This is a genomic window from Ruegeria sp. BF6, assembly GCF_056538665.1.
Map to the genome: position 1 here is coordinate 1 of NZ_JBQFTN010000025.1, position 42,080 is coordinate 42,080.

A 42,080-nucleotide genomic window follows, 5' to 3' on the forward strand; every position below is an offset into this window, starting at 1 on the left:
CGCAGAAAACCCCGTCACCCGATGGGGAAGAACAATCAGCCAAATCACACCATCCCTCGTAACAACTCCTATCAACGCCGCAGTGAATTAAAGGCGTAGACCACCGCTTTTCAGCGGCGTGTGCCTGCATTAGCTTGCGGTGTGCAACTCTTGTCTTATCATCCTGCGGACCGTCACCGGGCTGCTGGTGGCGTCACTTCAATTCACGCAGTTCCTGTCGGGCTGGCGTATCGGTAACGCATAAAGTACGGAGAAATCATGTCGGGTCATGGCTATGAATCGGGTCGTCTGAACCTGCCCTTTGTCGGTATCGCGACCTTTGGCAAGAAGCCTTATGTTGAAGACTGGGACAAGATCGATGCCGATGTCGCTATCCTTGGCGCGCCGTTTGATTTCGGATGTCAGTACCGTTCGGGCGCTCGGTTCGGACCACGTGCCATACGCGAGGCCTCGACCCTGTTTAGTTTTGGCCACGCCGGGGCCTATGACCATGAGGATGACGCCACCTATCTGGGCAGCGATGTGCGTATCGTTGATTTGGGCGACGCTGATATCGTTCATACCAAGACAGACGAAAGCCACGCTAACATCGAATACGGGGTGAAAAAGATACTGGACGCCGGTGCCCTGCCGGTGACGATCGGAGGCGATCACTCGGTCAACATTCCCTGCATCCGTGCTTTTGCCGAGGATTGCGAAAAGAACGGCCCGATTCACTTAGTCCAGATTGACGCGCATCTGGATTTCGTGGACGAGCGCCACGGCGTCAGCCAAGGTCACGGCAACCCGATGCGACGGGCGATCGAAAAGGACTATGTCTCGGGGATGACGCAGCTGGGCATCCGCAACGTGTCTTCGACTGCCAGGGAAGGCTATGTGGATGCCCGCGCGCGCGGCTCGGATATCCTTTCGGTCCGGCAGGTGCGCAAACTGGGAACGGATGGTGTTCTGGACCGTATCCCCGAGGGCGCACGCTATTATGTCACCATAGATATCGACGCGTTCTGCCCCTCTATCGCGCCGGGAACCGGCACGCCCAGTCATGGCGGGTTTCTGTATTATGACGTGCTGGAAATCCTGCAGGGGCTGAGCAAGCGCGGCAACGTGGTCGGCATCGACTTGGTCGAGGTTGCCCCGGCCTATGATCAGACGGAAAGCACGCAAATCCTGGCGGCGCAGGTTCTGCTGAACTTCCTTGGTTTCATCTTCCACAACCGAAGATAGTGGCTAACCCAGATAGGCACGCAGACTGGGTGGCGGGTTGTCGAACAGCTGCTCTGTCGCCGCAGGCGGGTGCGCCCGTTCGTCGGCCACAAGCACGGTCTGGTCGGCGATGCGGCGGGCGTCCTGCGGGTCATGGCTGACCATCAGCAGGGTTGTTCCGGTCTCGGTCAGCAACCCCGCAACAAGGTCCAGCATTTCGGCTTTCAGTGCGGGTCCCAGCGCCGCAAAAGGCTCGTCCAGCAACAGCATTTCACGGTGTTGCACGAGGACCCGGGCCAACGCCACCCGGCTTTGTTGCCCGCCCGACAACTCGGCCGGTTTGCGTCCCTCAAAGCCGGGCAGTGCCACGCGGGCCAACGCGATCTGGACCTGCGATTGCTCCTCGGCCGACAGCCGCCCGTTGGGGCGCAGGCCCAGAGCAACGTTCTGTTCAACCGTCAGATGTGGAAACAGGTTGCCATCCTGAAACAGCATCGCCAGCGGGCGCTTGCCAGGAGCGAGACCGGAGATGCGCTGCCCCTGCCACAGGATTTTCCCCTGTTTGAGGCCGCGAAACCCGGCAATGGCCTCCAACAGCGTCGACTTTCCCGCGCCGGAGGGGCCGACGATAGCAACGCTGGACCCGGCCTCGACAGAAAAGTCAGCCTGCAAGGTGAAACCGCCATTCTCAATGACGCAACCGTCAAGTTTCAGCATGTAATCGCCCTCCGCGATCCAAAAGCCAGAACGCCACCATCGAAAGCAACAAAAGCAACAGCGCCGCCCCGGCCGCCGCCTGCATTTGATAGGCCCCCATCAGCCGGTAAATCTGCAGCGGCAAGGTTGCGATCTGCGGATCGGCGAACAGGGCGATCACACCGAGATCACCCATCGACAGCGCGGCCGCAAGACCTGCAGCAAAGCGGATTTGCGGGCGCATTCGGGGCAGCAGAATCCGGGTGAAAAAGGTCTTTTTGCCCATGTCCAATGACAGTGCCAGCCGCCCATGCCGCGTGACCACATCCCGCGCCGCAGGCACCAGAATACGCAGGGCGAATGGCAGCGCCATGACCGCATTCACCAGCGCCGTCACCGGCAGCGCCAGTGCGGTTGGGTTGGCCACCGGACGGATCAGGATGAACAGGCCAGTTCCTATCACCAAGGGCGACGCCGCCAGCCCCAGAATACCGCTGAGTTCGACGATCCCATACCGCCCGGTCGCAACGGCCATGGCCATGGGCAAGGCCAGCATCAACAGGACGGCCGTACTGGCCGCCGCCACCAGAACCGAGATCAGCGCGGCGCGGAACACCAGCGGAGGCATCTCGAACAGCCCCGAGATCCCCGAAATGACCACTGCCGCCAAGGGCAGCAGCAGAAACGCCGCCGCCGCCAGTATCCAAAACGTGTCAAGCACCGGCGCGCCGCCGTCCCATCGGCGGATGGCCCGGTCCAGACCTGCCCCAAACCCATCTCCGCGCGAGAACTTCAAGGCGGCCAGTGCAGCCGCTGCCGTCAGGGCCAGTTGCAAGGCGGACAACAACGCCGCCCGGCCAAGGTCAAAATCATAGGTAAAGGACTGATAGATCGCGAGTTCAATCGTCGTCGCGCGTGGCCCTCCGCCCAAGGTCAGGGCGACGGCAAAACTGGTCAGACAAATAGCGAAGATCACGGCCAGTACACCCGGCAGGATGCGCCTGAGCATTGGCAGTTCGATCAGACGAAACATCGCCATCCCGTCACAGCCCAGTTGCGCGGCCAAACGAAAGCGTTCGGCCGGGATTTCCTGCCAGGCCTGCAGGATCAGCCGCGTGGCCAGCGGTAAATTGAAAAATACATGTGCCAGCACAACGCCGTGCAACCCGTAGATCCGCATCGGCGGCAAACCAAAGAACCCCAATACCTCCGAAATCCAGCCCGCGCGGCCAAAGACCTGCAACAGCCCGAGGATTGCCACAATGACCGGCAGAATGAACGGCGCCCCGAGCAAAGCAATCAGAAAGCGTCGTCCCGGAAATCGCCGCCGGGCCAGTGCCCGCGCAACAGGAACCGCTAGCGCTGCACTGAACAGGGCCGACAAAACCGCCTGCACAAGCGTGAACCGCAAGGCGGCCCAATCCGCCGGGCCGAATCCACCTGCCGCTTCGGCCCGCAGGGCTACGGCGGCGAGTGTCCCCAAAATCAGCGCGGCAACCATAGCCGCCGCGCCAACACCCGGCCAGGGGCTTACTGGCTGAGCGCGCTCAGCCATTCCGCAAGCGCCTGATCCCGCACAACGGCGGCCTCATCCGGAGAAAACAGCAGGGATTTTTCCGGCTGAATCAGCGTCTCGAACCCTTCGGGCAGACCAACTGCCGGGGTCACCGCCGGATACATCCAGTTGGTGGTCGGGATGATCTGCTGGAACGCATCTGAGACCATGAAGTTCAGAAACTGATCCGCCAGTTCCGGCTGATCGGACCCGGCCAGCTTGGCCGCAACCTCGACCTGCATATAGTGCCCTTCGTCGAAAGCGGCCGCCGCTTTGCTGGCGTCTTCCTCGGCGATCAGGTGATAGGCGGGCGAGGTGGTGTAGCTGAGGACCATGTCGGCCTCACCTTCCAGAAACAGGCCATAGGCCTCGGACCAGCCTTTGGTCACGGTAACGATGTTGTCGGCAAGACCGGCCCAGACATCTGGCGCCTCATCGCCATAAGCCGCCTGCACCCACAACAGCAGTCCCAGACCGGGGGTCGAGGATCGCGGGTCCTGAATGATGATCTTGGTGTCACCCTCGGCCAGTTCACGGAAGTTCGCGGGCGCTGCCGCATCCGCGTTATGGACAAAAGCGAAATAGCCCCAGTCGTAGGGCGCGAACACGTCATCCGTCCATTCGATCGGCAGCGTGTATTCGGCACTGACTGCGCTTGGGGCAAACAGGCCAGTTTCCTTGGCCGCGGTGATCAGATTGGTGTCCAGCCCCAGCACTACGTCGGCATCCGAGTTCTCACCCTCCAGCCGGATACGCGACAACAGCGCCGCGCCGTCCTCGACGCCGACAAGGTTCAGCTCGCAGTCACAGACCGCCTCAAACGCCTCTTTCACCTGCGGGCCGGGGCCCCAGTCCGAGACAAAACTGTCATAGGTATACACGGTCAGCTGAGGTTTATCGGCTGCCATAGCCGTGGTCGCGCTCAGGATTCCCGCAGCAATCATCAGATGTTTCATGTCATCCTCCATTGCGGCGAGAGGGCAAGGATGGATGAAACCGTCACCTTTCCCTCCGCCGGTTCTAGCCGGTTCAGGTTCAACGGGTTCGCCAATGGCATCTCAGCGCGGCAGGCCACGCACCCCGAGGTGAGGCTCTGACTAGGCGGGAACCGACCAAAAGACAACCCGTTTCGCATGCAGTCCGTTGGTCGGCTTCACCTTATTCCGCCGCGATGACCTGATCGGACGGGACGCTGATCGGGGTCCAGTTCAGGTCTCCGGTATAACGCCAGGCCAGCTTGCCCTGGTCGTCCATGGCGATCAGATGCAGCCAGCCGTTGTCGAAAAGCGCCCGCACCTGCGGGTGCCGATCAAGAATGCCCGACATAGCCTCGGGCGGTGCTTCGACGACAACCGACAGGCGAAGCGGTTCATGTTGATAGCTTTCGCCGTCATGGATCGACTGCCACGGTAAGCCCGGACGGGGCGCGCCGTTGTTGCCTTCAAGCACACCGATACCACCGACCACATTGTGCAGCAGCTTGTTGCCGCCGCCGAACAGGGCGGGCGCCACGGTCGAGCCGTAATATTGCAGGCTGATCCAGCTGACGACCACCACCGGGGCGGTCATGATCAGTTCCAGCACGCCAAAGCCGTCATCCTTGCGCCAATCGTAATTGTGCAGGAAGGCTTGCCCTTCCAGGTTCGCCCCGTCCGTGCGATGACGCGGGGCTATGATGAAGGCACGGCATCCGGCCAGGCCCCATTCGGGGCGGGTTTCAGCCCAGTCCTGCGCGCGACGCTGAATATCCGTGGCGTTGTCGGCGCGCGGCAGACGTTCCGCGCGTTCAGCCCGGGCAAGCTGTCCGGCCACATCCAGCCAGGTTTTCACCTGCGCCAGATCACCGGCCCGGTCGCCGGGCGGCAAATCCTGCTCATACAGACTGACCCGATCGGTCGTGGTCGAGTGCATTGCGGCCACGAACAGGGTGTCGGCGGGGATATCGATCCCCTGCCCCGCCAGCCCCGAGCGCACCTGCGCATCGTTCAGCAACCCGGCCAACAGCCGCGCGTTCACGTCGCCTGCATGACCTCCGCACGCGCCGCAATGCAGTGCGCTTTCATGCGGGTTGTTGGTCACCTCGGCCCCGTGCCCGACCATTAGAACGATCCTGGCGAAACTGTCGGTCAGAGACATCGCCGTCAGCACCGCCTTGGCCATGCCAACGCGAGTGTCCAGATCGATGTTCGGGTCCAATTGCGGTGCCGGGTCAACCTTGGACTTTCCGGCAACCCCCAATGCGTCGCGCATCAGCTTTCCGGCATACAAGGGCCCGGTCGCCTCGACAAAAGCAAACGAGGATACAGCGGCCAGCTTGAACCGGCCCCAGGCCCGCTTGGCCCGGGCCGAGTAACGGCGGGCCAGATCCGCACCCGCCGGTTCCTTGGCCTGAGAGCACACGGATGGCTGTAACAACACCGGGCCATGGACCTCGGTGACATCCGACCCCGCTGCCTTATGCGCACTGGCAAGGCCAAAGAACCCCGCAAACCCAAGCGTTTCGATCCCGGGATCCTGCGCCTCAAACGCGCGGCGGAACACCTCGGACCGGACGTCGATGCAGAACGCGGCCTGCACCTGCGCCCGACCATCGGCTTTGCGCGCGGTGCCCGAAAGCAGCCTTTCTCCCAATGCGCGTTGTTGTGCCCGTTCGGCGGCCTCCTGCAAAACAGCATCGATCACGAAATCGGCGGTTGGCGTCACCGGTGACGCATGCGCGGCCACAATCTCTGCCCATCGCTCGGCGATCTGATCTTCGTAAAGCACGAACAGCGCCTCATCGAAGACCATCCGCACGGCCAACAGCTCGGTCACGGTATTGTTCTGTTCACCTTTCAACTCGGCGTCCCACTGCAGGTAGCGCGCGTATTGCGCCCATCCGCCCAGGGTCGTCAGCCACCGATGATAGGCGGTAGCGGCTGCCTCGGTGCTGAGCCCCAGCCGTTCGGACGACCGGCCAATTGCCCGCCAATGCGACCGATTGGTACCCGCAACAAAGGCGCCAAACCCGGTCAGACCCTGAATTTCCGGCGTCAGGTCGCGAGAGGCAAACTCGCGCCAGGCGCTGAAAGCGCCTCCGGTCCGGGCCTGTTGCCACAAAGCCTGCCCTTGATCGAAATGGCTGGCCGCCCAGATGCCGATGCGGTCCTCAATCAGGGCAGGCCAGTCCGTACCGGAAACCTCGGCCGCCAGTTCAGCCACAGTGGGCAAAGCTTCGGTATGCGGCGCCTCCGTTTTCAGCGAAACCATGACATCCTCAAGGCTTGGGACGTTGAACGGTCCCTCAATTGAAGAAAGCGCATCCAGAATGTCCGCCTCGGTCATCTCACCCGTACGCAACTTTGCAGCCCAATGTGTCCGATCAGGTGTGATCCGTGTGCCCGCAACCCGCGCCAGTCGCGCCGAGGTCACGGCCAGCGGCTCGTCGCTTTGGCCGAGAAACGGGTTCACCGCGACATTCGAAGATAAAGGGAACAAGGGCGGGATCGCATAAGCGGCGGATTTGGCTTCGGCCACCAGTTCCAGAAGTGGTGCGGTATACGCTTCGAGCTTTGCAAACATCGGTTCAGTTCCTTTCAGGCTGCGGACCGTCTGGACCAACCGTCCAGCAACTTGTCGAAAATCGCGTTGGCATAAAGACCGTTTGACAGGTGAACCCGCAGGCCCGCCGCTGCCGGGTGCGCCGCCCACAGCGGGAAAGTCGCCTGCGCCACCGCAACGAACCCAAAACTCAGCAAGGCCAGCACGATCAGCGCCCATTCCAGCGGTCCCGGCGCGGGGGTGGCGGGCAAGGCTCCGGCGGTCACATGCTGCGCAATGATCTGCAGCACGAAGTAACTGACCGAGGTCACCAGCGCATAGACCGCCGTGCGCTGTGTCAGCTGACGCGGCGCGGCATCGGCAAAGCCCTGCGCCAGCAGGTAAGCCACGCCGAAGATCAGGATGACGCCAAGAGTAATGGCCTGAACCGACTTGCCGTCAAAGCCCAGCACCGTCCCGACCAAAGCATAGATCACGATCGCTGTCCCGAAGGCCCGTAGCACGTTGCTGGCACTGGGCACCGCAATGGGACCGGGGCGGTGAATGGCGGTAACGTTTTTTACCGCCTCACCCGAGCTGAGGAACGCATGCGCTTTGTACAGCGAATGCGCCACGATATGCAGCAGCGCCAGCGGGAACAGCGCAAGCCCACACTGCATAACCATGAATGCCATCTGGGCAATCGTGGACCAGGCCAGCGAGGTTTTTACCGCAGGTTGGGTCAGCATCACCAACCCACCAAACAGCGCGGTGAACCCGCCCAACATCACCAGCAGGGCCATCACTCCGGGCGCCGCCAGCATGACATCGGCGAAGCGGATCAACAGGAATCCACCCGCATTTATCACACCCGCATGCAGCAGGGCCGAAACCGGCGTCGGGGCCTCCATCACCTCGGTCAGCCAGCCATGCACTGGGAACTGGGCCGAGGCCAGAACTGCCGCGACTGCGATCATCAGGGCCGCCGTCGTGGTCAGCCAGTTGGACTGAACCGTCGTCAGGATCGTGTGGATATCGGTGGTTCCGGTTGCCGCGATCAGCAGAACCACGGCTGAGGCCAGGGCGCATTCACTCAGCCGTGACACAATTGCCTTCTTGCGTGCGGCGCGTTGTGCAGTTGCGCGGTCCGGGTAGAACAGCAATAGCTTGTGCAGAACCAGACTGGTCGTGGTCCACGCAACCAACAACTGGATCAGGTTGCCCGACATAACCAACATCAGGACCGAGGCCAGCACCAAGGCCATCCATTGGGTGAATTTGCCCTGTCTGGCCTCGCCATCCATATAGGTAACAGAATAGCGCAGGACGATCCAGCCAATGAAGCTGACCAGCACCAGCATCACCGCGCTAACCGCATCCAGCCGGACTGACAGCCCAACGCCGAAGGCTCCGATCAAGGCCGACGTGCCGGGGCCGTAGATCACCAATAAAAAGGAAGCGGTGGAGGCGATCACGAAGGCGGCAAAGGCCGCGGCTTCGGCCAGTTTCGGCACTCGGCCCGGGCGCAGTCCCGGATGACGCCCTGCATAGATCGCAGCAGCGATCAGGATCAGCGGGCTGAGGAGCGGGAGATAGAGATACAACATGGTGACGTGTCCCTGGGTTATCCGTTTGGGACAATCAGTTAGGACAGATTCTGTGTCATTAAAAATTCATTGTTCTTCTTATTTCGTTCTATTAAATAGAACGTTATGCCACTGAACTATCATCACCTGAGGTATTTCTGGGCCGTGGCCCATGACGGGAACCTTACCCGTACGGCACAACGGCTGAACCTGTCGCAATCCGCCTTGTCGGTGCAAATCAAGCAATTAGAGGAACGGTTGGGCCACGATCTTTTCGAGCGTCGCGGTCGTCAATTGTACCTCACCGAGGCCGGACGCATCGCCCTGGACCATGCGGATGCGATTTTCTCGACAGGACAAGAACTTGTCGCCACTCTGACCGAGACGGTGCAGACCCGCAAAGCCTTGCGCGTGGGGGCCTTGGCGACCCTGTCGCGCAACTTTCAGATCGGATTTCTACGCCCCATCCTGTCGCGGCCGGATGTCGAGGTGATCCTGCGGTCCGGTAGCCCGGCCGAGTTGATGGAGGGGCTCGAGACGCTGAACCTCGATCTGGTTCTGATGAATCGCCTGCCACCGGATGACAGCCTAACCCCGTTTGAGACTCACCAGATCGCTGAACAGCCGGTCAGCATCATCGGCACGCCCGACCGGCTGGACCCCAAAACGCCGATCAAAGAGCTGTTGAAAACGCAACCTTTCATCTTGCCCACCACCGACAACAGCGTGCGCACAGCGTTTGATGCCATGGCCAGCCGCCTGTCAGAACGCCCGCAAGTCGCGGCCGAGGTCGATGACATGGCGATGGTGCGACTTTTGGCGCGCGAGGATATCGGGCTGGCCCTTGTCGCGCCCATCGTCGTTACGGACGAACTGAATTCAGGGCGGCTGGTCGAAGCGCAGGAACATCCGCGCATCAAGGAAGCCTTCTACGCCATCACGCTGCGCCGCCGTTTTCCCAATCCGTTGGTTCAGGACCTGCTGTCACACGATCCTGACCCCATGCTTTTGCCCTGACCGCCACGAGCGGAAGAAATCGTACTCTTACGTATAGTGACAGGCAACCAAATGCTCCGGTTCAACCGCGCGCAATTCGGGCGCTTCGGCGCTGCATCTATCCTTGGCAACCGGGCAGCGCGTGTGGAACCGGCACCCGGACGGAGCAGCCAGCGTGTTGAGAGTTTCGCCCCGAAGCCGGATCGGATCAAACCCCGCATCCGGGACGGCGGTGCAGATCGCGCACTGCAGAACTTGGATATAGGGGGTGTTTCGGCGCAAAGAACAACGTTTCGGTTGGGGCGCATTCGGCGAATTTCCCGACATAGAGCTCCGTGACCCGGTGCGACATTCTCACCACGACGAACAGATCGTAGGTGACGTACAGGGACGGGACACCCATCTCGGCCAGAATCGACACATCCAAGGCTGAAACGCCTTCGTCGCAGAGCAGATGTTCCAGAATTAACCTGCAGCGCGCCGCGATCTCGCGCACACGGGCATCGATCTGTTTGCCTTGATCGTGCTTGCGGCCACCAGCGGCTCGGTAATGATATCGCGCACGGTCATGCGCTGGTTCAGCGAGGAATACGTATCCTGAAACACCAGTCTCATCTTGGACGGACCTTGCGCAGCTCGGACTCGGACGCATACGGCAGATCGATGTCACCTTTTTTCTTGCGGGTCTAGATCGGGACGTGGGCGGGCAGGTCCTTGACCTCGATCAGCGTATCGCTTTTGGGGATCATGTCGCGCTCTGATCTTTGTCACCGTGCCGTCGGCAGAACACAGTGAGGCCCGGCATCGGGGTAGGTTCAACAAGTTCCTTCGCGTCTCAAATGCCGGAAGTGGCCCGTGCGCCTATGACTGGGAACGGGAAGTCGGTCAACCGGCTCATGGGGCCGGGAATATCACCCTGCACCGGTTTAAGCCGGTTATGCAAATGCTCGATGCTGTGGGTCGCGTCAACAACGCCGGGATGTACAGCCGCGGTGTCTGTTCGATGGGCCGCACCGATTGTGCCTGCTGCAGAAGAACTCTGCTCAATACCAAGGGTGGACTCAAGCCGAGCCAAACGAAGAACAGCGCTTTGGCAGAGAACTAGGCGACGGCTGGACGCTTCCCGCGCTCGCACTGCGATCATCGATGAAGACTTCACAACCCACCTGTTGAGAGTGGCGAGGTCCACTTGAACGCCACGTTCGGCCATAATCTCTTCCAAACCCCCATAAGACAAAATGTGCCGCAATTAGAAGTACACAGCATACAAAACTGCATCCTTGGGGAAATGGCAGCCGTTCAATGAGACCATGCTGAAACCTGTGAAAGAAACATGTGCTGAGAACAAAAGTCGGAACCTGCGTGATCGCCAATCTAGACGAAAAAGCTGGCGACACACACAGCAGGTCAAACAGCCCGGCAATTAACGATACATCCCAAAAACGACCGCTCGATAAACCATTGGTTTTCGCAACTTCTTAGGGTGAGCAACCAGCAATAAAGCGCACCGTGACAACAAAGCCCCTCAAAAAGGCTCACTTTTACGATACCACCCCCCGCCACAACATGGGCGTTTCTGTCGGCTTAGCCGCCTGCTCGAGAATCTTGGTGATCAGACCATGGTTCGGGGATTTTCCGCAAACCGGATCCGAGGCCGACGCGTCCCCGGAGATGGCCAGCGCCTGGCAGCGGCAACCACCGAAATCGATTTCCTTTCGGTCACAGCTCTGACACGGCTGGGGCAGCCAGTCAGTGCCGCGATAGGCATTGAACGCCGGGCTATCGAACCAGATTTCCGCAAGCTTTTTATCCTGTACAGATTCGAATGCTAGATGCGGAATACTCTCGGCCGCGTGGCACGGAAGAACTGTCCCGTTTGGCGTCACGTTCAGCCCGGCCGATCCCCAACCGCCCATGCAGGATTTGGGGAAATCCGCATAATAGTCAGGCGGCACGAAGTCGAAGGCCAACGTCCCGCGCAGCCGGTTTTCAGCCTCGGCCACGATACGTTTGGCCTCTATTGTCTGCTCACGCGTTGGCAACAGGTGATTGCGGTTCTTCGTGGCCCAGCCGTGAAACTGCACGCAGGCCACTTCAAGCCGGCGCGCGCCCATCTCGACCGCCAATTCGATGGTGCGTTCCAGATCGTCCAGATTATGCCGGTGCATCACCGCATTCAGCGTCAGAGGAATTCCCCGGTCTCTGATTTCGGCCGCCACCTTCATCTTGCGATCAAATCCGCCCCGATACCCGCCAACCCAATCCGCCAGCTCCGCATTGGTACCCTGCAGTGAAAGCTGGATGTGATCCATCCCCGCCGCTTCTAACGCATCCAGCCGTCGCGGGGTCAGACCAATCCCACTGGTGATCAGATTGGTATACAGCCCGGCATCATGTGCCCCCTGCATCAATTCCACGATATCCGTGCGCGATGCAGGCTCACCGCCCGACAAATGCAACTGCAGAACACCGAGCTCTGCCGCCTGCCGAAAAACATCGACCCATGTTTCAGTGTCCAGTTCGCTGTCACGACCCAGCAAATCGGAAGGGTTCGAACAGTAAGGGCAGGCCAGCGGACAGCGGTGCGTCAGTTCCGCCAGCATGGCGATGGGTGAAGGTACACTCATAAGTGGACCCCCAGAAACATCCGGGCGCGCAACCCGATCATGAACCGCTGCACATCCTTGGAAATCTGCTCTTCGGGGGCGTCGTAAGTCGTTGCGAGGTCAGCAATGATTGCGCCAAACTCGGCGTTGCCATCCACCCGGGACAAAATAGCTTCGCCAATCTTGTCCAGAGCTATGGCCTTTTCAGGCGCCAGCAGAACCTTGCCGCCCCGTAGCCGGTCCTCTACCATTCGGACACCACGCGGCAGATAAGGGCGATCCGTATCGGTTAGCGCCAGGCTCATGCCATGCCTTCTCCGGGCTGCCAGGCACCGGGCGGAATGCGGCCCGGTTCCACGTATGCTCCCCACAACGCATCCAGCTGCGCCCACAGCACATTGGTCTTGAAGATCAGCGCCTCACAGGCCGCATCCTCCTTTACCGGCGTGTCGGCGTGCTCCAGAACCCAAGCCAATCCGAATTTCACGTCCTTTGGGGCCTCGGTCAGACGTTTTTTGAAATACGACATGCTTTCGGCATCGGCGAAATCATAGTGCTGCAACATACCCTCAATGCGGCGTTCGTGGATCTTGGGCGCGAACAATTCAGTGAGCGACGAAGCCACCGCCTCGAGCAAAGGTTTATCTCGTACATAGCGGATATAAGCGTCCACAGCGAATTGCGTGGCTGGCAGAACCCCCCGTCCGCTTGCAACAAAATCAGGGTCCAGCCCTACCGACTCGGCCAGCTTCAACCAGCGGCGAATTCCTCCGCCACCGTCCACATTACCGTCGTGATCCTCGATCCGGCTGCGCCATTCCCGCCGCATCTGCGGATCGCTGCACCGGGACAGGAAAGCGGCATCCTTCATCGGTATCGCTGCCTGATAGGCCCAGCGGTTGATGACCCAGGCCCGCACCTGGTCCGGATTACATTGTCCTCCGTGCAGCATGTGGTGAAACGGGTGTTTGTCGTGATAGCGTTCGGCCCCGATCGCACGCAGCCGCTCTTCCAGTGTTCCGACGTTGCGGCTGTGTGCGTTCATGTCACTATCTCCATCCCATCAGCAGCGACGCGCCAGCCCTGAGCGTGAACAAATGCGCGTTCCGGGCCGTCCGGCTGCCAGACCGGGTTTGTGTTGTTGATGTGTATAAAAGTCTTGTCTGCCTTCAGCCCGGCCAGTCGGGCAATCGAACCTTCCGGTCCGCCGATCGAGATATGCCCCATTCGTTTTCCGGATTTCACGCCGGTTCCCGACCGGATCATCTCGTTGTCGTCCCACAGCGTGCCGTCAAAGAACAAATGGTTCGCATCCGACAAGGTTTCCAGAAGATCCACGGTCACTTCCGCGCATCCGGGAACGTAATAGGCCACGGTCTGCCCGTCGCTCAGGCGAACCCCCACAGTCTGTTCCCCGACCATATCGGTCTGAACCGTCTCGCCTTCCATGAACAGCGGCACCTTGCCCGGCACCGGGAACACCCGGGCCTGCAATCCCGGCAGAACCTCAAAGCCGTGGCCGATCTTAATCCGTTCCCGCGAAACCTTTTCCGCGTTCACCGCGTCAAACACACAGTTGTCCTCCAGAACTTTGTGGATCTCGGAAGTCGCATAGATTGTGAACGGCGTCTGCTCGCGCAGGGAAAGCAATCCGGCGATATGGTCAATATCGCCATTTGTCAGCAAAACTGATGCAATAGGTGAACCCCGCAAGCCGCGCGGATGCATCGAGGGGCAGGCCATCATCTGGGCGCGAATATCGGGGGATGCATTCAGCACCGCCCAATCGCGTCCACCCAGAGAAACGGCCAGCGATGACTGGCTCGCCGGGGCGATCTTGCCGCTACGAGCATCCTGACAATTGGAACAACCACAGTTCCACTGTGGCAGTCCGCCACCTGCCGCCGCGCCAAGAACCAGAAACCGCATGGCCGTTACCTGTTCAGACGCGGTTCAAAACAGATCGCGTTCGTATTCGCGACCTTCGTCCTCGGACGGCGCGTACATGTTGATTTCCATGCCGCAGTTCACTTCTTTTAGTTTGGGTGCTGTCCAGGCCATCTTACTTCCTCCGCTGGCTGGTTAGAGTGCCTTAAACCTACCAACGAGCCCCAATCTTGCGTATTGGCCTTTGGTCGTAGACCGGGTCTGCGACCAATGTCCAATAGGGTGCGCGCACCTCCGCTGCGTAGGGTCGTTACATGCGCGTTATTTTGTTCACACTGCTGTTCTGCCTTTCGGCGCGCCTTGTTCCGGCCGCGCCGCTGGACCGGGCGACGCTTTCCGAGCTTATCATGCCACCGTTCTCCCTCGGTGACCCCATCGGTGAAAACGGTGTCTATCAGTTGCTGAACTCGGGGGGGGCCAAGGCAGGATATGTTTTTGAAACCGAACCGCTTGCCCCCCTGCCCGGCTTTTCGGGATCGGCGATCAACGCGCTGGTTGTCCTCGATTTAGAGGGAATATTCCTGGACGTACGCCTGATCGAACACAATGAGCCGATCTTTGTGTCAGGCTTGGGCGAAGCTCCGTTTCACAGATTTTTCGAACAATATCCCGGGTTATCCATTTCCTCATCCATCGTCGTCGGAACCCCCTATGGCAGCGGTGGGACCGGTTCGTCGCTGGTCTATCTGGATGGCGTCACCAAAGCCACAGCCTCGGTTCGTATCGCCCATGAATCGGTTATGGCCGCTGCCCTCGCCGTCGCACGGGAGAAGATGGAAGGGATTTCGACCATTCCACCCGCACATCCCGATCCGGAGTATTCCGAAGCCCTGACATGGGAAGATCTCGTGTCGCAGGGCATCGCAACCCATACAGTCATTTCCAATGCTCAGGTCAACGACGCCTTTGACGACACCATTTGGGAGGATGACGATCCCGAGGCCCAAACTGACCCGGACGCGCCTTACCTCGATCTCTGGATCGTGGATCTCGGTCCACCCTCCATCGCCCGCACGGTCTTGTCCGATGGCGGGTTTCGCGAGTTGCAGGACTTTCTCGCAATCTCACCGAATGACGAACCGATTCTGGTGATTGAAACCGCTCGTCACGGATTGGTCAGCCCGGATTTCGTGCGCAACACCGCGCCGGACTGGCTGTCTGCGGAACAAGACGGATTGCCGGTTGCGCTGCGCGACAGCGATCTATTTGTCGAACTGTCGGACAACTTGCCTGGCGAGTTGCATGACGGGGCTATGATGATCCTGCGAACGGACCGGCGCCTCGGGTTTGATCCTTCCCGGAAATGGACCCTGAACGTCGCCGCCATCCGCCAGCACGGCATGTTCCAGCCTGAAACCGGCTCTATCAATCTGCCGGTCACCCACGCAACCGACGAGCGGTTTTTCTCGCGCGCAAAAGCAACAAAGGCGAGCCCCCCCTGGTTAGATGCTCTGCGCGCGCGGCAGGCCGACATGATCATTCTGACCCTGTTCCTGACCGGCCTGACCGCGCTGCTGTTATTTGCCCAGAATCCACTGGCACAAAGTCGCACCCTCATCCCGACTCGACTGGTGATTCTTGCTTTTGTGACAGTGTTTGTCGGCTGGTGGGGCCAGGGCCAGCTGTCAGTTGTCACGGTGCTGGCGGTTGTTCGTGCCACGTTTGAAGGCGGCAGTTTCGCCTTTTTGACCTATGATCCATTTTCGCTGCTGATCTGGGGGGCCACTTTTCTCGGGTTCGTTCTTTGGGGTCGCGGTTATTTCTGCGGCTGGCTCTGCCCTTTTGGCGCGTTGCAGGAATTCGCCCATAACCTCGGACGCACTCTGAGCCTGCCCCGGCTTGAGCTTTCGCCCGCGTGGGACTCACGATTCAAGCTTTTAAAGTACGCGGTGCTGGCGGGTCTTTTCATCACTCTGTTCACAGCGCCTGACCAATTGGACAAAGCCGCTGAGGTCGAACCTTTCAAGACTGCCATCACCACGTACTTCATCCGCGACTGGGGCTATGCCACCTATGCTGCGATCTGGCTGATCCTGGGGATGGTGCTGTTCAAGGGGTTTTGCCGATATGTATGCCCGCTGGGTGCGGTGATGGCCATTGGCGGCTTGATCCGGGGGCGCGACTGGATCAAACGGAGAAGGGAATGCGGGTCACCTTGCCAACTGTGCAGGGCGAAATGCGCCTATGGCGCGATCCGTCAATCCGGCGCAATCCGATATTCCGAGTGTTTCGGCTGCCTTGATTGCGTCGCCATCCACAACGATCAAAACCGATGCGTACCTTTGATAATCGCTTCGCGGCGCGCCACCAAACGGATGGAGGCAGCCGAATGAGCCCGTTATCCCGCCGCCGGTTCCTGACCATTTCCGCCGCCGCGCTGGCAACGCCCGCCATCGCAACCCCGCTGCGCTGGCAGGGCCACGCCATGGGAGCACGGGTTTCAGTGGTACTGCATGCTCCGGAAGATCAGGCAAAACCCGCCCTTGATCAGCTGAGGCAGTTACTGCCGCGCCTGGAGCGTCTGTTCAGCCTTTATGACAGCAACTCCGATCTGTCCCGCCTGAACCGAAGCGGCAACCTGGACGCACCCCATCCGGATTTCGTCGCACTTCTGGAACAGGTCGGTCAGGTTCACAGCGCAACAAGCGGGCTATTCGATCCGACCGTACAACCGCTTTGGCTGGCGCTTGCACGGGGCGAGGACCCCGCACCGACGCGCGCTTTGTTGGGTTGGGATCGCGTACAGGTCTTACCGCGGGTTGTTAGACTGGATTACGGTCAGGCGTTAACCCTGAACGGGATCGCGCAGGGCTTTGCCACCGACATTGCCCGGCAGGTCCTGCAGCAATCGGGCCTGACCAGAACGCTGATCAACATCGGAGAATTTGCAGCCCTCGGCGGCCCCTTCCGCATTGGCGTGGAAGACCCCGATTTCGGACTAGTCGCCACCCGCACGTTGGAAAACCGAGCGATTGCCACATCCAGCCCTTCGGCACTGACACTCAGCGCGGATCAGAGCCATATCCTGCACCCTAACGGGAAACCGCGCTGGTCCACGGTCAGCGTCGAGGCCGACAGCGCTGCCATTGCCGACGCGGCCTCGACCGCCTTCTGCCTGATGTCTGAACCTCGTATACGTGATGCGCTGCACGCCCTGCCCGGAACCCCGAAAGCGACGTTGGTCGATCACCACGGGGATCTGAAGACCCTGGGATAAAGCCGCTTCAGCGCAATATCGGTGGCGCGAACGTCAGACCGTATTCGGCGAATATCTGCGCCACGCGCCCATCTTCTACCCCGGCAAAAACGGCATCTCCAACTGCATAGGCCAGTGGCCGATACGCAAAATGAACCGCAACCCCGGCGGTCCATTTCCCCACGGCAAAGCCCGGCAGCGGTGGGCTATGCACTGCCAGATCTTCGGTGGCGCCGTGTTCCAGCTGCGCCCGAGGACCCATCGCCGCCATGGTTTCACCCACAGCCAGCCCCGCCATGGCATCCGCCATCGAAGGGAACCGGGTCACATTGTGCGACAGCAGCCCACCGGGAAAGGATGACAGGTAGAAATCGGCAATCGAGTCGTTCTCGACACCGACCGTGTCAAAGCGGAAATAGGCCGGAACCGGTGGGTCCTCCGGATAGGCTTCTTTACGATAGGCGATTGCGATTTCTTCGACATGGTACTGCCCGGTGAAAACCACCTGTTCAACCCGGCAGGCAAATTCGCTGTCATAAGGCACATGCAGCATGACATTGGCCACACTGCCGCCGACGATAGGGCCTTTCCAAATCCAGTTGCGCAGATCGGTCTGCAGATCCTCGCCTGGCGCCACAAGATTGAACCGGGCCTCGACGCCCAGCTCCTGCGCGATCAGGCGTCCGATCTCAACATCCACGCCCTTGATCTTCCCGTCCTCCTCGAACGACCAGGGCGGAAAATCCTCGTAGGCGGCAAAGGTAATGAACCCGCGTTCCTGAATCGTATCGAGATCCTGCCCAACCCGATCCCGCGACACGTTTTGGGGTTTGGCTTGGGGCACATGATCTTCGCATCGAGCTGATGCGATCTGTGCCGGGGCACAGACAACCGACAGGGAGAAAAAAGTTCCGGTAAGAAAACGTTTCATGTGCCCCAATCTGTATTTTCTAGTTGGCTGCTGACAGACCGATGGTCAGGACCTCGGCCGCACCGGCAAAATCCGGTTGATCGCCGGAAATCAGGCTCGCCGCACGAAAGGCAACGCTGTCGGCCACGGGTGCTCCGGAACCGGTCGCCACACCTTCGGCAACCGTATTCAACTCGCTGCGTAGGGCTTCGACATCACCTGTGCCACCATCCGCCATTGCGGTCAGTTCATCCCGGATCTGTATCAGCCGTGGCGTCACATCGTCCAATTCACCATCATCGGGCCGGGTCTCGATATAGGTGCGGATCGCCCATGCGGCCTTCTGCCCCAGCAATTCGCCAAAGGCGGGCATCTTGGTGATACCATTCTGGGTGTATCCGGTCTGGAATCGTTCGACAAACCATTCGTCGCCATATTCTTCGGCTTCGAGATAGCGCAGGTCAGGCGCCAGCCCACCGGACACACCTCCCAGTCCGTGGCACCGGGCACAGTTCTGATTGTAACCGCTGTCTCCGATCTCTATTGCGGCCTTCCAGACCTCTTCACCCTGATCGCGATAAGGGTTTTCGATCAGCCACTCTTCGCCCACATCCGGCAAAGCATCGGTATTCATCGGTTGCGGTGCCACATCGCCATGGGCATGCGCCATCGAACTTGCGGCAATCAGGCCAATCGTGGCCATGGACAGTCTGAACATCTAGTCCTCCCGTTCGTGTGTTTCCCACTCAGTTTTTAGCGGAGACGAACACACGCTCGATACGAGACTTAAGTTCTAGATCAGCCGATTCACCATACGACCATGGTCCAATGGCCCCCCCTGTCGATCAGGCCTTAGCCTTGGAGTAACCGAAAACCTTTTGGTGAGGAAACATGCGAAATTTCATGCTCACATTCACTGTCATGATGATTGCAGCTGGCACCGCGGTTGCCGAGATTCGTATACCAATGGTCTTTCTCAAGCAGGAAACCGACCGCCCTCCAACTCTGTCGAACCTTGACCCAATCCCCGACGACCTGGGCGAGAAGGGCGCCCATTTGGGGTTGAGTGACAACCAAACCACCGGGGCTTTTCTCGGCCATAAGTACCACCTGGAAACCGTGGTGATCCCCGTGGGTGGCGACCCGCTCGCGGCTGCGGGCCAAGCGCTGGAACAGACGCCTTTCCTGATCCTCGATGTCCCGGCAGACACCTTGCTGAAAATTGCCGACCTGCCCGCTGCGGGCGACGCCTTGCTGTTCAACACTTCCAGTGCCGACATGAGTTTGCGCAGTCAGAACTGTCGCGCCAACCTGTTGCACACTTTGCCGTCCTACCAGATGCGCAGCGACGCCATGATGCAATTTGCCCGCACCAAACGCTGGGACACGCTGGCCCTGATTTCCGGTGAACACCCGCAGGACCAAGCCTTTGCCGATGCTTTGCGCCAAAGTGCCGCTAAACTCGCCCTCAGCATCACGGCCGAAAAAACCTGGAGCTTTGATGCGGATATGCGCCGCAATGCAGCGCAGGAGGTTCCTTTGTTCACGCAAGACCTCGGCACATACGACTTGCTGCTGATCGCCGACGAGCTGAACGATTTTGGCCGCTATATTGCCTTCAACAACTGGCTGCCGCGCCCGGTTGCCGGCTCCGAAGGGCTCAGGCCCACAGCCTGGGCACCAGTGGTCGAACAATGGGGCGCGGCCCAATTGCAATCGCGGTTCCGCGACCTGGCCAACCGTCCGATGCGGCCCCGGGACTATGCCGCCTGGGCCGCCATTCGCACGATTGGCGAGGCCGCGACCCGCACCAATAGCTCGGAACCCGCCGATCTTCGCGAATTCATCCTGTCGGATACATTCGAACTGGCTGGCTTCAAGGGCCGCCCGCTCAGTTACCGCAAATGGAACGGTCAGCTGCGCCAACCGATCCCGCTGGTCACCAAAAGTGCCCTCGTCGCCCAGCCACCGCTCGAAGGGTACCTGCATCAGCATAACGAGCTTGACTCGCTGGGCCTCGATGCGCCGGACAGCGCCTGCAATGCCTTCCAATGACCTGCTTTCACCTATTGCGAAAATTCTCGCGAGAGGCATCCAACGGAGCCGCACAATGAAACACCTGCTCTTCACTGCCGCCCTCAGCATCACGACGCCGCTTCATGCCGCCGAGATCTGGGTTACCAACGAAAAGGACGACACGATCAGCGTGATTGATGTGGACACGCTTGAAGTCACCCGAACGATTCCAACCGGCGAGCGCCCGCGCGGCATCACCTTTTCCAAGGATTACAGCCGCGTCTATATTTGTGCCTCGGACAGCGACACGGTTCAGGTAATGGATCCGAATACAGGTCAAATCCTGCACGACCTGCCATCGGGTGAAGACCCGGAACAATTCGTTCTGCACCCCAATGACCGCCATCTCTACATCGCCAACGAGGATGACGCGGTAACCACGGTAGTCGACACCGAAAGCCGCAAGGTGATCGCCCAGATCAATGTAGGCATCGAACCTGAAGGCATGGCCGTGAGCCCCGACGGCAAGATCGCCATCACCACCTCGGAAACCACCAACATGGCGCATTGGATCGACACCGAAACCCGCGAGTTGTTCGCCAACACGCTGGTTGACAGCCGGCCGCGTCACGCCGAATTCACCGCAGGCGGTTCCGAGCTCTGGGTGAGTTCCGAGATTGGCGGCACCATCACTGTTTTTGACACAGTCAACCAATCCGAGAAGGCCAAGATCGAATTCGCTGTCAAGGGCGTGCATCCCGACCGTGTACAACCCGTCGGCTTCGAATTCACCGAAGACGAAAAGGCCGTTTTCGTCGCACTGGGCCCCTCAAACCACGTCGCTGTCGTCAATGCAGAAACGTATGAGGTCGAGGATTATATCCTTGTCGGCCGCCGGGTCTGGCACATGGATTTCTCCCCGGACAAATCGCTGCTGTTCACAACCAACGGTGTTTCGGGCGACGTGACCGTGATCGACGTGGCCAGCCGCGAGGCGTTGAAATCCGTCAAAGTGGGCCGCTTCCCCTGGGGCGCGGCGATGCGACCGTAACGCTCCCCATCCGCCATCCTCCGCCTGGGCTGCCAGTTAGGGCACGCGCGATGCAAGTCCGGTGCCTATTAGCCCCAAAAAACGAACCGACAGGAGATTAACCGTGCTAACCAAATCCCTAACCGTCGCCCTTCTGACCCTGGTTCTGCCCGCCGCTGCCATAGCAGATAACAACGATGACGAACCCCAGTTCGGCATGGCCGGCCTGCTCTCGGCCACCAACAAGGAAGATCTGCCGCCGATCATCCTCTCTGCCGGCATGCCCCTGACGGACGCCCCCTGGGAACTCAAATCCGGCACTTATTACGAATTCGAAATCCAGGGCGACGGCAGCCAGGAGCTGGCGCTTGTCGGCTCTGAATTCTTCCGCGCCATCTGGATCGACGAAATCGTGGTCGAAGGGCTCGAAATCCGCCCGCTGGGGCTCGACAGTATCGAGTTTGATGAGGCCGGCGAAATGGAAATAGGCTTCATCGCACTGAAACCAGGTCGCTACCATCTCAAGGTTCCCGGCTCTACCGGCGAGACCCAGAAACTAGAGATCGCCATACAGTGATCGGCCTCAGTGTCCAGAACCTGAGCTATGCCAAAAGTACGAAACAGGCGTCGGACGATAAGAATTTTCACGTCCCGTCCGGCGCTTTCTGTGCGTTGCTGGGTCCGAACTGGGCCGGGAATCCACCCTGTTCGGCCTTCTAATCCGGCTGTTTACGTCCCCCAAGACCGTATCGAAATTGCCTAACACGACATGGCAAGGGACCCCCGCATTGCCTTGAAAAACATCCGAGTTGTCTTTCAGCAGCCCACGTTTGATTTGAATCTCTCGGTTATACTCACCCTCACCTTTTTCGCCGCGCTACACGGATTGTCGGGCAAGCTGACCCAATCCCGCGCCGATGCCGTTCTGGACCGGCTCATCACGCGCAACCGGTCAAAGGAAACCGTGCGCAACCTCAGCGGTGGTCACCGGAGGCGACTGGAAATCGCCCGTTGCCTGATTCTGCTGCTCAATGGCATCGCGCTGATGTGGACCTGTGTTGCCTCAGTGGTGTTTCTTGGCTTGTCGGTCAGGGAGCTCGATCCCGCACGGGGGCTGACACGGCGCATGACCTGATCTGTCTTACGACCTTTGTGCAATACCCCGGGGTCAACCTGTTCCCAATAATGCACATAGCCGGAAACCCGCGCGACTAAGCGCCTGGCTTTGGAACAGATACATCATGGGAGGAGCCCACATGAATCGCTTTATCACTGCAGCAGTTGCAGGGGTCATGTTGGCTGGCGCGAGCCACGCCGGAGTGACCGAAGAAGAAATCAGGAATGACCAGTCTGTCACGTCGCAGATCGTGACCAACGGTATGGGACGCCACCTGCAGCGTTTCAGCCCGCTGGACACGCTGAACAAGGAAAACATCCATAAATTGATCCCGGCCTGGGCCTTCAGCCTGGGCGGGGAAAAGCAGCGCGGCCAGGAAACCCAGCCTCTGATTTATGACGGGGTGATGTATATCACTGGCTCTTACAGCCGTGTCTATGCCATCGACGTGAACACGGGTGAAGAGCTTTGGCAGTACGACGCACGCCTGCCCGAAGGCATCCTGCCCTGTTGTGACGTGATCAATCGCGGCGGTGCCATCTATGGCGACAATTTCTATTTCGGCACCCTGGATGCCCGCATCGTGGCGTTGGACCTGAAAACCGGCGACGTGAAATGGCGTAAGAAAATCGCCGACTACAAGGCTGGCTATTCCTATACAGCCGCACCGCTGATCGTGGACGGTCTGGTCGTGACCGGTAACTCGGGTGGTGAGTTCGGCATCATCGGTGAAGTGCAGGCGCGCGACGCCGAAACCGGCGAGCTTGTTTGGACCCGCCCGGTGATCGAAGGTCACATGGGCACGCTCAACGGTGAAGAATCCACCATGACCGGAACGCTCAACGCGACCTGGCCGGGCGATATGTGGAAAACCGGTGGAGGCGCAACCTGGCTGGGTGGTTCCTACGATGCCGACACCGATACGCTCGTCTTTGGTGCCGGCAATCCCGCACCCTGGAACAGCCATTTACGTAACGCCGGCACCCCGACAGAAGGCAACAAGGGCGACAATCTCTATGCCGCCAGCCGCATCGGCATCGACCCGAAAACCGGTGAGATCAAGTGGCATTTTCAGACCACCCCGCGCGAAGGCTGGGACTATGACGGTGTCAACGAAGTGGTCGCTTATACCGACCGCGAAGGCAACAAGCGCTTTGCCACCGCCGACCGCAACGGTTTCTTCTACGTGCTGAACCGCGAGGACGGTGCTTTTGTCAGCGCCACGCCTTTCGTCAAGGACATCTCGTGGGCCAGCGGCATCGACGAGACTGGGCGCCCGATCTTTGTAGAGGAAAACCGGCCCGGTAACCCGGCAGATGCGGCAGACGGCAAGAAGGGTGACGTGATCTTTGCCTCGCCCTCGTTCCTGGGCGGCAAGAACTGGATGCCGATGGCGTTCTCGCAGCGCACAGGAAATTTCTATGTCCCGTCGAACGAGTGGGGCATGGATATCTGGAACGAACCGATCTCGTACAAAAAAGGCGCCGCATACCTGGGCGCAGGCTTCACCATCAAGCCCAATTACGAGGACCACATCGGCAGCCTCAAGGCGATCGATCCCGACACCGGCGAGGTCAAGTGGGAATTCAAGAACGACGCACCGCTTTGGGGCGGTGTGATGACCACTGCCGGCGGCCTCGTCTTCACCGGCACGCCGGAAGGCAAGTTCATCGCCTTTGACGACGAAACAGGCGAAGAGCTGTGGTCGTTCCAGACCGGTTCGGGCATTGTTGGCCAGCCCGTAACCTGGGAGCAGGACGGAGAGCAATATGTCTCGATTGTCTCGGGATGGGGCGGCGCGGTTCCGCTCTGGGGCGGTGAAGTGGCCAAAAAGGTCAACTATTTGAACCAGGGTGGCATGGTCTGGACATTCAAGCTGCCCAAGGAACTGGCTGCAGCCGACTGATCCGGCACGGATACACTCAACCAAGAACGCGCACTCCCGAGGTGCGCGTTTGTCGTTCTACGACTTTAGGCGTATATCCTGCTAAGCCGCTACTTTGGTATGATGGCAGGCAACGCTATCTGATCTGGATTCAAATGCACGCGAACACCGACATAGCACAGGCGATCACTTTCAATTCCGCCCTAATCGTGGACGATCACCCCTTGTTTTGCGATGCCCTGTCGATGACATTGCAGGTTGTGTCGTCGATCACCAGCATGCACACCGCCCCGACTCTTCAAGGGGCGCTTGACATGATCTCGCGTGGCACTGAACCGGATCTGATCGTGCTCGATCTGAACCTGCCGGACGTGAACGGGCTTGATGGGCTTTTGCGTCTGCGCAACGCCACCAAATGCCCGATCCTTGTGGCATCGTCGATGGCCGACAATCGCATCATCAGTTCGGCAATTCACGCCGGGGCCGCCGGGTACATTCCCAAGCACAGCCAGCGAGACGTGTTCTATCAGGCGCTGGAAACTCTGAAGCGCGGGGAAACCTTCATCCCGTCCGACTGCGTTCTGCTCGAAGAAACGGACGCGGCCGAAAAGGACGATGCAATGAAGCGATTGGCATCGCTGACCAATCAGCAGGGCCGCATTCTGCAGCTGATCTGCGAAGGCAAGCTGAACAAGCAGATCGCCTATGATCTGTCGATTGCCGAGACTACGGTCAAAGCGCATGTCACCGCGATCATGCGGAAACTGGGTGTTCAGAGCCGTACGCAGGCGGTACTGATCGCAAAGCAGACCAGCTTTGCAAATGTCTTGCACGACCAAACACCACACGGCTAGTCTGGCCCGCGGTTTTCAGGGGAGGAAATGAGATGGGCCATATTCATGGTCTGTCCGGGGCGGCACAAATCGTGCGGTCTGGACAAGTCGATTGCCTGGCCCCGGATGCGGTTGCGCAACTGGCCAGGGCGCTCAGCCCCGGAGATCTGTCCCTGGTTTTACTGTTTCTGTCTCCGGAAACTGATGTGTCCCGGCTGATCGACGAAGCCCAGCGGGTTTTTGCACCAGCCCAGGTGGTTGGCTGCACCACGGCCGGAGAGATCGGCGAAAAGGGTTATACCGATGGCAAGATCGTGGCTGTCGGGTTTCCGCAAACCCACTTTCACACCCGGACCATCCTCATCGACGATCTCGATCGGTTTGACGCCCAGAACCTGATCGAGCGCATGATCCGCAACCGAAACCATATGGCGCGGGAAACGCCGGGCTGGATCTCGGATTTTACCTTTCTGTTAATCGACGGACTGTCCACCAAGGAAGATATGCTAACGTCGCAACTGTCCGTCGGACTCGGACCAGTCCCCTTTTTTGGCGGTTCGGCCGGCGACGGCACTGATTTCGGAAAAACTTATGTGCTGCATGGTGGGCGCGCGCATTCCAACGCCGCCATTCTCATTCAGGTCCGCAGCCGCTGCCCTATCCACGTTTTCAAGACCGACCATCTCATCCCGGCCCAGAAACGCATGGTGGTGACCGGAGCCGATCCGGCCCGGCGCATCGTCCACGAGATCAATGCCGAACCGGCTGCGCGGGAATACGCACGTCTGCTCGACAAGGATCCCGAGCAGTTGACAACCTTTACTTTTGCGGCCCATCCGGTGGTGGTGCAGATCGGTGATCAGCACCATGTGCGCGCGATCCAGCAGGTGGCCGAAAACGGCGATCTGGTGTTTTTCTCGGCCATTGACGAGGGTGTCGTCCTCACGCTGGCCGATGCCGAGAATATGGTCACGCATCTGTCCCGTGAAATGGCGGCCCTGTCTGAGCAGAAACAGCCGGAAATCGTGCTGGCCTGCGATTGCATCCTGCGCCGCCTCGAAGCCCAGCAGAAGCAGATGACAACCGACATCTCACGGGTGCTCGGGGAAAACCGGGTTGTCGGCTTTTCCACCTATGGCGAACAGGTCAACTCGATGCATGTGAATCAGACGCTCACAGGCGTCGCGATTTATCCGCCCGAGGATGGCTGAGCCATGACCAGCGAACTGATCGATCCCCGGGACACGCTCGAGCGTCAAAACGAAAAACTGCTTAAGATCACCGAAACGCTGATGCGGCGGGTCGAACAGAGTTCCGAAGCCTCAGGTGCCGCCTACACCCAGTTTCAGCGGGCGGTGATGCTTGAGGAGGAAGTGCGCTCGCGTACCAAGGAACTCGAGCACGCGCTGGATCTATTGAACGTCTCGAACGCGAAACTGGCAGATGCCAACGCCGAAACCGAAGCGGCCCGGGCCAACCTCGCCAATGCGATCGAGACGTTGAAAGAAGGGTTCGCCCTATTCGATCCAAGCGATGCGCTGGTCATGTGCAACAGCCGGTTCAGCAAGCAGATGCGGGATATTTATCACCTGCTCAAGCCGGGGCTGAATTTCGAAAACTATGTCCACCTGATCGCCCACAGCCCCTATCTGTCGCTGCCCGATGGCGAAACTCCACAGGGTTGGGAGGCCTACCGACTGGCCCAGCACAAGAACAGTCACGCCGCCTTTAGCGTCCGCTTGGCCGACAACCGCTGGCTGCAAGTCAGCGAGCATCGCACGCCGGATGGCGGCACCGTGATCATCCAGACTGACATCACCGAAATGATGCGGCTCGAGTTACAGGAACGCGAACGCCTGCTGGACGATCAGGCAAAGCTGATCAAGGCCACGCTCGAGCATCTGAATCAAGGCGTTCTTATCTTTGACGACCAAAGCCAGCTTGTTGGCTGGAACCGCCGCGCCGGTGAGCTTTTGGCGATACCGGCAAACCAGATGCAGCTTGGAACCTTTTTCTCATCGTTCTACCGCGAAATCCGTGACGATCTGGAATTCCTTGGCCCGATCGACAATACCGATGTCGAAGCCTGGGTGGCGAGCAAGACCACGCGCGCTCCGCTGTCATTCGAAATTGGCATTGGCGCCGATCGTGTCCTCGCCGTCTTTGCCCAACAGATGCCCGATCAGGGATTCGTGATCAGCTTCACCGACATCACTGCGGAACGGGCGGCCGTCCGCGCAATCAAGCAAGCGAACGAAACCCTCGAACAGCGCGTGGCCACACGTACCCTGGACCTTGAGGACGCTTTGTCCGAAGCCGAACGGGCGAATGCTTCGAAATCGCGCTTTGTTGCCGCGGCGAGCCACGACCTGTTGCAACCACTTTCAGCGGCAAAGCTCTATGTGGCATCCCTCGATTGCGATCTGCAACGGTCCGAACTTCGCGAACGCGTTTCCAAAGTCAGCAATGCGCTGGTCAGTGTCGAGCAGATCCTCGCGGCCCTGCTGGATATTTCCAAACTGGATTCAGGTCTCGCTTCGGTCGACGTCTCGTCGATCAACCTGCGGGACATGCTGACCCAGCTAAACGATGAATTGGAACCACTGGCCCGGAAAAAAGGGTTGGAGTTTCGACTGGTCAACTGTGACGCGTGGGTCGAAAGCGACGCATCCTATCTGCGCCGCATCCTTCAGAACCTTGCTTCGAATGCAATTCGATATACGGAACATGGCAAGGTGTTGGTCGGCGTACGGCGCGGTTCGGGTTCGGTCCGTGTCGAAGTCTGGGACACGGGCCCCGGCATCCCCGAGGATCAGCAGGAGAAAGTGTTTTATGAGTTCCACCGCCTGAACGCGACGGCCAATCCGACCGAGGGCATGGGCCTTGGTCTCGCCATTGTCGAACGCGCCTGCCGCCTTCTGCAACACCCATTGCACCTTTCCTCGCATGTAGGGTACGGCACCTGCTTTAAAGTTGAACTGCCGGTCAGCGCGGCGACCCCAAGCAAACAACCCGCCAAAATTCCCGCCTCAAGCGGCAAATCACTGGAACACCAGATCGCTGTACTGATCGAAAACGACGCCGAGCTGCGCTCCGCCATGACCATCACTCTGGACAATTGGGGACTTGATGTGTTGCCCTGTGCGAACCTGGAAGAGGCCCAAGAACTGCTGCGGGAAGTCGATACAGCTCCGAACGTAATCATAGCCGATTATCAACTGGATAACGGGGCGCTCGGTATCGATGCAATCAACTCGATCCGCGCCATACATGGTCCGGTGCCGGCCTGTCTGGTGACTGCCAACCGCTCGCGCGATCTGCAGGGGATCTGCGAAACGCTCGACGCGGCTCTGTTTTACAAACCGATTGATCCGGACGAGCTTCGCGGATTTCTGGAAGATGCATTGGCAGGGACCGGGGACTAAATCTGCTTTAGTGTCTGTAAGGCGGCCCCGGACAGCGGGTTAGAGCATTGGGTTACAGTTATTCAGTATTTGTTCCGACACGCATCTGCTGCACACGATCCACCTAGCGTAAACAGACATCCGACCGCGTCAGGAACCGCCGCCCCGATCCATTTTCAAGCGAGAACATGCCGCCGATCCCATCAATCGCATCGACGATCAGGTTCGTGTGTTTCCAACGTTCGTATTGATCAGCGTTCATGTAGAATGGAACATCACCAATCATACCGACCAGAACATCGTTGTCCCCGACTATGTAGTCGTCCTGCTGAAAGCACATTGGGGCCGAGCCGTCACAACATCCACCCGACTGGTGAAACAGCAGATGCTCTCCAAACCGGCTTTTGAGATCCGCAATAAGCGCCAAAGCTGCGTCGGTCGCGGTAACGGTCATGGTGTCGGTCATTGCGTGGCCTTTCGGGAACACAAAGGAAAAGCCGTCCCCGAATTTCAGCGGGGACGGCCTGTTCGTGGATTGCTTAGAAGAAGCCAAGCGCGTTGGGGCTGTAGCTGACCAGAAGGTTCTTGGTCTGACGGTAATGATCCAGCATCATCTTGTGGGTCTCACGACCGATGCCCGACTGCTTATAGCCGCCAAAGGCCGCGTGGGCCGGATAGGCGTGGTAGCAGTTGGTCCAGACACGACCGGCCTGAATTTCACGGCCAAACCGGAACGCGCGGCTGCCGTTGCGGGTCCAGACACCGGCACCGAGGCCGTAGAGCGTGTCGTTGGCGATTTCCAGCGCTTCGGCGTCGTCCTTGAATGTGGTGACCGACAAAACCGGGCCAAAGATCTCTTCCTGGAAGATCCGCATCTTGTTGTGGCCCCTGAACACGGTGGGTTCGATATAGTTGCCACCTTCGACACCAGGCAGAGTCGACACGTTGCCACCGGTCAGCAATTCGGCGCCTTCATCCTTGCCCAGTTGCAGGTAGGAAGCGATTTTTTCCTTCTGTTCGATCGAGGCCTGCGCACCGATCATCGTGTCCATGCTCAGCGGGTTGCCCTGCTTGACCGCCTTTACGCGCTCCAGAGCGCGGGCAATGAAATCGTCGTAGATCGATTCCTGGATCAACGCGCGCGAGGGGCAAGTGCAGACCTCGCCCTGGTTCAAGGCAAACATGGTGAAACCTTCGAGGCATTTGTCGAAGAATTCATCATCCGCTTCCATCACGTCTTCAAAGAAGATGTTCGGTGATTTGCCGCCCAGTTCCAGGGTGACCGGGATCAGGTTCTGCGACGCATACTGCATGATCAGGCGCCCGGTGGTGGTTTCGCCGGTGAAGGCGATCTTGGCGATGCGGTTAGAAGAGGCAAGCGGCTTCCCGGCTTCGAGGCCATAGCCGTTGACGATGTTGAGAACTCCAGCAGGAAGGACATCGGCGATCAGCTCAGCCAGAACCAGAATCGAGGCCGGGGTCTGTTCGGCAGGTTTCAGAACAACGCAGTTGCCTGCGGCCAGCGCTGGCGCCAGTTTCCAGACCGCCATCAGAAGCGGGAAGTTCCACGGAATAATCTGACCAACAACGCCCAGCGGTTCGGGGATGTGATAGGCATAGGTGTCGCCGTCGATTTCCGAGACATGGCCCTCTTCGGCACGGATGCAGCCGGCAAAGTAACGCCAGTGATCGACGCACAGCGCCAGATCAGCAGCGATGGACTCGCGGATCGGCTTGCCGTTGTCCAGAGTTTCAGCGGCTGCCAGGGTCTGGGTGTTGGCCTCCATGATGTCGGCAATCTTGAGCAGCATGTTGGCGCGCTCGGTGGTCGAGGTCTTGCCCCAGGCCGGGAACGCGGCGTGGGCGGCGTCTAGCGCTGCCTCGATGTCATCAGCGTTCGATCGGGCGATTTCGCAAATCACTTCGTTGGTGATCGGTGTGGTGTTTTCGAAATACTGGCCCGATTTGGGTTCAACGAATTCACCGTTGATGAAGTTGCCATAGCGCGCTTTGAATGGGAATTCGACGCCAAGGTGCGAGGTGTCCAGCGCAGTGCTGACCTGTACGTTTTGAATGTTCATGTCATTCCTCCCCTTTAAAAGAGTTCCAAGAAATGCAGCGAATCCCATGGCCTCAATCCTCATTGGTTCAGGCACCGGACCGGTGCTGGGCCAAACATAGGAAGTAGAACAGTGTTTCGATATTGTACCTTGGTCTGAGCGACTTAGGTCTCATTCAGCACATGTGCGGGTTCAAATCGTTCAGATCCCCCTCGGCTGCTCAGGGCGGCATCGCGGTCGCCAACATGATCCCAAAGAGGCAATTCCCCAGCACTGCGACGTCTGGCTTGCTGCTATTTACCGAGATCGCAGCATGGGTGTTTCCAGGAAGTCGCAGACTCTGGCCGTGCCAAAAGCTTGCGGCACAAACGCTGGTTTTAAAACTGACAGGCGTTTCAACGCCGTGTCGGAAAAGATCAGGCCGGTTCAAATTGAACCGGCCTGAAAAATTTTAAAAGTGCGCCGACTTGGTGTTTTCAGGCACCACCGGCGGGGCGAACTTGGTCAGGTCAATGCCTTCGACCGCTGCTTTGTATTCTTCGATCTTCGGCGTCCGGCCCAGGATGGCCGACAGCACGACAACCGGGGTCGAGGCCAGCAGGCTTTCGCCTTTCTTGTCCGGCGCATCTGCCACGACACGGCCCTGGAACAGGCGGGTCGACGTGGCCAGAACCGTGTCACCCTTGGCGGCTTTCTCCTGGTTACCCATGCAGAGGTTACAGCCGGGACGCTCAAGGTAGAGAATGTTCTCATACTCGGTGCGTGCCTGTGTTTTCGGGAACAGGTCGTCGAATTCGAAGCCCGAGTATTTCTCGAGCACTTCCCAGTCGCCCTCTTCCTTCAACTCGTCGATGATGTTGTAGGTCGGTGCCGCGACCACCAGCGGGGCCTTGAATTCGACCTTGCCGGTTTCCTTTTCCAGATTCTTCAGCATCTGCGCGACGATCTTGATGTCACCCTTGTGCACCATGCACGAGCCAACAAAGCCCAGATCAACGTGCTTTTCAGCATTGTAGTACGAGATCGGACGGATCGTATCGTGGGTGTACCGCTTGGAAACGTCGGCATTGTTGACATCCGGGTCGGCGATCATCGGCTCGACGATCTGGTCAAGATCGACGACGACCTCGGCGGAGTATTTCGCATTGTCATCCGGGGTCAGTGCCGGTTTTTCACCCGACTTGATCTCGGCAATGCGGGCATCAGCGATGTTGATCAGCTTTTGCAGCATGCCGTTATCATGCTCCATGCCCTTGTCGATCATGATTTGGATGCGCGACTTGGCCAGTTCCAGCGAACCGATCAGGGTGTCGTCGTTGGAGATACAGACCGAGGCCTTGGCCTTCATCTCGGCGGTCCAGTCGGTGAAGGTAAAGGCCTGGTCCGCCAGCAGCGTGCCGATATGCACTTCGATCACGCGGCCCTGGAACACGTTGTCGCCATGCTGTTCCAGCATCTGCGCCTGCGTGGCGTGCACTACGTCGCGGAAGTCCATGTGGTCGGCCATTTTGCCTTTGAACGTCACCTTGACCGATTCCGGGATCGGCATCGAGGCTTCACCGGTTGCCAGCGCCAGCGCCACGGTGCCCGAGTCGGCCCCGAAGGCCACACCTTTGGACATGCGGGTGTGGCTGTCGCCGCCAATGATAACCGACCAGTCATCCACCGTGATGTCGTTCAGCACCTTGTGGATCACGTCGGTCATCGCATGATAGACGCCTTTGGGATCGCGACCGGTGACAAGGCCGAAATCGTTCATGAACTTCATCAGGCGAGGCGTGTTTGCCTGTGCCTTGGCATCCCAAACCGATGCAGTGTGACAACCCGACTGATAGGCACCATCAACGATAGGGGACACGACTGTCGCGGCCATCGATTCAAGTTCCTGCATGGTCATCAGGCCGGTGGTGTCCTGCGACCCGACGATGTTGACCTTCACACGCACGTCCGAACCGGCGTGCAGGGTCTTGCCCGGAGTTGTGCCGACAGCGTTCTTGTTGAAGATCTTCTCAACCGCGGTCAGGCCCTGACCTTCGTGGCTGATCTCTTTCGATGGAGCAAAGACCAGAGGTGCTTCGACACCCAGCGTCTCGGCCGCAAATGTCTGTAGCTTCTTGCCGAAAACAATGGCGTAGGAACCGCCCGCCTTCATGAATTCCACTTTCTGCGGCGTGAAGGACGCGGACACATCCACCAGTTCTTCACCATCTTCGCTCAGCAGCTTGTGCTCTTTGGTGTTGATCTTCAGCACCGTGCCGGTCGCGACCGAATACTTCTCTTCAAGAATCGGGTTGCCGTCATTGTTCAGGATCGCGTTGCCGTCTTCGTCGACCTTCTTGACCCAGTTCTTCAGGTCGATGCCGATACCGCCGGTCACACCCACGGTGGTCAGAAAGATCGGCGAGATGCCGTTGGTGCCTGCAACGATCGGTGCGATGTTGACAAATGGCACATAAGGGCTGGCCTGTTTACCGGCCCACAGCGCTACGTTGTTCACGCCCGACATCCGGGATGAACCCACGCCCATGGTGCCCTTTTCGGCGATCAGCATCACGCGCTTTCCGGGGTGCTGAATTTTCAGGGCTTCGATTTCCTGCTGCGCTTTCTCGGTGACAAAGCACTGACCGTGCAGTTCCCGGTCCGCGCGCGAGTGCGCCTGGTTGCCCGGCGACAGCAGGTCAGTCGAGATATCGCCCTCGGCCGCGACATAGGTCACGACTTGAACCTCTTCGTCGACGTCGGGCAGCTTGGTGAAAAACTCTGCCTTGGCATAGCTTTCCAGAATGTCTTTCGCTACCGCGTTGCCAGCCTCGAAAGCGGCCTTCAATCGGTCGGTGTCGGCGTCATACAGGAAGACCTGCGACTTCAGAACCTCGGCGGCCTGACCCGCGATCGCGGCATCGTCACCCAGCGCCAGGTCCAGCAGAACCTCAACCGAGGGGCCGCCTTTCATGTGCGACAGAAGTTCGAACGCAAAGGGAACCGAGATTTCCGCGACCAAGGCCTCGCCCAGAATGATCTCTTTCAGGAACTTGGCCTTTTCACCTGCGGCGCTGGTTGTGCCGGGCAGCGTGTTGTAGATGAAGAAGTTCAGCGACTCCGCCCGGTGTTCATTGCCGACATCCTTGATCTGATCGACAATCTCTTTGACAAGGGCGCCATGATCGATGGGCTTGGGGTGCAGCCCCTGTTCCTTACGGGTTTCGATTTCGCTGAGGTAGTCTGTATAAAGGCTCATGGCTGATCCGGCTGTTTGCAATTTATGACGCTGTCTGCCGGATTCGCGGTGCTCTGGCGAGACCCGGCGTTTTGTTTGTATGCGGCGGTATACCATTCTGCGGAGAATATCAAGGGACCATCTGCGCCGATCGAACGCGTTCGGGTGATGAACGCCTTGGCTGCGGCTCATCGAAACCAGTAGTCCCAGCCGTCCAGATAGTACCCGGTCAGAACATGGGTCTGCAGCGTATTGGGTTCGACTGCGACGCGGTCCATGTCCGAGCCGAACGCCTGCGCTGCCTACCACACGTCATCGGTCAGAAAACTCAGCCCCTTTGGCAGGTTCAGATCCCGACCCGGCAGCGGTTCGGGTGAGGCCAGCACAAACCCCCACTCGCCGAAACTGGGCACATAGCTGTGATAAGGCAAAGTATGCAGCCCTCGCCCCGGGTGCTGCGGATTACGGCTGCTGTTCAGGGTTTCCACCACCGACCAGAAGGCCTGCCGCGCAAAGAATGGTGACCCGGCCTGTGTGACCAACAGCCCCTGCCCGCTCAGCCGCTCGACAGCCAGCCCGTAGAATTGCCGTGTATATAGCCGCGACAACGCGATGGATTTCGGGTCCGGCAGATCAATGAGGATCACGTCAAAGACCCGGTCCTCCCCTTCCAGGAATTTCCACGCATCCTTGTTGACGATGGTGACGCGCGGATCGGACAAGACCCTGTCGTTCAATGCCGACAGGTCCGGATGGTCGCGGAACACCTGTGTGACGCGAGGATCAAGATCAACCAGCGTCACGCTTTCGACGTCTGCGTAACGCAGCACCTCACGCACGGCCATACCGTCGCCGCCACCGAGAACCAGAATATCCACCCGCCGCGGAGCAAGCGCCATGGCCGGATGCACCAGCGGCTCGTGATAGCGGTGCTCATCCAGCGTATCGAACTGGATCGAGTGGTTCAGGAACAGACGCACCCGGTCACGATAGCGCGTCACCGTGATCTGCTGATAGGGCGTCGCCTCGGACAGGATCACGTCATCCTCGAACAGTTCCGCCTCTGTGACCGAAACCAGTTTCTCGGAATGCCACAACGCCACCATGGTCGCTGCAAAGGCCAGCACCCAGACGCCCACCTGCAACCGGCTGGCCCAGTGCCGGAACAGGAACAGCGACAGCCCCGCCACCGCCAGATTCAACCCGCCAAAGGCCAGACTGGCCGACATCAGTCCCAGATGCGGGATCACCAGCAAGGGAAAAGCCAGCGAGGCCACCAGCGCACCCACGTAATCGACGCTCAGGACATTTTCGAACCGGAACTTCAGCGCGCCGATCTCTTCCAGTACCCGCGCGATCAGGGGTATTTCCATCCCCGACAGCACCCCGATGGTGAACAGCGCCGCATAAAGCGGGGTCGCCACATGCCCCATCCACGCATAGTTCAGAAACAGCACTGGCGCCATGAAGCCACCGACGATCCCCAACAGGATCTGCGCCCAGACAAAGCCGGAAAACGCGTGCGTGACATAGCGCGACAGCCACGCGCCCAGCCCCATGGCCGACAGGAATATCCCGATGACCAGTGAGAACTGCCGTACCGAATCCCCCAGCAGATAGCTGGAGAGCGTGGCCGCGATCAGCTCATAGATCAGCCCGGCGACGGCAACCAGAAACGTCGCGGCCAGCAGCCACGCGGCGCGGGCCTCAACCGCCCGGGCCGCCGTCATGACAGGATGACGGCCGCGATGATGATGGCAACCGAGACGAACAGCAGCCCGATCAGGATCGACAGCGCCACGTTCTGGTCATGCTCGATCTCGCGCACGATCGAAAACGGGGTCAGCCAGTCGATGACCTTCCACACCACCCACATCAGCGTGACACCGAGAAAAGTGTAAAAGATTGTGCTGATAATCTCTGCAATCTGAATGGCTGCTAAATAGTCCATGATGTCCCCGTTATTTCACGCGATTTGATCGATAATAGCCGCCGCCGTCGCTGCCGACGCGAACCGACCTGTCCGGGTCACGGCTTTCACCGCCGTAACCGTAGTAAGTTACGTATCCCGTGGCCCCCACGGCCGCGGTGGAAATCAATAGGAAGATGATCCGGAAAGCTGTCACATTAATCCTCGTCCACCCAGTCAGTCCCCGACCAGCGCGCCTTTCGATGCAGCCATTTACGCCCGAACTGATACAGGAACAACGCCCCGAAGACCGCGCCCAGATAGGCCATCCACTTGCCGGTGAACAGACCCGTCCGGACATCCAGTGACAGGTGGGTGAACGGTTCACCTGACGGATGTTGCCGTCCGTTCCCCCCATGCCACAGCCCTTTTTCGGCCGCCGAGAGCGTCAGAGTGTAGGTTCCGCTGATTTCAGGTCGAAAGCGCAGCCGGGTCGCCGGGGACCCTTCGCTCCAGTTGCCATCGGAATCACGGCCGGAATAGGATTCGATGGTGCGACCGGTCTCGAACACCGGCTGGCCGTCAGGGTCCAGCATCTCCATCTCCAGATAGGCCCAGCTGTTCCGCAAGTTCCCGGCCACCCGGATCGAGGTCAACCTGTTGTCGGCCACCAGCGGAATGGCGATCTCAACCGGAAGGTCCCGCAGGTCCACTTTGGTGTTGCGCAGCACGACCCGCCCGTCCTGCACGTTGAACGCCAAAGCCGTCACCAGGCAAATGGCCGCGAACACAAACGAACTCCACAACAGGAACCAGTAGTTTTGCCCTGCCACAAAGGGTTGCAACGGATGGACGCGGTAGGGCTTGAGGTCCAGCGTAACGCCAAAGGCCGCTTCGGCCTCGGCCTTGGTCACATAGATCGAACGGTAGGTTTCGCGCTCGCTGCCCGTTTGCGAAAACGCAAGCATCGCCGAGTTGGACATGGCCGTGACGGTCACCGTCCTCTCACCGAACTTTGGCCGCCAGGTAAATTCGCCTTCGACATAGGTGATCTTGCTGGTCGTGGTCTCGTAGTAGCGGAATGGTTCCCTATTGATATGAATGGTTGGTCGATGCTCAGCGCTTTCCACCACGTATTCGGACAGCCAGCCTGTTCCCCTGTATCGACGCGAAAACACCAGGTGGTCGTTCTCAAGGGTCAACCAGGCATAGCCATGGGTAGGCGAATAAAGCTGATGATCGATCCAGGTGAATTCGCGCCCCGCCCAGCGTTCGGTGTGCTGGATCAGGCCGATTATGACAAACTCGACGTCATACAATCTGCCGCGCATCCCGATCGACAGCGGTGTATCTGGTCGCTTCAGCCCGGCGAACCTACGCAGAACCTTATAATTGTCCTGTGCATTCAATTCTGATCCGCAAAATTCGCAGATTTTGACCACTACCCGTCCACCGCCCAAAACGTCCAATCCTGCTCCGCAGGAGGTGCAATTGATGGATGTAAGCTCGGGTGTCCGGGTCATGCCTGTATCTGCACCTTCACACCGAACGGGTCGTGCCAGCGCCCCTCATACCACGCTGTGTTTTCGCCCCAGAACTCACCGGAAAGCAGCCGGAAACCATCGGTCGAGGCATTGACGAACCGATATGTCTCGCCCACCTGCAGTTCCTCGTTGAACTGCCCGCGCAAGGCGATGCACTCGGCCTGTTCGACTTCGGTTACGGTGTAGGTGGCACCGTCGAAGTCCAGCGTCTCGCCGGGTTTGAACGGAGGCTGGGACTTAGGTATCTGCGCTTCCGGGATGCGGACTTGTTCAACAACGTCGCCTTCGTCCACTGAAATCCACGAGGTCGCGCCCTTTTTCGAAATCCCGCAGTATTCGTCCCAGAACCCCCGCCCATAGGAAAAGCGCGCGTGGCCGAGGATCTGAATGGTCTTGCGCCCCAGTTCGATGGTGTCTCCGACAGCGAACAGCAGCGGTGCATCATGCATCACACCTTGATCTCCGGCCTGCTCGATGTGGTCGCCCTTCAAAAACAGGGTTGTGCCACATGACGAGCAGGTCACGAGCTTGGCGGCTTTCAAAATGATCGGGCATAAAGACCCGCAATTTGGGCAATTAAAATCCTGCATCGCTTCAGGTCGCGCATAGAGGTGAAAACTTCAAGCTGTGATTGAACCCTACTCCGTAGCTTCGACCCGGACACTACGCACATCCGGGTCAACGCGGCTGTAGGCAGCCAGCAACCTCCCATTCCATTTTTGCGCGATATAGTCCGCCATGAACCGCGACGGCGCCACAAGTGTAACCGCCCCCCCTGCCCTGTCGGCTTCGGCCAGATGCCGAAACCAGCTAGCCCAAAGCTCGGGGTCTCGTCCGTGCAGGATGGCCTGAACTTGCGTCCAGACATCCCCATCCGAAGTATCCGGCGGCGCCGGTTTGGCCGTAAAAGGTACCACATTGGTGTCTGACTCAGGTTCCTCTGTCATTCGCGCCAGGAAATCGGGCCCGATTGTCGGCCACACTTCGGACGTGTCGATCATCAACTGTTTCAGATCCAGCTCATAGACCGCGACGCGCCCGCGGGCTGCGGGGCGCTTGACCGCGATCCAGCCCATTGTCCGCAGCTTGGCCATTTCACGTTTGACGGTGCGTTCGTTCACCGACCACAAACGGGCGATTTCCTCTCGGCCGATCGACAGCTCATTGTTGCGCCAGTTGTATCGGGTTGTGATCAGGGCGATGATCCGCAGGATGCTGCGCTGCCGATGCTTGTCGCCCGACAGGGCGTGCACGGTCAGTGCTGACAATATATCATACTTGATCGCCGGCGCATTTCGCCCGACCGGTTTTGCAACCTGCATTCCAGTTCTCACCGCTCTGTCTGCCTCAGACGGTTTATACCGCCAACGTCGCGCTGTTTGCCAACGCTTTTCGCCTTGATGTCCTGATTAGCGTCCAATCGGACGATTCTGTCAAGCGGAGTCTGAATTGAAGCCAGATCCCGGCTTGTCCCAAATCAAAAATCAAAAAGAATATTGGTGAAGTATTGGTGATGGGGGACATACTGGCTGTCCCCTTATTGAGTGGTTTTGTCCCCCCATATGGGGTGGTGTCAGCCTTTATGTCCCCCTAAATCCTGTTTCAGAGCCGGTGAATTCGTCCCGCTCCGAATCATCTGGGCTTCGAATCGGCCAACACGCGCGAAGCCCTTTATTTCTTACCCGTGGGTAAGATCACAGTGTCATCATATTTCCTTTTGCCTAAAGCGCAAATCAAGCGTAAATAGGAAACACATAAAAAATAGCGTCCCAAACGATGAGACTTGAGGCATGTACACGCACGAAGACCTGAACGCATTGCGCAATCAGTCCCTCAAACTGCAGGGCTGGATTCGCCAGCAGACCTTCAGCCCCGAGATGGAGAAGACCCTCCGCCGGTTTTCAAGCTGGGAGGTGTCCGAGCTGATCTTTCGCGTCAATCAATCGACTTTCCGCGGCAAGCTTGCGGCTGATCCATCCCTTCCCGGCGGTGAAGTGGAGCCCGAAGGCCGTCAGCGCTGGTTCAGCCTGGAAGAGGTGAATGAGCTGCGTCGGCGGCTCAAGGTGAACCGCAAGTCGCTGATGCCACCCCGGCCCGTGGGCAAGCGTGCCATCCGAGCTGCGGTAGCCAACTTCAAAGGTGGCGCGGGCAAGTCCACAGTCGCCCTGCACCTGGCCCATGCGGCGGCGCTGGATGGCTATCGCGTGCTGGTGGTGGATTTCGACCCACAAGCGACGCTAAGCCATTCCATGGGTCTGACCGACGTGGCCGAGGACTTCACCGTTTGGGGCATCATGGCTCGAGACCTGATCCGCGAGACCGGGCGGATGAACAGCCGCCCTGCCGCCGCCGAATCCGGAACCGCCCTGCCCCGCCGCGAATTGCCGCCCTCGATCACCGATATGGGGCTTGGTGATCTGCGCATATCGGATTTCATAAAGCAGAGCTCGTGGTCGACCATCGATGTCATTCCCTCCTGCGCCAACGCGGCCTTCGTGGAATTTGCTTCGGCGCAGTACCGGCACCTGAACCCCGAATGGTCGTTCTTTGCCGCCGTGTCACGGTATCTGGATCAGATCCCGGACGATGCTTATGACCTGATCCTGTTCGATTGCCCGCCTGCCATTGGGTATCAGTCGATGAACGCGGTTTTTGCCGCTGACATGCTTTATGTACCTTCAGGGCCCGGATATTGGGAATACGACTCGACCACCTCCTTCATCGGTCAGTTGGCCGAGGCGTTGGAGGATCTGGCTTATGGCTTCGACAAGACCTTACCCACGGGTAAGATCGGCCTGCCCAAGACGTTCTGCGAGATACGCTTTCTGCTGACCCGGTATGAACCGGGCAACGCGCTGCATTTGGCCATGTTCGATGCGTTCAGGAAAGTGTTCGGTGAGCATGTCGCCGAACATCCGGTGGAAATGACCCGCGCCGTCGAGCAATCCGGTCGCTTCCTGAGTTCGGTCTACGAGATGGATTACCGCGAAATGACGCGGGAAACCTGGCGCCGCGCGCGCTCGACCTTTGATAATGTGTATGAAGAATTCCGGGGCGTGATGCTGTCGGCCTGGGACAAGCTGGAGGATGACGCATGAGCCGTAAACGCAGAATGTTTGACATCGACATGCCGGCCATGGAGGACATCCCGGTCGGCAAGGTTCCGGACAAGGTGCTTGAGAAACGGCGCGGTCCGATGGCCACGGCAATCTCGGAAAACGCCGACGCCCTGCGCGATCAGCAATCGACCGAAGAAACCATCCGGGCCGAAAACGACCGCTTGGCGCACGAGCTTGTCCGCTTGCGGTCCGAAGGTCTGGTGACCGAACATGTGGCTCTGGCGGACGTGGTCACCGAGAAGTTGACCCGAGACCGCAAGCCCGGCCCTGACCCTGAGCTGGACGAGTTGAAAGACTCAATCCGTGATATCGGCCTGTCGAACCCGATCCGGTTGGAACGTCGTTCCGATGGTCGTTTCGACCTGATCCAGGGCATGCGTCGCCTTTCGGCATATCAGGCGCTGTTCGAGGAGACCGGTGAAGAAATCTATTCCAAAATCCCGGCTGGCATCTCCGACGCGAGTGATTTGAATGACAGTTATCGCCGCATGGTGGATGAGAACCTGATCCGCAAGGATATCTCATTTGCCGAAATGGGGGCGCTGGCCCGGGCCTATGCTGACGATCCGGCCAATGACTGCGCCGATGTCGACAAGGCGGTTGCGATCCTGTTCAAATCCGCCAGCTATACCAAGCGCAGCTATATCCGGTCTTTCGCCAGCTTGCTGATGATGCTGGACAAGGTGCTGATGCATCCCAACGATATTCCGCGCAATTTGGGGGTCGAGTTGAAACGCAAGCTCGACGCCAGTCCGGGCTTGATCCGTCAGGTCAGCACTGCGGTGATGAGTGAACCGGATCGTGACGGCCCGCGTGAAGTGGCAATACTGCGGTCGTTTGTTGAAGCCGAAGGGAGCGTCCCCAAGAGACCGGTCACCGCTTCGGGTGGAAAAACGCGGCGTGCAAAAACCACATTCCAGGTGTCGGGACGGGCAGGGGTTGCGAAATGCTCAGCCTCTAGCGGGCGGCTCGAATTGCGCTATGACCTGGATTTCTCACGCGTCGACCGTGCCCGGCTGGAGCAGGCAATTGCAACTCTGATCGGCGATCTGCAGGAAGAGGACGATCTTACCCACGGGTAAGGATTTGATATCGAATTCTGCACTGTGACGAACGCCGGGCCAATCGCCCGGCGTTTCCCGTTATCGAAAGTCACCCCAGCAGATTAGTCGCCGGGTTTTCTGCGATATCGACATCGTCATAATATTTCTGCGCCTGTACCATGGAGCGGTGCAGGGACAGGCGCATGGCGGCCTGGATCGGGGCCCCGTCGAGTGCAGCCTGGGTCAGGAAGCCGGACCGCAGCCCGTGCGGTGAGGCAAAGCCTTCAGGCAGGCCTGCGAGTTTCAACCGGTGTTTGATGATCTGATAGATCGCATCCGGTGACAGGCGGCGCTTCAGCACCCGGTCGGCCTTGGAGACCGGGCGGAACAGGGGGCCGTCGCTGATCTGGCCAACCTCAATCCAATGCACCAGTGCCTGCGCGGCGCGCGCCTTGAGCACCAGCCGGGGCGTTTCACCCTTGATCGTGGTCTTGGTCTCCAGCAGCGAGAGCCAGACCACACCTTCCTTTTCGAACGCTTTCAGGCTGACATCCTCGCGCATCAGTGCCGTGATCTCGGAGCGCCGTCTACCACCAGAGGCCCAGCCCAGCATCAGGATCGCCCGGTCGCGACAATCCCGGCGGGAGCCGCGGCAGGTGGCCAGCAGCTGTTCCAGCACATCGCGGGTG

39 protein-coding genes, 1 pseudogene and 1 riboswitch are annotated in these 42,080 nt (G+C 59.2%); of the genes and pseudogenes, 14 read left to right on the forward strand and 26 right to left on the reverse strand.

What is annotated here, in order from left to right:
* The first annotated feature begins 258 nt into the window (after positions 1-258).
* Positions 259-1,224, forward strand: a complete 966-nt coding sequence (speB, locus tag ACR0IM_RS23430) for an agmatinase (protein WP_480643417.1) — start codon at positions 259-261, stop codon at positions 1,222-1,224.
* A gap of 3 nt (positions 1,225-1,227) precedes the next feature.
* On the opposite strand, the gene ACR0IM_RS23435 is transcribed toward speB, so the two are convergent.
* The 5 genes from ACR0IM_RS23435 to ACR0IM_RS23455 all read right to left on the reverse strand — a co-directional run bounded on the left by ACR0IM_RS23435 (position 1,228) and on the right by ACR0IM_RS23455 (position 8,580).
* Positions 1,228-1,920: a thiamine ABC transporter ATP-binding protein gene (locus tag ACR0IM_RS23435; RefSeq protein ID WP_480643418.1), complete on the reverse strand. Its 693-nt coding sequence runs from the start codon at positions 1,918-1,920 to the stop codon at positions 1,228-1,230.
* Positions 1,907-3,454 (reverse strand): thiamine/thiamine pyrophosphate ABC transporter permease ThiP, encoded by a 1,548-nt coding sequence (locus tag ACR0IM_RS23440; protein ID WP_480683371.1) that lies wholly within the window; start codon positions 3,452-3,454, stop codon positions 1,907-1,909. The genes ACR0IM_RS23435 and ACR0IM_RS23440 overlap by 14 nt, the downstream gene beginning before the upstream one ends.
* The gene (gene thiB, locus ACR0IM_RS23445; RefSeq protein ID WP_480683372.1) at positions 3,430-4,410 is read right to left on the reverse strand and encodes a thiamine ABC transporter substrate binding subunit; all 981 of its coding nucleotides are present in this window, start codon (positions 4,408-4,410) and stop codon (positions 3,430-3,432) included. Before thiB ends, ACR0IM_RS23440 begins: the two co-directional genes overlap by 25 nt.
* 32 nt (positions 4,411-4,442) lie before the next feature.
* A riboswitch (TPP riboswitch) is annotated at positions 4,443-4,547 on the reverse strand.
* Between the two features lie 65 nt (positions 4,548-4,612).
* Complete coding sequence (locus ACR0IM_RS23450; protein ID WP_480683373.1) at positions 4,613-7,015, reverse strand: YbcC family protein; 2,403 nt, start codon at positions 7,013-7,015, stop codon at positions 4,613-4,615.
* Positions 7,016-7,029: 14 nt separating this feature from the next.
* The gene (locus ACR0IM_RS23455; RefSeq protein WP_480683374.1) at positions 7,030-8,580 is read right to left on the reverse strand and encodes a proton-conducting transporter transmembrane domain-containing protein; all 1,551 of its coding nucleotides are present in this window, start codon (positions 8,578-8,580) and stop codon (positions 7,030-7,032) included.
* A 105-nt stretch (positions 8,581-8,685) separates the two neighbouring features.
* On the opposite strand from ACR0IM_RS23455, the gene ACR0IM_RS23460 reads away from it, so the two are divergent.
* Positions 8,686-9,576, forward strand: a complete 891-nt coding sequence (locus tag ACR0IM_RS23460; protein ID WP_480596163.1) for a LysR family transcriptional regulator — start codon at positions 8,686-8,688, stop codon at positions 9,574-9,576.
* 27 nt (positions 9,577-9,603) lie between these two features.
* Here ACR0IM_RS23460 and ACR0IM_RS23465 read toward each other — a convergent pair whose 3' ends face one another.
* The 9 genes and pseudogenes from ACR0IM_RS23465 to pqqA form a co-directional block, all read right to left on the reverse strand.
* Positions 9,604-9,882 carry an oligopeptide/dipeptide ABC transporter ATP-binding protein gene (locus tag ACR0IM_RS23465; protein ID WP_480683375.1) on the reverse strand — a complete coding sequence of 93 codons (279 nt, stop codon included), beginning with the start codon at positions 9,880-9,882 and terminating at the stop codon, positions 9,604-9,606.
* Positions 9,764-10,051 (reverse strand): hypothetical protein, encoded by a 288-nt coding sequence (locus tag ACR0IM_RS23470; RefSeq protein ID WP_480683395.1) that lies wholly within the window; start codon positions 10,049-10,051, stop codon positions 9,764-9,766. Before ACR0IM_RS23470 ends, ACR0IM_RS23465 begins: the two co-directional genes overlap by 119 nt.
* Positions 10,021-10,170, reverse strand: coding sequence for a hypothetical protein (locus tag ACR0IM_RS23475; RefSeq protein WP_480683376.1), 150 nt, complete (start codon positions 10,168-10,170; stop codon positions 10,021-10,023). The genes ACR0IM_RS23470 and ACR0IM_RS23475 overlap by 31 nt, the downstream gene beginning before the upstream one ends.
* Before the next feature lie 508 nt (positions 10,171-10,678).
* A pseudogene (locus ACR0IM_RS23480) lies at positions 10,679-10,867 on the reverse strand (IS6 family transposase); the annotation flags it as partial.
* 229 nt (positions 10,868-11,096) lie between these two features.
* Complete coding sequence (gene pqqE, locus ACR0IM_RS23485; protein ID WP_480683377.1) at positions 11,097-12,182, reverse strand: pyrroloquinoline quinone biosynthesis protein PqqE; 1,086 nt, start codon at positions 12,180-12,182, stop codon at positions 11,097-11,099.
* Entirely contained in the window at positions 12,179-12,466 is a 288-nt protein-coding gene (gene pqqD, locus ACR0IM_RS23490; protein WP_480596171.1) for a pyrroloquinoline quinone biosynthesis peptide chaperone PqqD, read from the reverse strand. The genes pqqE and pqqD overlap by 4 nt, the downstream gene beginning before the upstream one ends.
* On the reverse strand, positions 12,463-13,206 hold the full coding sequence (gene pqqC, locus ACR0IM_RS23495) for a pyrroloquinoline-quinone synthase PqqC (protein ID WP_480683378.1): 744 nt from the start codon (positions 13,204-13,206) through the stop codon (positions 12,463-12,465). Before pqqC ends, pqqD begins: the two co-directional genes overlap by 4 nt.
* Positions 13,203-14,090 (reverse strand): pyrroloquinoline quinone biosynthesis protein PqqB, encoded by an 888-nt coding sequence (gene pqqB, locus ACR0IM_RS23500; RefSeq protein WP_480683379.1) that lies wholly within the window; start codon positions 14,088-14,090, stop codon positions 13,203-13,205. Before pqqB ends, pqqC begins: the two co-directional genes overlap by 4 nt.
* 24 nt (positions 14,091-14,114) lie before the next feature.
* Positions 14,115-14,222 carry a pyrroloquinoline quinone precursor peptide PqqA gene (pqqA, locus tag ACR0IM_RS23505; RefSeq protein WP_170429904.1) on the reverse strand — a complete coding sequence of 36 codons (108 nt, stop codon included), beginning with the start codon at positions 14,220-14,222 and terminating at the stop codon, positions 14,115-14,117.
* Between the two features lie 140 nt (positions 14,223-14,362).
* Between pqqA and ACR0IM_RS23510 the strand changes: the two genes are divergently transcribed.
* A complete protein-coding gene (locus ACR0IM_RS23510; RefSeq protein WP_480683380.1) occupies positions 14,363-16,441 on the forward strand; it encodes a 4Fe-4S binding protein in 2,079 nt (692 codons plus the stop codon).
* Positions 16,438-17,325 (forward strand): FAD:protein FMN transferase, encoded by an 888-nt coding sequence (locus tag ACR0IM_RS23515; RefSeq protein ID WP_480683381.1) that lies wholly within the window; start codon positions 16,438-16,440, stop codon positions 17,323-17,325. Before ACR0IM_RS23510 ends, ACR0IM_RS23515 begins: the two co-directional genes overlap by 4 nt.
* A 7-nt stretch (positions 17,326-17,332) precedes the next feature.
* On the opposite strand, the gene ACR0IM_RS23520 is transcribed toward ACR0IM_RS23515, so the two are convergent.
* Positions 17,333-18,235, reverse strand: a complete 903-nt coding sequence (locus ACR0IM_RS23520) for a substrate-binding periplasmic protein (RefSeq protein WP_480683382.1) — start codon at positions 18,233-18,235, stop codon at positions 17,333-17,335.
* A 19-nt stretch (positions 18,236-18,254) separates the two neighbouring features.
* Positions 18,255-18,932 (reverse strand): cytochrome c-550 PedF, encoded by a 678-nt coding sequence (gene pedF, locus ACR0IM_RS23525; RefSeq protein WP_480643436.1) that lies wholly within the window; start codon positions 18,930-18,932, stop codon positions 18,255-18,257.
* A gap of 173 nt (positions 18,933-19,105) precedes the next feature.
* On the opposite strand from pedF, the gene ACR0IM_RS23530 reads away from it, so the two are divergent.
* The 8 genes from ACR0IM_RS23530 to ACR0IM_RS23565 all read left to right on the forward strand — a co-directional run bounded on the left by ACR0IM_RS23530 (position 19,106) and on the right by ACR0IM_RS23565 (position 28,520).
* Positions 19,106-20,269, forward strand: coding sequence for an ABC transporter substrate-binding protein (locus ACR0IM_RS23530; RefSeq protein ID WP_480683383.1), 1,164 nt, complete (start codon positions 19,106-19,108; stop codon positions 20,267-20,269).
* A 55-nt stretch (positions 20,270-20,324) separates the two neighbouring features.
* Positions 20,325-21,281 carry a YVTN family beta-propeller repeat protein gene (locus ACR0IM_RS23535; protein WP_480596187.1) on the forward strand — a complete coding sequence of 319 codons (957 nt, stop codon included), beginning with the start codon at positions 20,325-20,327 and terminating at the stop codon, positions 21,279-21,281.
* Positions 21,282-21,384: 103 nt separating this feature from the next.
* Positions 21,385-21,837, forward strand: a complete 453-nt coding sequence (locus tag ACR0IM_RS23540) for a cupredoxin domain-containing protein (protein ID WP_480643439.1) — start codon at positions 21,385-21,387, stop codon at positions 21,835-21,837.
* Between the two features lie 216 nt (positions 21,838-22,053).
* A complete protein-coding gene (locus ACR0IM_RS23545; RefSeq protein ID WP_480683384.1) occupies positions 22,054-22,395 on the forward strand; it encodes an ATP-binding cassette domain-containing protein in 342 nt (113 codons plus the stop codon).
* A 121-nt stretch (positions 22,396-22,516) separates the two neighbouring features.
* Complete coding sequence (locus tag ACR0IM_RS23550; RefSeq protein WP_480596193.1) at positions 22,517-24,283, forward strand: PQQ-dependent methanol/ethanol family dehydrogenase; 1,767 nt, start codon at positions 22,517-22,519, stop codon at positions 24,281-24,283.
* Between the two features lie 134 nt (positions 24,284-24,417).
* Complete coding sequence (locus tag ACR0IM_RS23555) at positions 24,418-25,116, forward strand: LuxR C-terminal-related transcriptional regulator (RefSeq protein WP_480596195.1); 699 nt, start codon at positions 24,418-24,420, stop codon at positions 25,114-25,116.
* Between the two features lie 32 nt (positions 25,117-25,148).
* Complete coding sequence (locus tag ACR0IM_RS23560; protein WP_480683385.1) at positions 25,149-26,306, forward strand: FIST N-terminal domain-containing protein; 1,158 nt, start codon at positions 25,149-25,151, stop codon at positions 26,304-26,306.
* 3 nt (positions 26,307-26,309) lie between these two features.
* Positions 26,310-28,520: a hybrid sensor histidine kinase/response regulator gene (locus ACR0IM_RS23565; protein ID WP_480683386.1), complete on the forward strand. Its 2,211-nt coding sequence runs from the start codon at positions 26,310-26,312 to the stop codon at positions 28,518-28,520.
* A 103-nt stretch (positions 28,521-28,623) separates the two neighbouring features.
* Here ACR0IM_RS23565 and ACR0IM_RS23570 read toward each other — a convergent pair whose 3' ends face one another.
* The 9 genes from ACR0IM_RS23570 to ACR0IM_RS23610 all read right to left on the reverse strand — a co-directional run bounded on the left by ACR0IM_RS23570 (position 28,624) and on the right by ACR0IM_RS23610 (position 38,551).
* A complete protein-coding gene (locus ACR0IM_RS23570) occupies positions 28,624-28,965 on the reverse strand; it encodes a DUF779 domain-containing protein (protein ID WP_480643444.1) in 342 nt (113 codons plus the stop codon).
* A gap of 73 nt (positions 28,966-29,038) precedes the next feature.
* The gene (gene adh, locus ACR0IM_RS23575) at positions 29,039-30,580 is read right to left on the reverse strand and encodes an aldehyde dehydrogenase (protein ID WP_480596204.1); all 1,542 of its coding nucleotides are present in this window, start codon (positions 30,578-30,580) and stop codon (positions 29,039-29,041) included.
* 430 nt (positions 30,581-31,010) lie between these two features.
* On the reverse strand, positions 31,011-33,797 hold the full coding sequence (locus ACR0IM_RS23580) for a bifunctional aconitate hydratase 2/2-methylisocitrate dehydratase (RefSeq protein ID WP_480683387.1): 2,787 nt from the start codon (positions 33,795-33,797) through the stop codon (positions 31,011-31,013).
* Positions 33,798-34,078: 281 nt separating this feature from the next.
* A complete protein-coding gene (locus tag ACR0IM_RS23585; protein ID WP_480683388.1) occupies positions 34,079-35,506 on the reverse strand; it encodes a polyamine aminopropyltransferase in 1,428 nt (475 codons plus the stop codon).
* A complete protein-coding gene (locus ACR0IM_RS23590; RefSeq protein ID WP_480596211.1) occupies positions 35,503-35,727 on the reverse strand; it encodes a DUF350 domain-containing protein in 225 nt (74 codons plus the stop codon). Before ACR0IM_RS23590 ends, ACR0IM_RS23585 begins: the two co-directional genes overlap by 4 nt.
* Before the next feature lie 10 nt (positions 35,728-35,737).
* The gene (locus ACR0IM_RS23595) at positions 35,738-35,902 is read right to left on the reverse strand and encodes a hypothetical protein (RefSeq protein ID WP_480683389.1); all 165 of its coding nucleotides are present in this window, start codon (positions 35,900-35,902) and stop codon (positions 35,738-35,740) included.
* Position 35,903: 1 nt separating this feature from the next.
* Complete coding sequence (locus tag ACR0IM_RS23600; protein ID WP_480683390.1) at positions 35,904-37,208, reverse strand: DUF4178 domain-containing protein; 1,305 nt, start codon at positions 37,206-37,208, stop codon at positions 35,904-35,906.
* Positions 37,205-37,678, reverse strand: coding sequence for a DUF4178 domain-containing protein (locus ACR0IM_RS23605; protein ID WP_480643449.1), 474 nt, complete (start codon positions 37,676-37,678; stop codon positions 37,205-37,207). Before ACR0IM_RS23605 ends, ACR0IM_RS23600 begins: the two co-directional genes overlap by 4 nt.
* A 189-nt stretch (positions 37,679-37,867) precedes the next feature.
* Complete coding sequence (locus ACR0IM_RS23610; RefSeq protein WP_480596217.1) at positions 37,868-38,551, reverse strand: DnaA N-terminal domain-containing protein; 684 nt, start codon at positions 38,549-38,551, stop codon at positions 37,868-37,870.
* 468 nt (positions 38,552-39,019) lie between these two features.
* Here ACR0IM_RS23610 and ACR0IM_RS23615 point away from each other — a divergent pair, with 468 nt between their 5' ends.
* Together ACR0IM_RS23615 and ACR0IM_RS23620 are read left to right on the forward strand one after the other, a co-directional pair.
* Positions 39,020-40,327, forward strand: a complete 1,308-nt coding sequence (locus ACR0IM_RS23615; protein ID WP_480683391.1) for an AAA family ATPase — start codon at positions 39,020-39,022, stop codon at positions 40,325-40,327.
* Positions 40,324-41,430, forward strand: a complete 1,107-nt coding sequence (locus ACR0IM_RS23620; protein ID WP_480683393.1) for a ParB/RepB/Spo0J family partition protein — start codon at positions 40,324-40,326, stop codon at positions 41,428-41,430. Before ACR0IM_RS23615 ends, ACR0IM_RS23620 begins: the two co-directional genes overlap by 4 nt.
* A gap of 70 nt (positions 41,431-41,500) precedes the next feature.
* Here ACR0IM_RS23620 and ACR0IM_RS23625 read toward each other — a convergent pair.
* Positions 41,501-42,080: tyrosine-type recombinase/integrase (locus ACR0IM_RS23625; protein WP_480683394.1), on the reverse strand; the 580-nt coding region annotated here is incomplete at its 5' end.

Bases quoted from the DNA above. Each gene is read 5' to 3' on its own strand.
- ACR0IM_RS23530 (WP_480683383.1), top strand. From the start codon at position 19,106: ATGCGAAATTTCATGCTCACATTCACTGTCATGATGATTGCAGCTGGC.
- ACR0IM_RS23510 (WP_480683380.1), top strand. From the start codon at position 14,363: ATGCGCGTTATTTTGTTCACACTGCTGTTCTGCCTTTCGGCGCGCCTT.
- ACR0IM_RS23610 (WP_480596217.1), bottom strand. From the start codon at position 38,551: ATGCAGGTTGCAAAACCGGTCGGGCGAAATGCGCCGGCGATCAAGTAT.
- ACR0IM_RS23535 (WP_480596187.1), top strand. From the start codon at position 20,325: ATGAAACACCTGCTCTTCACTGCCGCCCTCAGCATCACGACGCCGCTT.
- ACR0IM_RS23475 (WP_480683376.1), bottom strand. From the start codon at position 10,170: ATGAGACTGGTGTTTCAGGATACGTATTCCTCGCTGAACCAGCGCATG.
- adh (WP_480596204.1), bottom strand. From the start codon at position 30,580: ATGAACATTCAAAACGTACAGGTCAGCACTGCGCTGGACACCTCGCAC.
- ACR0IM_RS23550 (WP_480596193.1), top strand. From the start codon at position 22,517: ATGAATCGCTTTATCACTGCAGCAGTTGCAGGGGTCATGTTGGCTGGC.
- ACR0IM_RS23580 (WP_480683387.1), bottom strand. From the start codon at position 33,797: ATGAGCCTTTATACAGACTACCTCAGCGAAATCGAAACCCGTAAGGAA.
- ACR0IM_RS23585 (WP_480683388.1), bottom strand. From the start codon at position 35,506: ATGACGGCGGCCCGGGCGGTTGAGGCCCGCGCCGCGTGGCTGCTGGCC.
- pqqD (WP_480596171.1), bottom strand. From the start codon at position 12,466: ATGAGCCTGGCGCTAACCGATACGGATCGCCCTTATCTGCCGCGTGGT.
- ACR0IM_RS23450 (WP_480683373.1), bottom strand. From the start codon at position 7,015: ATGTTTGCAAAGCTCGAAGCGTATACCGCACCACTTCTGGAACTGGTG.
- ACR0IM_RS23555 (WP_480596195.1), top strand. From the start codon at position 24,418: ATGCACGCGAACACCGACATAGCACAGGCGATCACTTTCAATTCCGCC.
- speB (WP_480643417.1), top strand. From the start codon at position 259: ATGTCGGGTCATGGCTATGAATCGGGTCGTCTGAACCTGCCCTTTGTC.
- pedF (WP_480643436.1), bottom strand. From the start codon at position 18,932: ATGTTCAGACTGTCCATGGCCACGATTGGCCTGATTGCCGCAAGTTCG.
- ACR0IM_RS23600 (WP_480683390.1), bottom strand. From the start codon at position 37,208: ATGACCCGGACACCCGAGCTTACATCCATCAATTGCACCTCCTGCGGA.
- ACR0IM_RS23455 (WP_480683374.1), bottom strand. From the start codon at position 8,580: ATGTTGTATCTCTATCTCCCGCTCCTCAGCCCGCTGATCCTGATCGCT.
- pqqC (WP_480683378.1), bottom strand. From the start codon at position 13,206: ATGAACGCACACAGCCGCAACGTCGGAACACTGGAAGAGCGGCTGCGT.
- pqqA (WP_170429904.1), bottom strand. From the start codon at position 14,222: ATGGCCTGGACAGCACCCAAACTAAAAGAAGTGAACTGCGGCATGGAA.
- pqqE (WP_480683377.1), bottom strand. From the start codon at position 12,182: ATGAGTGTACCTTCACCCATCGCCATGCTGGCGGAACTGACGCACCGC.
- ACR0IM_RS23620 (WP_480683393.1), top strand. From the start codon at position 40,324: ATGAGCCGTAAACGCAGAATGTTTGACATCGACATGCCGGCCATGGAG.
- ACR0IM_RS23590 (WP_480596211.1), bottom strand. From the start codon at position 35,727: ATGGACTATTTAGCAGCCATTCAGATTGCAGAGATTATCAGCACAATC.
- ACR0IM_RS23565 (WP_480683386.1), top strand. From the start codon at position 26,310: ATGACCAGCGAACTGATCGATCCCCGGGACACGCTCGAGCGTCAAAAC.
- ACR0IM_RS23440 (WP_480683371.1), bottom strand. From the start codon at position 3,454: ATGGCTGAGCGCGCTCAGCCAGTAAGCCCCTGGCCGGGTGTTGGCGCG.
- ACR0IM_RS23435 (WP_480643418.1), bottom strand. From the start codon at position 1,920: ATGCTGAAACTTGACGGTTGCGTCATTGAGAATGGCGGTTTCACCTTG.
- ACR0IM_RS23520 (WP_480683382.1), bottom strand. From the start codon at position 18,235: ATGAAACGTTTTCTTACCGGAACTTTTTTCTCCCTGTCGGTTGTCTGT.
- ACR0IM_RS23460 (WP_480596163.1), top strand. From the start codon at position 8,686: ATGCCACTGAACTATCATCACCTGAGGTATTTCTGGGCCGTGGCCCAT.
- ACR0IM_RS23605 (WP_480643449.1), bottom strand. From the start codon at position 37,678: ATGCATGATGCACCGCTGCTGTTCGCTGTCGGAGACACCATCGAACTG.
- ACR0IM_RS23465 (WP_480683375.1), bottom strand. From the start codon at position 9,882: ATGTCGGGAAATTCGCCGAATGCGCCCCAACCGAAACGTTGTTCTTTG.
- ACR0IM_RS23560 (WP_480683385.1), top strand. From the start codon at position 25,149: ATGGGCCATATTCATGGTCTGTCCGGGGCGGCACAAATCGTGCGGTCT.
- thiB (WP_480683372.1), bottom strand. From the start codon at position 4,410: ATGAAACATCTGATGATTGCTGCGGGAATCCTGAGCGCGACCACGGCT.
- ACR0IM_RS23570 (WP_480643444.1), bottom strand. From the start codon at position 28,965: ATGACCGACACCATGACCGTTACCGCGACCGACGCAGCTTTGGCGCTT.
- pqqB (WP_480683379.1), bottom strand. From the start codon at position 14,090: ATGCGGTTTCTGGTTCTTGGCGCGGCGGCAGGTGGCGGACTGCCACAG.
- ACR0IM_RS23615 (WP_480683391.1), top strand. From the start codon at position 39,020: ATGTACACGCACGAAGACCTGAACGCATTGCGCAATCAGTCCCTCAAA.
- ACR0IM_RS23515 (WP_480683381.1), top strand. From the start codon at position 16,438: ATGAGCCCGTTATCCCGCCGCCGGTTCCTGACCATTTCCGCCGCCGCG.